The following is a 57671-nucleotide window of genomic DNA, read 5'->3' as shown; positions in this document are numbered from 1 at the left end:
GCCTTTTTCCAGAAATGAACGGCATTCCTCGCTGTCCCGCAGCACGGAGGTATGGCGGGAGCCGCCCCCATCGATCGGCTTAATGACCACCGGGTAGCCGTATTGCCGAATGAATGCAGCAATGTCGGCAGGAGTCGTGATCTCCCGGTAGTGAGCGACTTCAATGTCGGCCTTCCTGGCCCAATCCTTCATGATGACCTTGTTGCGGTAGGCGAGTGCACTTTCCGTATTTTGTCCGGGCAAGCGGAAGTACTCGCGCAATTTAGCGGCACGGAGGAGGTCGTACTCCGAGTGGCACACAACCGCCTTCACAGGGTGCCGTTCGCTTAGCTCCATCAGCTGCCATTCCATGAGAGCATCCTGATCCAAGGACTCTTTTTTGAAAACAAAATCATAGCCGTCCTCTTCGGGAATATCGTGCTGCGTAAACAACGTCAGCTTTTCGGTGATTTCAGGAACCCAGCTTTTAAAAGGAAACGATTTGCTCCGGTTAAGAAATACGATTTGCCCCATGCCGACCCTCACCTCCGACCCTAGATTATACATTGACGCGCAGTGCGTATTGATTATAGCGATGCTTGATCCTTGCCTCTTTCATCGGCATGCCGTTTTGTATATCTAGCAAAATCAGCTCCTCCATCGCTTCAATTTCCTTGGCCCTGCGAAATACTTGCTTCGCCATATCCTTAGGAATGACGATGACGCCGGAGTCATCTGCTGCTACAATATCTCCAGGACAGACGACGGTACCGCGAATCGTCACCGGCTCTTGCCTGGCTGCAAGCTTGACCCGATTTTTGCCCGATTTCATGTAGCTTCCGAGGGAAAATAACGGATAACCCGTTTGCAGGATCGCGGTCGCGTCCCGACCGCAGCCGTCGATCACAGTTCCTCCCAGCCCTTTGATCTTTGCAGTATGCGTCAGCAAATCTCCCCATACGGTACAGTACTGCCGGCCGCCGTTCGCAATGACGACGACGCACCCCTCCGGCACCTCGTCAATAAACTCGCCCGCCTGAGCCGCCTCTCCTTCCGGAACCGGCTCATACTGCAGCGTATAAGCCGGACCCGCAAGAGCCATGCCGGGCCCCAATGGCTTCAGTCCCTCCAGCCCTCCATTGATGCCGAAAGTGTCCAGGGCATCGGAAATGCTTGCCGTAGATATTCCTTTGAAGGCATCTGGCCCCGAGTAGTGGGATATGCTCATGAAACATCCCTCCTATATAATATTTTTTCGCATGCATGAGCCTGTAATTATCAAGAGCAGCGTTCGTTGGCATTTATGCAGTCGCCGCAGGAATCGCAACCCGTACACTTCCCCCCTGGCGGCTTAACCGTGCTCTCATCAATCGAGAAGATCGCCTGCTTGCTGCCGCCCTGAAACACATTGACCTTCAGCTCGTCGCTTAATTTTGAGCCGAAGCCTTGAAATTCCCCGCCAAACATAAACAGATCCGCGCTGAACTTCTTGTGGATCAGGGAGCGCCCCCGGCCGGCTGGAACCGGAATTTCCGGTGCGGCAATGAGCTCCTGTACAATGTAAGGCTTGTCCCAGTATTGATCGATCAACTGTTCCCATTTCTCCTGTGGCGTGGATAAGCCAATGACAACTCCATCTCCTCTGATGTCGTAAGCGGTCTTCAGCACCAGCTTTTCCCGATGCAGCTTGAACAGCTTGCGAAACGCTTGCTCGTCATTATCTTCACTGGACATAGCCGAAAGCTTGCGTGCCCAAGGAATATGCTTGTCAAGTATTCTGCATTCTTCTTCCGTGAAATGCTTGCGGAAGGCCGGATCTGAAAGATAAGCCAAGCAAAGCTTGCTCTCTGTAATAAAACGGGCCTGGAATGAATTAACATGACAGACGACTAGATCCTCGCATGCCCAGATGAAGTCGGATAAAGCATCGAAATCGTCGAGAAGAGGGATAAAATCGGCTGTGTTTATTTTATTCCAGATCAGCTCTATCCGCTGATTTTCCGCATAAAGCTTTCCTTCCCGGTATGATAGCTGTCTTGGATCGGTGACAACCGCTTCTACTCCCGATTGGCGAAGAAGCTTGACCATTTCTTTCACCTCCAGGCTAACCCGGTTTTCGAGCTGGAGGATCGCCATGCTGCGAAGCCGGGATCCTGAGGAAAACTCGGCAAAAGCAGAAGTCAATTCATTGATAAAAGCATCAGGCTTGTGGATTCCTTCTTCATATAAGGGAGGAATATTATTCAAGTATCTGGAGAGTGACGGAATTTGCCTGAGCACCGAATTGACGCGTCCTGTAAAAATGACGCCGGCTGGGCAATCCGTATTGTTTTCTAAAACTTTAAAACCCTCCTCGCCCGGTACAAGATAGGTGTCGAACCGGGAGATGCGGATTTTACGTTCGTATCCGGGATCGATCCGCACCAGGCGGGAAGCGGCTTCGTCCAGCATAAAATACTCCCTGGTGGCCGTATCTTCTTCATAAAGACGGATAACCTTCTCCAGTATGGCGAGCAGCTTCTCAGCTTCGATTCGAATCCATTCGCGGTCGGAGGAGGATAATATGACGACTCTCGGGTAAAGCTGAAACGGCTTGTTTCGATACACATAACCGTCGTTCTCCAGCCTGCCTTCCAGTTCCCTGATCTCCTCGTCCAGACGATTCCCTGAGCTGACCACCATTCGGCTATAATCCTTTTCATATAGGAAGCGCTGCATTTTCGATCTCCTCCTTCGGATAAATCACAACATCCGCGATGCTGGGTTCAAAGCCTTCTTCTCGTACATATGCCGTATTGAAATATTTCCTCATCAGTTTCGCCGTGACCGGACCGATGCTTCCGCTGCCAAGCTCATGGCGGTCAACGCTGACGACCGGGAGGATTTCCGCCCCCGTCCCGCAGAGAAAAGCTTCATCCGCTAAATAGCACTCCGTACGGTCAAGCTCCCGCTCGGTGGCAGTTAGGCCGATTTCCTTGGCCCAGTTCAGGATATGCCTGCGAGTGATGCTTTCCAATATGCCGGACGTGACGCAAGGGGTAATCAGCATGCCGTTTTTTACGATAAAAAAAGCCGCTGTCGGAGCTTCCGCGATTTTACCGTTCTGATTCAGCAGAAGGGTATTGTCATAGCCGTCCGATTTGGCCTGAAGCATCGCTAAGCGTCCGTTCTGGTAGTTGGCGATGCATTTGATCCTTGGCGGCATCATATGGTCGGATATGCGCTGCCAGGAAGAGACCGATATATGAATGCCCCGGTCTGAATGCGGCTTGCGCTGCATGGGAAAAGCGGCCACGCTGAGCAATACGGGCCCCCTGGATTCGAGCGGGCCGTCCGCTTCAACGGAAGCGGCCACGCGGACATAACAGTCCTCCTGCAAGCGATTGACCAAAATGATGTTGCGGATGTTCCTCATCACCCTTTCCTTGCTCCAAGCATGCTCCATCCCCATAATTTTCATGGAATCAAGAAGTCGATCCGCATGCTCGGACATGGAAAACAAATGCATTCGATGCCGATCTGCATCCCAATAGCCGCGGATTCCTTCAAATACGGATGCTCCATATTTCATCGCCGCCGACCCTATATGGATAGTCGCTTCGTCATAGGGAACGACCCTGTCATTTAGTTGAATAAAACATTCCTTCATGCCATCCGACTCCTTTCGATCCGATAGTCATAAAATGGCTCCACACAAGGGTAGCCTTTGCAGACCCTCATCCTGCCCTCGGACGGCTCCATAATCACGGAAGCGACCGTCGCGACTTTGCGCGGGTTCCCATCCTGATGAACGCAGAGGCTTCCCATCCCGCTCTCGTGATAAGCGAGCAGTTCCTCCATCTGCCACATCGCCGGCCTGTTGCCGTATAGACCAAGCTTGTTCTTCGTCCGTTCAAGACGTGGATACGTTGAGGTGTTCGGGTTCACTAAATCGAAGCGTATGAAATCCTCATGCAAATAATGATTTGTATGCACCAATAGGCTATCTTCGATCAAACGCTCATTATCCACGGTCATTTCCACATTGATCAGACGCCTGCCGTCCGTCATCAGCAAATTTCTGGAGGATGCGCGGCGAATCAGACTGATTTCTTGCTCGCATCTCTCTAGCGTTGGCTGATGCAGCAGGTGGCGTATTAACAAATAGGGAGGGACGCCAGCCCGCCACCCTGGACTGAGCACCATATTCAAGCCGATGCCCAGTCCGCAGCTATTGATCCCCAAATATCCGATCAAACCTACATGCGTATACATCAACAGATCAGGCTCGTTCCCCGGCGTATGAATTTCCAGAATCATCCCTAAATCCGTCAACTGGCCCGCTAAATCAACATTTTGCGCGATAACGGCATGGCCTTCTTGGCTAAAGCAGGCAAACGCGGTGCATTCAAGGCCCGCAGCGATAATCTCACGCCGAAGCTGAAGCAGCATGCCCTCCCGATAGCTGATCCCGGCCCCTTGGGCCAGACCTTTGATTTCCTCGGCAAGTTGGGGCGTGCAGGCTTCAATATACGGAATATAGCTGTCGGCCATGCTTAACGCTTCCTTCAGGGTTAACGGCTCGCGTCTGACACTGTTGATTCGGGCGATGTTATCATTCAGAAAATCCCTGATATCATGCCGCAGCGTCTCCCCATATTGCGTTCCCCGCTGAAATGGAGAGCCGCTGACGGCAACATGCTTCAAGGGGCTACTCACCTGAAATCACCTCACATATGCTGCAGCTCCCGGTTGTTTTTTCTAATTCGGGAAGCAGTAAAAGCAATATCCTCGCCTGTGATTTTATTGGGCGGATAAATACCGAGCCCATATGCAAGCTGCTTCCAATACACGTTATATTCGAGGGATGCATCCATAATCGGCTGCTTCAAATCCGTTGAGAAATTCATCAGACCAAACAAGATATCCCTGGTCATCGGCGTCATATACTGCTCGGACATAAGGATTTCATCCTGAACAAATTCCGCCGCATCCATCATTTCAACCAGCTTGAAGCTGGCCGTCCCGAAGCAGCGCTCGATATAGGCGGCATACACCTCCGTAGCCAAATTCCCTCCACTTCGTCCCATGCCGCGCAAAGAGCTGTCAATCCAGTCCACCCCGCATTCCAGCGCCGCCACCGTGTTAGCCAGGCCCAAGGACAAGTTATTATGCGCATGGAAACCAACCGGAATCGTTAGCGTGGACTTCAATACAGTGGCGATGGACTTTACCTGATCGGGAACCAGATGTCCGTTGGAATCGGCAAAGTAGACGATGTCGGCACCGGCGGCCTCCGCCTTCAGCGTCATTTTTTTGATCTCCCGGCTCGTAAAATAAGTGATCCGCACAAAATTCGCCGAGGTAAACAGCCCTGTCCTCTTGCATTCCCGAATCGTTTCCAGTCCCTCTTCTAAACGGTCTTGCCTGATGCATACGCGCACGAGAGAAACTCCCAGCCGTTTTAGGGACTGAAGATCTTCGGCCTGAATATTGTGGGGATGAAGCATGACGACCAGGTGGGCCAGCGGTGCAAACTCCTTTAATGCTGATATATAATCGTCATGCGTAGCTGCCGTCATGCCCAGTCCAGCCGTTCCCTTGGCCGGGCCGTTCCTGTAGCCGATCTCGATCCAGTCCGCACCCGCCTTTTGCAGCCCGCTTACAATGTGTTTTGCAGCCTCTAACGAAAAATTAAAACCGTTAACGTATCCGCCGTCACGCAAGGTTACATCTATCAGCTGGGCCATAAAGTCCTCCTTCATCTATGAGGGATTCTTACATAAATCAGTTAATAGGAAACCCTTAGCACAAGGACTTCCTATTAACGATTTGAAACGGTCTATCCAAGAACGGGCTCTGCTTCCGCTTGAATTCCTGTCACGCGAAGGATTGCACTAAAGTGTTTCATACGTACTTCAACCGACTTATATAGGGCCGCGATTGCTTTCTCTTGCAGCTCCTCGGTTATCGCATATTTGCGGAGAATATCGTAACCGGCTTCCGCATGATCCTCCTCTACCTCCATATCATGGGAGCTGTGGATCGTAAAATACTGCACGCCTTCCTTGTTCAGGCTATAAAAATGCTTCATCGCTTCATTCATTGTGCGTCCGTCCCAGGTGACCGGCGGCTGCCCTTCCATATATACGATCAATGCCGCTACGGCCTCTACCAAATGATGATCCGGCCCGCAAACCTTGTTGTTCCAATCGATAACATCCTGGGATTCAGGCAAAATGTCGCAGTTCTCGATATCCTCCCACTTCAGGCCGAATTGCTCGCCGATTTTGAAAAACAGCTCGAGGTGCCGCATCGTTCCGGTAAGCTTGCCGGTCTCTTCCTCATAAATGTTCTCGGCCAGCTCCTTTCGTACTTCAACATCCGGAGTTTTCGAATGAATTGCCGAAATATTGCGTGTCCAAAAGCTCTTAATATGATAGCGGTGCAAAACAAAATTTTTTAAAAGCTCCGGCGTTGCTTCGCCTTTCATAATAACTTGGTAAAGCGGATGGGTAATTTTCTTGTTCTCCTCCACGATCGATTTGAGCTTCTCCACGAACTGATCTGAATTAAGTACCACATCAATCACTCCTCATCACGAAATTTTAAAATTTATGATGAACTATCATCTTGGACTTTCGCCCGAAAATGATAGGTACACCCTCTGTTCGATGAAGTCGGCCACATGCCTGACAGTCTCCATGTGCGGCCAAGTAATCGCGGGCGTGGTGTTCACTTCAATGACCGCATAATCGTCATCGTCCACTTCCAGTAAATCGACGCCAGCAATCGGCGCTTGAAACACGCGAGAGCACTGCTCAGCCAACGCAATCATCCTCGGAGTAAGAGGACAGGCCTCCCAGGTTCCCCCGCTGGACAGATTCGTCAAAAAGCCTCCATTCTCCGCATACCTAAAAAAGGCGAAATCCGCTTTGTAATCCACAACCCTGACCCGAATGTCCCTTCCGGGCTTGTCCAGGCAGGCCTGAACATATAGCGCCTTATGATCCCGAAAGTAATAAGGGGCAAGGTTTCTCAGACTGTTTATATCATCAACTCGTACTACCTGCTCGCCTTTGGCGCCGATTACAGGTTTCAGTACGAGAGGAAATCCCAATAATTCCGCTGTTTCCTCCAATTGCTCATAAGAGCCGATGAACCGGGTCGGGATATGGGGAATCTGATGCTTAGTAAGCAATATCGAGTTCAGGAACTTGTTTTGGCCGCTGCCGAGAACATCGGAACCATTGATGACCGGAATCCCGCATATTTCAAAGGCTTTCAGCAGCCAAAGCCCATATTCGCGCTGAGACAGCGATACCCAGCCCAATACGCAGGCCAAGTCCAGTATCCGATGATTAAAAATAAAGCGGATGCCTGGCTTATCCAGATCTACTGTGATCTCATAAGGTCTAGCGCAAATCGCAGGAAGTCCTCTTCCGTTTAATGCGGCTGCCAGTTCAATGACATCCGGTGTTTCTTCACGGCATAAAATGAGTATCGACTTCACGGGCATCCCGTCCTCTCCCTGTCTTCGTTGTAAAAGACCGGACCTATCGCCGCCCCGTTCGAATAATTAATCACGGCGTCGTCACCGGTATTTTTCGTCCGTAAAATATGGCCGATATACCGGTTTCCAAACAAGTAGCATCCCCATAGAAAACTTGCTTGCTCTTCATGAACCCTGCCTTCCTCGTTCGCTATAACAACGGATCCGTAGGAGGGAGTGACCCTTTCCTGAACAACGGCCCAAGCTCCCTGGGGTGCAGAGGACAAATAGGAATCGATATGGGCTCCCCACTCGGCTTCAGACGTCTTCCAGCCGCAGACGATGCCTGCGCCTCCGTATCCGTCCGCCGGCTTGATGAGCAATCGCTCCCTTTTACGCAAAGCATAGCCTTTATTCCCGATCGTCAGCAGCCGAGTTTCGGGGATATGTAATCTGATCCATTCGATGTCCTTTGCAGATAGACCAGCCTGATATGCAGGATCGGACAACAGGGCAAACAACGCCTTGCTTCCGGCGATCCGGCAGGAGATACCCATGGGCATTTCTACCAGACGATTCTCAAGAGCATCAAGTATATGTTCAAACTCGGAGGGGGTTCGCTGCAGATCTTCCAGGTCGAACAGCCGGTAAATGACATCTACCTTTTCGCCACTTGCATAGAGGCCATCCTTTCGGCGCTCAAGCTCCTTCGGTGTGCATACCGTTACTCGAATCCCGGTTATTTCATGAAACCGGCCAGCGATATTGTTTAGCGTCGCCTGCATGGCGGGCATGGAAAATTCGCTTTCGACAAAAGCCAGCAGCGGGTTTGAGCGATGCGAAAGAAATGACCGGGCCATAAGCCAGGCCCATTCCTTCAGCGTGTCCATCCATTCGGCTTCATGCTCGCGGACGGCGTCGCTAACCGAGGACAGCTTGAGAACGACCGAGTGAAAGGAGGCTTCCAGAAGTCCCCCAACACTGCTTCCCAAATTTAATTCCAGCATTTTCGGCACGCCGCCGTCGTCATAAAGGTCGCTGCGGATCAGAACTTGTCGGCTGTCCAGACGAGGATTAACCTGAATCCAGCGCAGCACCGTGTCCGAATAGCCCAGCCAGCGGGCTGCGCGTATCATATCCCCGCCAAACAACCGCTCGATCGTTAAACCAATCAGATCCAACAGCTTCTTCGTCGCTGCGGCATCCTGCTTCATCTTCACGATGCTTCGGATTTGCGGCGAAACGATGATTCTAGGCCTGGTGGCCGAGGCTTGTCCTGCTTGGCCAAACATTTCTGTTACTTCGTTTGGTGTTGGAAGAATCGTATTCATCAGTTTCCTCCAATCTTGGATTGAGTTGAGCAATATAAAAAAACCAATTTCAATCAAATTATCCATTACTTGTATTAAATATATCACACATAAATGTAAAATGTTGTTATATTTTGTATTATTTAAAAATTAATTTTGTGTTTTTAGATAAACAGAAGGAATTTAATAGAAAAGCAGTGCTTTTGAGAGAGAAATGTAATCTCCCTTTCAAAAGCACTGCTTGTATAATCATGTCCAAATGTCGATTTATATCAGATGCACACGAAGCCGCCGATTTCCACGCTTTCTGCCTTGACCTCTACGCGGATTTCGCTTTCGGCGCCGACATGCTTGCCCTGTGAGATGACATATGCCGACGGCCCTCCCCCCTGAAATAAAAGGTCGCCAAGCGCCCCTGCCGCTACACCGGTGGCAGCATCCTCCGGGATGCCGAACAACGGATTAAAGCCGCGCGCATGGATATAGACAGCTCCATGATCTGGAGCCTTCTGCTCGGGTTCGTGAAAGGCATAGGCGTATACCCCGTTAATACGGTACTTTCCGCTCCATTCCTTAATCTTCTCAAACTTAGGTTTAATCTCGTCCAGAGCGTTTAAATGACGAAGCGGCACAAGCAATTTGGGCGAACCGATGCTTGCCGCACAAAAAGGGGCATTATCCAAAATGTCCCCGGGATCCCTTCCGAGCATGTGTGCAACTTCGATCCTGTCCGGGATCATAGCCAGGCGGCGCGCCCGTTCAGTCTTAAAATAATAATGACCCAGCGGGGATTTGGCGATTACGATGGGCGTACCGGATCCGCAAACGACCTGCAAACGATCCCGTTCGTATTGCTGCAGCATAAAAGCCCCTGCAGCGAGTGTCCCGTGCCCGCAGAACGTCATTTCCTGCTCGCTGGAAAAAAACCGTAAGACAGCGTCCTTTTCTTGATCACTGCTAAATTGAACGAACACCGTTACAGGCGCACCGGAATTCCTTGCTATTTCGAGCAGCTTTGCATCAGGCCATCCTCGATACTCGACTACAGCTGCTGGATTTCCCCGGCTAGAATCATCAGTAAATACCTTATATACATTTACATCCTGCGTCATATCAGCTGGCACCTCTCTTCATACTATAAAACAATCGTAGTTCAATCCTACATTGTCTTCACTATATGTCAACCTGTTTTTCCCAAATTTGAGATCATTATGGATGTTATACGCAGTCAAAAAAATACCGCGGTTAAGAAACAGCTTCGCGTATTCGGAAGGCCCCCAGTCATGCTGGCGTTCACAATAAAACAGGGCTGGATCGTTAAACGATCCAGCCCTGTTATGCATTCAAATGTACGCTTATCCCAAATATGTGCGAAGCATCCACATATGCTTCTCTAAATCGCCCTTGAAGCCGGTCAGCAAATCCGCTGTCGCTTCATCGCCTTCTTTATCGGCAAGCTCAATGCCTTCCTGGAATGATTCAGACAAAGTAGCAAAGTCCTCAACCAGCGTCTGAACCATGGCGCGCTGATCTTCCTTCCCATTAGCTTCCTGGATCGTAGCGATCTCCAGGTACTCTTTCATCGTAGCAGCCGGATTGCCTTTAATCGTGAGCAAACGCTCCGCTACGGCATCCATTTTCTCGGTTACCTCATCATAAAGCTCTTCGAATTTGGCATGCAGCGTAAAGAAGTTTTCCCCTTTCACATACCAATGGTAATTGTGTATCTTAACATACAGCACGTTAAGGTTAGCGACTTGCTCGTTTAGTACCTGCTCCAAACTTGCCTTGCTTGTTTTGTTGGCAGACTTCGAATCAGCTTTAGCCATAATCAATCCCTCATTTCTCCGTTATTGATATATGTTCACCCCAGAGCACGCAAATCATGCCTGAAATGAATACAAGTTATTTACCGGGCTCCGAGCATCCCTATTACTATGTTACCCGAGCCGGGTTTTTACGAAACAACAATAGTCACTTCAGTCACTTCGCAGCGGTTATCAACAGCATAACCTGTATTAGGCCGCTTCGATATGGAGTCATTTTGAAAAAAGTAATGCTAATAACACACTTTTCCGATATACTAACTTTAATCTAATTTTTAATGAAGTTTTCTTACTATATTTAAATATAGATGCAACTTAAAACAAACCCTATTTTTGGAGGTGCCTCATTATGTCCTCATATCATCCTTTTTCGCTGGAGGATGCCATTGCTTATGCCAAGTCAATTCCTGATTTTTTCGCAGCCGATGCCGTACTTACCTGCGAAGAAATCGGGGACGGCAATTTGAACCTGGTGTTCAGAGTCGCGGATCCGCAGCAGAACAAGAGCCTGATCATTAAACAAGCTTTGCCTTATGCCAAGGTCGTGGGCGAGTCGTGGCCGCTGAGTCTAGATCGTGCCCGCATCGAAAGGGAAGCGCTGGAAATCCAACACCGGCTCTGCCCGGAGCTTGTCCCTGCGATTTATGGGGGCGACAACGAGCTGGCAATCACGGTAATGGAAGACTTGTCCGGCTATACGATTATGCGTCAAGGCCTGATCGACGGGCATACTTATGACCATTTTGCAGAACATATCGGTCGCTTCATCGCCACCACGCTGTTCTATACCTCCGATCTCGGCATGAATCAGCAGGACAAGAAGCTGCAATCCGCACGTTTCATTAATCCTGATTTATGCAAAATAACCGAGGATTTAATATTTGAAGATCCATACAGGGATGCCGATAATAACAACTTCACGGAAGATATTCGACCGGAGGCCGAGAAGCTGTGGCAGGACAACGAACTCCACCTCGAAGTGGCCCTGCTTAGAGAGAAGTTCCTTACGCGTGGAGAAGCGCTGCTGCATGGCGATCTCCATACCGGCAGCATTTTCGTTACCTCTGATTCGACCAAAGTCATTGATCCCGAGTTCGCCTATTACGGGCCGATCGGCTTTGATATCGGAGCGGTTATCGCAAATTTACTGTTGAACTTTGCCGCTCAGCCCGGTTGGAGCGACAACGACGCTATTTTGCAGGAGCGCCGTACATGGCTTCTTGCAACAATTGGCGGCGTATGGAATCATTTCGAGCATAATTTCCGCAAGCTCTGGGATGCACATGGCGTAGACATCATGTCCAAGACGCCTGGCTATCAGGATCTCTACATGGAAAAAGTACTCCAGGACACTATCGGTTTTGCTGGTTGTAAAGTGATCCGCCGAATCGTTGGCCTCTCCCATGTCGCAGACATTGATACGATCAAAAATGAATTGCACCGCCATCAAGCCAAGGTCACGGCTCTAGACATTGGCAAGCAGCTTGTGAAGCAAGGCAGATCAGCGTCTTCCATCGCCGAAGTGATCGAATGGGCTGCAGCAGCTGCAGCTAAGGAGGGTGCTAACGTATGACGAATGAACACTACAGCGTGAAGACCGAGCCACTCCAGACAAGTCGGCAACGCCCCGAGCCTCTTCTCAGCCTTCGCTGGAGCGAAGGCAAGCTCCTAATGCTTGATCAGCGGCTGCTTCCCGAGGAGATCGTCTTTCTTGAATTAGCGACCCCTAAGGAGGTATGGGATGGCATACATGCCATGAAGGTGCGGGGAGCCCCGGCGATCGGCATCGCTGCCGCCTATGGGGTTGTGCTGGGAGCGAACTCCTTTCAGGGAGACGACACCCAGTGGCTGGAGCATGTATTGGCTACCGCCGAGCATTTAGCAACCTCGCGACCGACAGCGGTCAACCTCTTCTGGGCGCTTGACCGGATGAAAGAGCGTGCTGTGAAGCTCGCGGCAGAGCAGGTAGGCCGCTCTTTGCGCAATGAGGCATTACTGGCGGAGGCGATAGCGATACATCGTGAGGATGAAGAAGTATGCCGGAAAATCGGAGAGCATGCGCTTCCTCTTTTTACTTCCGGGATGGGAGTCCTTACTCACTGCAACGCTGGAGGACTGGCCACCGCCAAATACGGAACGGCTCTGGCCCCGTTTTATCTGGCGCAGGAACAGGGGATTGCCCTTAAAATATACGCCGATGAGACAAGGCCAGTTCTTCAAGGAGCAAGGCTGACCGCATTCGAGCTGCAGCAAGCAGGCATCGATGTAACCCTGCTCTGCGACAACATGGCTGGCCTCGTTATGTCCAAGGGCTGGATCGATGCCGTCATCGTGGGAACAGACCGCATTGCCGCTAACGGGGATGTCGCAAACAAAATCGGAACGTACAGCCTTGCCGTTTTGGCAAAGGCGCACAACATCCCTTTCTACGTGGCCTCGCCATTGTCCACCATTGATCTAGATACGGAGAACGGACAGCTTATTCCAATTGAGGAGCGGCCCGAGCATGAAGTAACCGAAGGGTTCGGCAAACGCACAGCCCCTTCCGGCATTAAAGTGTTCAATCCTGCTTTCGACGTCACTCCGCATCATTTGGTAACAGCCATCATTACGGAGAAAGGGATCGTCAAGCCTCCATTCCGAGACAATTTGGCAGCCCTGTTCAAGGACATAGATTAATCTCTTAAAGTCCAGAGATGGGATGAGGTAAACACTTTGTAATTTTTTCATATATAGGTTGAACTATAGATTTTACGGTAAAAGCAGCCGTATTAAACGTTCTAATTGTACGATTTGTCGTACAAAACTATAGTGCCAGACCACCATGCACGCCTTTTGTACGATCTTTCGTACAACACTACCGTGAATGATCGCCTCGAGACCTCTTTTGTACTATCTTTCGTACAAAGTTCTTGCGGCGACGCTTTCAGAAGCGCCTTTGTACGACTTTTCGTTCAAAATTGTTGCTGCAGCCGACAAGGTCGGATTCCGCTTGTTTTTGGCTCCGTATAACCATCAGTTGAATGCGTGGAGGACGATGGTAATGGCCTTAAGGGAGATATAAGAATAAGAATAGTGGATAGTTCAACTTAATATTCAGAAGTACTTCCCCTCTTTTAATACTATTAGAAAATCTCTGTCGAAGTACTCTAAGGTGCCGGGCCGCGATTACAAGCCCTTTTCCTTGCGATTTTAAGAAGCTCTTGCTTCGAATTTTATACTTTCTGAATCTTTAAAAATGTTTCAATTTGAACCTTTAGGACTATGATTGTCCACCAAGCGATGCTATGATTAATGGGTAATTTTAATATTAGCCTGACATCTACGAGCAACGATACTTAACATGTGTTTCTGGGGGAATTATGGGGAATTATGGACAATCATAATAATAATGATCATGAACAACTAGGATATTTATTCAATGTGGAAATCTTGGTAAAAAGCAAGTCCAATGCCACCGCGCTTCAATCGCTGCTGGAACTGCTTAACAGCGGGGAACAAATTATCGATTATCGCATCAATTCTGGGATTGAGCTCGGGGAAATTATTGAATCCCTGCTGGCGGCAAGGAAACAATCATTCATCTCCAGATCCTACAAACGACTTACAACGAACTCATCGACCAAACAGGAAGCTACTGGAAAAAATAATGACCAAGTCGCTGATAAAAGAAAGGCACCAGACGAATTAAAGATCGCTCCCAACGCTGAAGACAGCTTCGCCGCCCTGGCGATGAGCGGAAACTTCCAAGATTGGATTCAGAAATATATTTCAGAGAATCGCCTGGTTCGGATATTAATCTATCGTAATGGTGAGCGAATAAATATCCCTTGCCGCATATTGAATTTCCAATCAGAAACCTACGCCATCAACGTCTATCATGTTGACGAGAAGCAAGTTTATACTTTTATGCTTAGCGAAGTCATCGATTTCATTGAAACCTAAAGCTCTAACTCAACTCAATATCACGCAGGATATAGACGAATGCTGCGCCATCCCTTCGGGATAGCGCAGCATTTTGTATTTACTCTCATTTACTTTTTCCCGTCTGTCCCCACGCTGATAGAGCAAGCATGAGCCACCCTGCAATGAAAGAAACTCCTCCAAGCGGAGTAATCGGTCCAAGCCATCTCCAGCCCGCCACAGACAGCAAATAGAGGCTGCCCGAGAATAGCACAATCCCGATCAGAAACAACCGCGCAGCCCAGCGCAGCTTGTTGCTATCGCCCCACGTGCCGGCTGCCAGGGCGACAAGAATCATGGCTATACCATGGATCATATGATATTGAACCCCGGTCTTATACGTTTCAATTGAATCTTGAATGACCGGTTCCAGCACGTGAGCTCCAAAGGCGCCAAGGGCAACGGCCAGAAGCATAATGATCGCTCCTATTCCAGCTATTCTTCGCTGCATAGATATCCCTCCTATTTTTCAAACCACAAACCTACTTACCTATCATAACCCAGCTCGCTTCACCTTTACCAGAACCGGCCCAAAAGTGAATTTTTTTCTTGATTTTTTACCGAATCTATGGAAGATTATACGTTAACATGACTAAATTTCTGCAAAGGAGCTTGATTATTAATGAATTATGAACCTGGGGCGCAACCACCAAGCCCTAACTATGATTATGCGGCGCCTGCCCAGCCCTTGGCCCCCCAAAAGCACTCTGGGCTTGGCATCACCTCATTTGTTATGAGCATCATTGCATTGCTAGGCTACTTTATGGCCTTCTTTCTTATCATTGCCGCCATTGGCCAGGCTGTCCAAAACCCGTCCTACATCGAGGAAGCCCTTATGGACGATCCTGCGGCGATTCTCGGCATTCTTGCCATGTTCGGCGCAGCTATCATAAATTTGATCGCTCTCATTCTGGGGATCATCGGACTCGTAATCAAAAACCGCAAAAAAATATTTGCTATCATTGGCACGATATTATCTTCGTTGTCCGTGGTATTAATCATCTTTCTCTATATTATCGGTACATTACAACAGCTATAAGTCCAACAGCACAACTTGCCCCCTCGTTAGCCTAAACAAGTTATCGCGGGGGCAAATTTTTTGTTAGCGGCTTCCCGAGCGCCCGCTTACATCAGCAATTTCCAACGAACGAGCCGAAAAGATGTTAAACGCTCTCGCTTTTTGATAAAATAAAGCTGGACTATCTGAATTTAAGGAGATACTTATGGCACAAGTTAAAATTTTTGCGGATAGCACATCCGATCTGCCAGCGTCTTGGATCACGGAATACGGCATCGGAATCATTCCCCTGTATGTCGTCTTTAATGATCAGACCTACCGCGATGGCATCGATATTACGCCGATCGGCATTTACGGAAAAGTCGCGGATGCAGGGAGCTTGCCTAAAACGACGGCCCCGTCTCCCAAAGATTTTATAGACGCTTTTGCTCCGCATATCGAGCAAGGACACGATATCGTATATATTAGTATTTCGTCCAGCCTGTCATCCACCTACCAGAACGCGCTTATTGCGGCAGGCGAATTCCCAGAAGGACGAGTACATATCGTGGACTCGCTTAATTTATGCAGCGGGATCGGCCTGCTCGTGATGAAGGCGGTCAAAGCCTCCCGGCAAGGACAAAGCGCCCATGAGATCGTCTCTTTGCTTGAACACTCCAGACAATTAGTAAATACGGAGTTTGTCATCGATACACTGGAGTATTTATACAAAGGCGGCAGATGCTCGGGCATGCAGAACTTCATCGGCAGCCTGCTCCAAATACGTCCCGTACTGAAAGTCGTTGACGGAAGCATTATTCCTGCCTACAAAGTCCGCGGCAAGAAGGAGAAAGCCGTTCAGCAAATGCTCGACAATGCCCTTGCCAAGAAAGATGAAATGGACGATGATTTAATTATCGTAGCCCATACTCTAGCCGAGGAAGAGGCACGCCGGCTCGCAGCCATTCTCAGAGAGCAGACACCGGCGCGCGAAGTGGCGATCGCTGAAGCAGGCTGCGTCATATCCAGCCACTGCGGGCCTCATACCGTTGCGATTATGTATATGAACAAGGGCTCCGAAGACCGAATCGGATAATCCGAATTTCATTTGGAGGGATCACTTTGCGAACCATTAGAATATTTGCGGACAGCACCTGCGATCTGCCTGCAGCATGGATCAAGGAGTACGGCATCGGCATCGTTCCGTTGTATGTTACGTTCGAGGACGAAACGTACAAGGACGGGATCGACCTCACGACCCCGCAGTTGTATAGCAAAGTAGCGAAGAGCGGGCGCTTGCCGAAGACAGCAGCACCTTCTCCCGCCGATTTTATCCAGGCCTTTGCTCCTGCGATTGCTGAAGGACAGCAAATTTTATACATAAGTCTGTCGTCCGAGCTATCTTCGACTTACCAGAATGCCCTCATTGCGGCCGAGGAATTTGAAGAGGGCCAGGTTACTGTTTTTGACTCGCTCAACTTATCCACCGGAATCGGATTGCTCGTGATGAAAGCGGTCAGAGCTGCATCTGAGGGGCACAGCGTAGCTGAAATCGTAGCCTTACTGGAGAAGACAAGGCCGCAGGTCGAAACGGAATTCGTCATTGATTCGCTGGATTACTTATATAAGGGCGGCAGATGCTCCGGAATGCAAAACCTGGTAGGAAGCCTGCTCAAAATTCGGCCGGTCATCAAGGTCATCGACGGAAAGATGACTCCCGTATCCAAAATCCGCGGAAGCCGCGAGAAAGTGCTGGAGCAGCTGCTCAACAATGCCCTGGCTAAAATCGATGACATGGACAATGACTTAATATTCATTACCCATTCATTGGCTGATGAGGACGCCGTTCATCTGCAGCAAATTTTGCAGTCGAAAACAAAAGCAAGAGAAGTCGCCGTATCCGATGCAGGATGCGTTATTTCCAGCCATTGCGGAGCCAAAACTATCGGAATTTTATATACAAAATCGATTTAAACAGCACCGCGTAAACAAGCCGACGATCGCTCCATGATCCGTCGGCTTGTTTATCTTTACCTTATTCATCCTTTCGACTTACCGAGCTTAAGCCTCCATTCCTCGAGCAATTCGGCAACCTCCTGAATACGAAGCGGCTTTCTTAACAGTCCTGCCATTCCGCTAGCCAAACAGCGCTCCCGCTGCTGCTCAATGACTTCCTGGCTGCTCATACCGATAATAATCGGCATTTGATCCACCGGCGCCCACTGTCTAATTAGGCGCGCGGCCTTGATTCCGTCCATCACTGGCATCTCGATGTCCATAAATATAAGATCATAGGCTTGGGAGGACACAGCCTCAACCGCTTCGACGCCATTATGGGCTACATCGGACGCGTACCCTAGCTTCTTTAGCATCTGGACGAAAATTTGACAGTTCACCGGGTGATCCTCGGCCACAAGCAGCGAGAAGCGTTCTTGCTGCCTGGAGATGCCATTCTGCTTCGCGGAGGCTCCTTCGGCAGTTGCGCCTGGTTCGGATGTTTCTGCCGCTGGGGCCGCGGCTGCAGCGATTTCATTTCCCACGCCGGAAAAAGCGGAATTGGGCAAAGAATTCGCGAGCTCCTCCGGACAACCCAGCCGTTCAAGCTGTCGTCCCAGTGCTCGTCCATCACAGTCCCGTTCCTCTTCCCGCTCCCCGCTAATCAGCGTAAAACGAAACGTGGAGCCCTGCCCTTCCTTGCTCTCGACCGTAATCGTTCCGCCCATCAGCTCAACCATCTTCTTGCAAATGGCCAGACCCAGGCCCGTTCCCCCGTATTTGCGATTAATGACGGGATGAACCTGGGAGAAGGATTGAAACAGTTTGTATTGCTGATCCTCCGGGATGCCGATGCCTGTGTCGTTTACGCTGATTTCCAGCAGTACGGAATGCGGCGTCTGCACCTCTTTTTTGACAATGATCACGCTAATTTCGCCCTGCTCCGTAAATTTCAAGGCATTACCGATTAAATTAACGAGAATTTGCCGCAATCGCACGGGATCGCTTACGATAAGCTCCGGTACATCTGAAGCAATATGATAGGTAAGCACGATATTCTTCTTATCCGCACTGGGCAAGAATAGCTCTATAACGCTCTGAACGCAGGCATTCAGGTCAAAAAGCTCATACTCGAACGCCATTTTTCCGGCCTCGATCTTGCTGAAATCCAGTACATCGTCCAAAATCGCCAATAGCGCATGACTGCTGCTGGAAATGATGTCGGCATAATACCGCTGTTCCTCGTTTAGGTCGGTTTCCAGCAGCAAATCGGTCATACCGATGACACCGTTCATCGGAGTCCGAATCTCATGGCTCATTGTGGCAAGAAACTCCGATTTGGCCAGCGCCGTTCGTTCTGCCGACTCTTTGGCGCGCAATATTTCCCGTTCTCCCGTAATATCGTGGAATACGACGACGGCTCCCACAATTTGTCCTCTCTCAATCATGGGATTTACTGTATATTGGACGAGGAAGCTGGAGCCATCCCTTCGCCAAAAAACATCTTCGTTCACCCCCCGGGAAATGCCGTCCTGCATCGTCTGAATAATCGGACATAGCTCTGTCGGATAATCCGTACCCTCGCTGGTCGTATGATGGATCAATGAATGATTGGGCTGCCCGATAAAATCCTCCTGTTCATATCCAAGCATATTTGCGGCAGCTTTGTTGATAAAGACCGTTCTGCCATTCTCGTCCAGTCCATAGATTCCTTCGGATACCGATCCCAAAATAAGCGAATGCACATAGCTGAGCTTCTCGATCTGCTCCACATATCGCTTTCTTTCCGTAATATCATTAGCCAAGCCGTATACGCCGACAACGCGCTTGTCCACCATGATCGGCACATTGGTTACGGCGATTTCAATCTTGGTTCCATCCTTATGGAGGACTACCGTTTCATAGGTTTGAGGTTTTCCTTCCTTCGCCAGCTCAAAATGGTGTACGGTCTTGACCAAATCGGCGGGATCAATGAGGTCATGAAAGCACATTGTCGTAAGCTCTTCACGGTTATATCCCGTCAGCCATTCGAAATTGGAATTAAGCGTCAAATACCGGCCGAGTAAATCCATGGAGTAGACGCTGGCAGGACTGTACTCAAACAACGATTTATAGCGCTGCTGGCTTTCCTGCAAACGCTGCTCGCTTTCTTTGCGTTCCGTCACATCCCGTGAAATGACAATCATCTCGTCGATTTCTCCGGTTAATTGGTCGTACCGATATCTCCCTGTGCTTTCAAACCATATATACTGCTCGTCCTTACAGCGTATACGATAGGTTACCGTATATACTTTTCGGGATTTCATTTGCGACTCCAAAAAATCCTTGACCATCGGCACATCCTCCGGATGGAAGAATTCATAAACGCTGCGTCCCACCATTTCCTCGGGCTCATAACCAAGAAGGCTTACCGAGGATTGGGAAGCGAATAAATAAACGGCCTCCTCGTCCGCCGTATGCCGAGAAATCAAATCCATGGAATATTCGGAAATCAGTCTGAACTGACGCTCGCTTTCCCTTAGCGCAGCCTCTATTTTCTGGCGATCCGTTATATCCTGTACAACCCCGATAATTCTTAGGGGAACTCCGTTTGCATTGTGTTCTATTGTCGCTTGGGAGCGGATCACTTGAAGCTCATCCGATTCAAGCACAAGTCGATAAACGATTTCGAAGGGGATGCCCTTTAAAATACCGTCCATAGCTTCGTCAAAAATCGGAATATCCACAGGGTGAATTCTCTTGCGCAATTCTTCGGCCATCTCGGGCAAGGTATGAAGTTTCTGCCTGAAGATCCTGTCAAACTCATTGGAGGTCGAGAATTGCCCGGTAGGCATGTCAAAATCCCAAGACCCCATTACCGCAAGTCTTTGGGCTTGTGCCAGCATCTCTTCACTCCGGCGAAGCTTGATTTCCGCCTCTTGCCGCGCCGTTACATCCCTGGCTATTGCGAGCGCTTTCTTTGGCACGCCTAGCTCATCATATATTTTTCGGATTCTTGTTTCGACCCAAACTTGTCTCCCGTCTTTATGCTGAAGCAAATCAATTAACACGGAACGATCATAATTCCAATCCACTTTTTCTACTTTATTTTCCCGATGAACGATTAACTGCTGAAGGTTTCTGCCAATAAGCTCATGCGGTTCATAGCCAAGCAAATTTCGAACCGTAGGAGAGATCGACAGGCAATTGCCCTCCATATCGGCAGATGCAATAACATCCTCTGCATAAGTCGAGACTAGCTCATAGAGCTGCTGAGACTGCTTCAAGCTCTCCTCGGCGGCCCTGACCTCTGTAATGTCTTTAGAAATCGAATATACCCCTATTACTTCATTCTCATGAACGATCGGTACATAAGTGATATAAGCATCGCGAATACAACCGTTCCTATGCTTGAAGGAAGCTTCGAAATTTCCGGACTCTCCCTCCAGTGCCCGTTTAAAGCATTCGTCTTTCTTCTTCCTCCCTTGCTCGCAGAACAGCCTTTCCAACGGGAGCTGTACGAATTGATCAGGCGGGTAGCCTGTAATTTTTTCGGTTGCCGGATTGGCATCCACATAATTCCCTTCCACATCAATGACACAAATGGCATCCGGGTGATGAACATACAATGACTTATACGTTCCTCCATCTAAGAGTAATTGCCGAAGTAGTCCATTTTTATCGTTGATCACAGTGAGGGCTCCTTTTCTGGCTTGTTGTCGATGTTACAATTTTAACCGATTATCCTTGAATATGACTAGGGACCGGGCACCTATCCCGTCAACGCGGCTTTTCCGACTGTCGATTCATCCGAAGTAAACTTTCTCCCTCACATATCGTTCCCTCTCCTGAATATACTTTAGTTACATCCACTCTCACTGTTTCCAACCATTTTATTGGGAGGTGTCCATCATGTCATCTGCACCTGGCCCGCACTCATTCATCGTGTCTAAGGAAGACTGGTCTCTTCATCGTAAAGGCTATCAGGATCAGCAGCGTCATCAGGAGAAAGTGCGGGAAGTGATCAGGCAAAATCTCCCGGATCTGATCACCGAGGAGAGCATAATCATGTCCGACGGTAAAGGGATCGTCAAAATCCCTCTCCGCAACTTGGAGGAATACCGATTTATTCATAATTATCAGAAGCATAAGCATGTAGGACAGGGCAACGGAGACAGCAATGTTGGAGATATACTCGCCCAGGACAGCCCGAAGGAGGGCGGAAAAGGAAGCAAAGCAGGCGATAAAGCCGGCCAGGACGTCGTCGAGGCCGAAATCAATATCGAGGATTTGGAGGAGCTGCTGTTCGACGAGCTGGAGCTGCCATTCATGGAGGAGAAGGACAAGGAAGATCTGGAAACTGTCGCCGTCCGATTTAACGATATCCGCAAAAAAGGGCTCATGTCCAATATCGATAAAAAGCGCACCATCCTTGAGAATCTTCGCCGCAATGCCACCTCAGGCTCGCCCGGAATTCACGGCATTTCTCCGGACGATCTACGTTATAAAACGTGGGAGGATGTCGTCGTGCCCCGATCAAGCGCCGTCATCATAGCCATGATGGATACTTCGGGATCGATGGGCACATTCGAGAAATACTGTGCCCGCAGCTTTTTCTTTTGGATGACCCGGTTTCTAAGACAGCAGTACGAGAAGGTCGAAATCGTATTTTTGGCCCATCACACCGAGGCAAAGGAGGTTAGCGAAGAAGAATTTTTCACCAGGGGCGAAAGCGGCGGTACGATATGTTCATCCGTATATCATAAGGCCCTGGAAATTATCGAATCCCGCTATCCCTCCACAAGCTATAACATCTACCCCTTTCACTTCTCCGACGGGGACAATTTGACCTCGGACAATGACCGCTGCATCAAGCTCATTGGCGAATTGCTGGAGCGCTGCAACATGTTTGGATATGGCGAAGTCAATCAATATAACCGGGGAAGCACCTTGATGTCGGCCTATCGCCACATTAAGCAAGAGAAGTTTATGCACTATGTTATTAAGGAGAAGGGCGAGGTTTACAGCGCGTTGAAGCGATTCTTTCATCGACGGGAAGGAGGCACGGCCAGTTGAGCGACGATATGAAGCAATTGGAATATGCCATTGCTGAAATTATGGAGATTGCCGATGGGTTCGGGCTCGATTACTACCCGATGCGCTATGAAATTTGTCCAGCGGACATCATTTACACCTTCGGCGCTTACGGCATGCCGACGCGGTTCAGCCACTGGAGCTTTGGCAAAATTTTCAATAAAATGAAAATGCAATACGACTTCGGCCTGAGCAAAATATACGAGCTCGTCATCAATTCCAACCCTTGCTACGCCTTCCTGCTGGAGGGCAACTCCCTGATCCAGAACAAATTGATCGTGGCTCATGTGCTGGCTCATTGCGACTTCTTCAAAAATAATGTACGCTTCTCGGCCACGAATCGGGATATGGTGGAAAGCATGTCCGCCACCGCCGAGCGCATAAGCAAATATGAGCTGTCATACGGCGCCGAGACAGTGGAATCATTCATCGACGCCGTGCTCGCCATTCAGGAGCATGTCGATCCGCAGCTCGTCCGGCCTTTCCGGTACGATAAACGCCAACAGACCGAGGAGATGATACGAAGGGCAAAGGAGTCAAGGAAGCAGCCTGAACGCAAAGGCCCCTACGATGATCTCTGGAGCCTCGGTGACGGCAGTGATGCTGAAGATCCGGGAAGCAGCGGAGCTAATTTCCCTCCCGAGCCGGAGAAGGACGTCATGTGGTTCATCCAGGAATACTCCGAATCGCTAGAGGATTGGCAGCGGGATATTATGAGCATGCTCAGAGAAGAAATGCTGTATTTCTGGCCGCAAATGGAAACGAAGATTATGAATGAAGGCTGGGCCTCCTATTGGCATCAACGCATTTTGCGCGAAATGAATCTGACCAGCGAGGAAACCGTGGAGTACGCCAAGCTCAATGCCTCAGTCGTTCAGCCGTCGCGCCACAGCTTGAATCCCTATTATTTAGGCCTGAAAATATTCGAGGATATCGAATGGCGCTGGGATCATCCGACGGAGGAGGAGCAGCGGCGCTTCGGCCGCCAGCAAGGGAAAGGGCGCGAGAAGATATTTGAAGTTCGCGAGCTGGACTCCGATACTTCATTCCTCCGCAGCTATTTAACCAAGCAGATCGTGCACGACCTGGATCTCTATATTTTTGAAAAGCAAGGACCCGAATGGAAGATTACCGACAAGACCTGGGAAAATGTTCGGGATCAACTGGTAGAATCGCGGATCAATGGGGGAGCCCCCTACATCGTCGTTCAAGACGGCAACTTCAACCGAGCCGGCGAGCTCGTGCTGAAGCATCAATACGAGGGCATTGAGCTGGATTTGAAATACCTGGAAAGAACGCTCCCTTACGTACAGCGTCTCTGGGGACGCACGGTGCATTTGGAAAGCGTCGTCGAGGATAAGAAGGCCATATTCAGTTATGATGGCCAGAAGCATTATCGCAAACTGATTTAACGCTAACAACCCGTCTTTCAGGAGACGGGTTGCTTTATGCCTATGGCTGGTTTTCCTTCTGAAGCTGGCTCAAATCCTCAGCTACCTTCTCGATCATCTGCACGAAAATAGAGAGCTCGCCCGAATTCGCCGCTTGCTGCCTGGCGCTTGTCGCCATCTCCACGGATTCTTGCTGGATGTGGCCCAGCTTGCTCTTGATCCCTTCGACCAAGTCTTGAATTTGCATCAAGGTTTGCTTGGAGCTTTGAGCCAGCTTACGTACTTCCCCCGCCACGACCTCAAAGCCCCGGCCGTTCTCTCCGGCGTGAGCAGCTTCAATGGCCGCGTTAAGTCCCAGCAGATGCGTCCGATCTGATATTTCCTGAATCGAGGTGCTCATTTCATCAATTTGTCCGATTTCCTGATGAAGCTGCTGTACTAGATCATGCGCGGTCTCTTGCGAAGCTGCCGTCGCCTGGGCTGCTGATGCAATGATTCGCGAATTTTCGCTAAGCTCGGCGATCATGCCCGTTAGCTCCTGCGTAACCTCTGTCACCGCTTGAAGCAAGCTGTCCTTCTCGGAGGCGATGGCTGTCAGCTTGCTTTTTTCCTGCTTCTCATAGGCCTCCAATACGAGCTGAGAATCCAAATTAAACATTTTGGACAGGGCGTGCGTCACGACCGGCCAACGATCCCCTGCAAGCGGCTTCAACAGCTCGATTGCCAAATCGAGATAGACCATATAACTCCCCAAGTAATATTCAGTAGACAAACCGATATGTGAATGAATCTGTCCTATACGGATTCGTTGTTCGATAAACGGTTCTGTCAAAATTCCTTCAGCAAGTGACAGCCAATATTGACGCTGCGTCTGCTTCAATCGCTCTATCGTGCTGTGGCGGTTTATCAGGTCTAGCAATTCGGGCTCGCGCTGTAAATGCTCATAGAATCGTGTAACGATTTCTTCGACTACTTTTTCAAAAATAGTTCTATAGTCCTTAAGTAAGTCGAGATCACTTTGCGTTATGCCGATAAACGCGATCTGCTTTGCTCTTGCTGGAGAAAGATCCATCATATTTAACACATACTCTCCTTCTGGATGAATTTTTAATTATATTATTTTTAACAGTGACTTTTTTACTAGTATAACCCTCTTCTACCTAACAATGAAATAGTAAGATTAAATAATTTCATAAATAAATTTCCAGCGCAAAGCACCTCTGCTAAAACTGAGTGTAAAACCCAATTTTAGTAGAGGTATTTCAACTGTTAACTAGCCTTGCTGCCCGTTTTTCACCCATCCAGCTACGGTAACCGTACGCTTTGCTTGATATATAACGCCTTCTCGGACATTCTCCTGCATGCTGCCGTCCTGGTTCACGGTTACGCTCATACCGTAAGGATTGCCGCCGGAAGCGAATGTAACCGGATTGTTATACCCGGGCGCGGCGATGATGGCTCCCCAGTGATACATCGTTGTATACAGCGACAGAATCGTCGCCTCTTGACCGCCATGCAAATTGCCTGCACTGCACATTCCGCTAACCACTTTATCCGCGAGCTTCCCTTGTGCCCACAAGCCACCCGTCGTATCCAAAAACTGCTTCATTTGCGAAGGCACGTTGCCGAATCGGGTAGGCACGCTGAAAATGAAGGCATCCGCCCATTCCAAATCATTTAACGTAGCTACAGGAACCTCCTTAGTCGCTTCCACATGCGCCTTCCAAGCCGGATTGCTGTCGATCGCACTCTGCGGGGCTAGCTCCTGGACTTTAAGCACTTTGACCTCAGCTCCCGCTTCTTTGGCTCCTTCCTCCGCCCAAGAGGCCAGCTTATAATTCGTTCCAGTCGAACTATAGTAGATGATCGCAAGCTTCACATTTGGCATCATGCCATCTCCTTTTTCAAATATTCTTTGTTCATCCTTAATTTACCCCGGTTCCAAATAATACATTCCGTGCAGCGTTCCCGCTCTTCTAAATGACAAATAACCGCAACACGGGACAGCCGAGTTACGGTTATTTGGATCCTTGATTGAGTTTCGTTACGTTTAACAATCATTACGTTTAATCAGCCACTAGTGCGGGTTGGCTCCAGCCTCAGCTCATCGGCTGCTTGCCAGAATGAAATAATTAGCGATTCAGCAAGCTGCCTACGTATCGCAGCAATTCATTTGCGCAAACCGGGCAATAGCCATGCTCATCGATCAACCGCTTGCTGACCTCGTTAATTCGCTTGAGCTGATTTTCGTCCGGCGTTTTGGTCGATGTCGTAATTTTGACGATATCCTTCAGGTCGGCGAACAGCTTTTTCTCAATGGCCTCGCGCAGCCGGTCGTGGTGGTTGTACTCGAACTTCCGCCCTTTTCGCGAGTACGCCGAAATCCGGATCAAAATTTCCTCGCGAAACGCTTTTTTCGCATTTTCGGAAACACCGATCTGCTCCTCGATCGAACGCATCAGCCGTTCATCGGGATCAAGCTCTTCATCGGTCAGCGGATCGCGAATTTTGCTCCAGTTGCAGAACGCCTCGATGTTGTCGAGATAGTTCTCGAACAGCGTTCTAGCCGATTCCTCGAAAGAGTACACGAACGCCTTCTGGACTTCCTTCTTGGCAAGCTCATCGTATTCCTTGCGGGCAATGCTGATGAAATTGAGGTAGCGCTCGCGCTCCTCCTTCGTAATCGAGGCATGCTGATCCAGACCGTCCTTAATCGCGCGAAGAATATCAAGCGCGCCCATGCAGTGCAAATCCTGCTTGATCAACGCGCTGGAAATCCGGTTGATGACATACCGGGGATCTACGCCGGACATGCCCTCCTCCAAATATTCATTTTGCAGCTCCTTCAGATCGGCATCCTTATAGCCCTCAACTTCCTCCCCGTCATAGAGGCGCATTTTCTTAACCAGATCGACCCCTTGCTTCTTCGTTTCCTTAAGCCGGGTAAGTACGGAAAAAATGGCCGCCGAACGGAGCGCATGAGGAGCAATATGCACATGCCTCATATCGCTCTGGCCGATGAGCTTCGCGTAAATCTTCTCCTCCTGCGACACTTTGAGATTATAGGGGATCGGCATAACGATCATCCGGGATTGCAGTGCTTCATTTTTTTTATTGGCGATAAACGCCTTATATTCCGATTCGTTCGTATGCGCTATGATCATTTCATCAGCGGAGATTAACGCAAACCGCCCGGCCTTGAAATTCCCCTCCTGGGTGAGCGATAGCAAATTCCACAGAAACTTCTCGTCGCATTTCAGCATCTCCTGAAACTCCATCAAGCCGCGATTGGCTTTGTTCAGCTCCCCGTCAAACCGATAAGCCCGAGGATCGGATTCGGAGCCATATTCCGTAATCGTGGAGAAATCAATACTGCCCGTCAAATCAGCAATATCCTGGGATTTCGGATCGGATGGGCTGAAGGTGCCGATGCCGACCCGGTTATCTTCGGATAACAGCACTCTCTCCACGGCGACCCGTTCGATATCTCCGTCATAATCCGTCTTCAGTCTCATCTGGCATACCGGGCATAAATTTCCCTCAATGCGAACGTTCAACGCCTGCTCGACCTCGGGACGCAGCTCATTCGGCACAAGATGCAAAGGGTCTTCATGCATAGGACAGCCGGAGATCGCATAGACTGCCCCTTTGTCCGTTCGCGAGAACTTTTCCAGCCCTCTTTTCAAAAGGGTAACCAACGTGGATTTCCCCCCGCTGACCGGGCCCATCAGCAGCAAAATCCGCTTGCGAACGTCAAGCCGCCGCGCCGCTGAATGAAAATACTCCTCCACCAGCTTTTCAATCGCCTGATCCAGACCAAATATTTCCTGCTCGAAAAATTTATACCGCTTCCGCCCGTTCACTTCCTCAACCCCGTAGGATTCAATCATTTCATACACTCGGGCATGGGCGGTCATGGCGGGTGAAGAATCTTTGGACAAAAGCTCAATATAATCTTTAAATGTGCCACTCCACGCTAAAGAATCGCTTTCCGCACGGTAAGCTGCAATACGCTTGAAAATATCCATGTTCGGTACCTCCTGTACTTCCGCTTGGGGCAAAGCGCATCCCCGATCGGTGATCCTTGCTGAACTGAATGGAGCCTCCATGTTAAGTGAAATGTCTATCGACGCGTTTACACTGTAGACAGACCGCGTTTAACTGTTTTTCTTGCGTAAAAGAACGAGATCAGATGGGAGATGTATCATTCTATATTTTTAGAAAAGTGTATTACATACCTATGCGAGTTGAAGGAAGAAGTTGACCAATTTCAGCGCTAAAAAATATTCCCATCGGAAAAATATGAATTAGCGATGTGCGAGCTTAATTTCCTTCCGGCAGAAATGCCGGGTTATGATATAATTTTCAAAGAATGTTCTATTAAATGTTGGATGAATTGGATTAACAGCACCATTTGCAGAAAGGAAGATCGGATCATGGCCGTTCAGCATGAGACCGAGCTGTATGCTCCGCTCAAAGCGTTTTTTGAGGCACGGGGATATGTCATAAGAGGCGAGGTTCGCCACTGCGACCTCGTCGGCATCCATCCGGATCAGGAAGATCCGCTGATCGTGGAAATGAAGAAGACATTCAATCTTTCCCTGCTGCTTCAAGGTCTGGAGAGACAGAAGCTCAGCAGCGAGGTGTACTTGGCCGTGGAACGCAATCGCGCTAAAAAAGGAGCGCACAACCAGAGATGGAGCGAGATTTCGCTTCTGTGCCGCAAGCTGGGACTGGGTCTGATCACAGTCACTCGCTACAAGACAAAAAGCCCGTTTGTCGAGGTGCTGTGCTCGCCAGGGGATAAAATAATCGTCCCCGCCCCTAAAGTCGTCAAGAAGCGTGCAGCGCGGCTGCTGCACGAGTTCCATGAGCGAAGCGGGGACTATAATGTTGGCGGCAGCCACGGGACGAAGCTGGTTACAGCTTACCGCGAGCGGGCCCTGCGCGTTGCCAGCACGCTTCAGGCTGGCGGCGTTATGGCGCCGCGCGAGGTGCGCGATATTTGCGGCGTCGGCACGGCTGCCGACATTTTGCAGCGCAATTACTACGGCTGGTTTGAGCGGGTAGCGCGCGGGCGCTACGCTTTGACACCAGCGGGTGCAAAAGCGCTGCTGCAGTATGCCGGCGTTATCGAGAGCTGGCGAAATGCGGCAGCTGCAACGGCGGAGCCGCCGGGGGAGTGAGGCGGCAGGGCTGCAGCGATGATGGATGGTGCAGCACGCTTGGGGCGAGATGCTGAGGCTGGTGCAGGTGCAGCATGACGGCTCTGACGACACGTTTGTGGTGAAAACCTGAGGCTGATGCGGATACAGCAATGATGGATGGAGCACCACGCTTGAGCGAGACGCTAAGGCTGGTACGAGTGCAGCATGACGGCTCTGACGACACGTTTGTGGCGAAAACCTGAGGCTGATGCGGATACAGCAATGATGGATGGAGCACCACGCTTGGGGCGAGACCTTAAGAATGGAGCGCTCAGCCGCGGCGAGACACTTGCTAGGCTTAGACGCTGGCTGCGGCTGGCCAGCATGGCTGCGCGGCACCGAAGCGCTTCGCGCGGCTTGCCCGGCAGCATCGCTCATGCCGCGGTACGGGCCTCACCCAGCCCGCACCGCCAGCACGCACGCTAGCCCATGCCGCGCGCCGTGAACTCCGCGATCGCCTCCGCGATCCGCGCCATACCCTGGCGCAGCCGCGCTGCGCGATGCGCCGCAAAAGTGAGCCGGATGGCATCCCCATCCGGCTGTTCACCTGCGCCGGCGGCGTAGCAGCGCGCGCCGGGCATGAACGCGGCGCCCTTGGGCAGCGCCGCGCGGAGCAGCGCTTCGGAGCACAGGCCCGGCGGCAGGCGCAGCCAGAGGAAGAGCCCGCCCTGCGGCTCTTCAAAGCTGGCGCCCTGCCATACTGCCTGCTCCCGAAGCTGCTGCAGCAAAGCTGCGCGGCGAGCGGCATACTCCGCCTCCAGCCGCGCGGCATGCACCGGCCAAGAGAACGCCGGCGCGCTAAGCAGAGCATAAAGGCGCTGCTCATAAGCCGCCTTCTCCTGAGCAGGGGCTTTCCCGCGCCTTCCTCCTCTAGCCGAACGAAAATGAGTCAAAGCTTCAATCACTCCCTCGCTCCCCCGAACCCAGGCGACAGGCAGTGACGGAAAGGCCGTAGCTTGAAAAGAACCGATGCCAATAACCTCCATCCCGGCGTAAAGCAAAGGTTCCTCCTGCTGAAGACGGTACAATGTATGATGCTTCCTCGTGCGATTTACAGGACTCATAGGGTTTACGGTGATCACAGCCTTCCCGGGCTCTTTTAACTTTTCACACTCTACCTGTTTTTCACGCCCTTCAACCCCCAGTTTTTCTCCTTGAGGCTTTGCCTGTCTTTTCAGCGAACCTGTCCCCCTCTCCAAGCTCTCTCCTTTGCGGCAACAGCTAAATGGAATAGCTCCGGCAGATTCGTCTTCTACGATGAACAAAGAATGCCGTGCTCCTAACCGCAGCAGCTCCCTTTTTCTCTCCTCGCTCCACACTCGGCCCGAAGGATTGGAAAAATGAAGCGTAACGTACAGCAATGAAGGACGATCCCTTGCAATATAGCGTTCCAACGAATCCATAAGCATCCCTTCCTCGTCGCACGGCACCTGAACCGCATGGCCGCCCTGCTGGCGGATGGATTCCAGCACCTCTGGCGAAGCGGGCGTCTCCAGCAGTACCGTTCCCCTTCCCCCGCTCAGCCTCCAACGAAGTATTACATCTATCGCCTCGGCACTGCCGCTTGCTAAAAGCAATTGCATCGGATCGGTTGCACGTCCCTCTTCATCTGCATAAGCTGCAGACAGCCAATTCCGCAAAGGCCGATAGCCCTGCGCCTCATACTCTTCCTCAGCCTTCTGAATCTCCAGTTTAGTTCGCGCATGACGCAGCACAGCTTTCAGGCCCTCAATCCCCTCCCCGCCGTCCCCTCCGCAGAGGGCCAATGAAATCATATCAGCTCCATCGCTCAGCTTGCCGAATTGCTGTCCTAAAGGTAACTGCTGCTTGCTTTGCGCTAAATCCAGCCAGCGTTCCAATGTATCCGCCTCCAGCCATTATTCGTTTCAGCTATTGTACAGGAGGACAAATTTCCTATTCAACAGGCAGCAAATACACTAATCTATCGTTTTTTGCCATTAAAAAGTGCACGTGATAGAATGTAATCTTGAACTAACAAGTTGAGGTGATGAATGTGTCTTATTCTACGGAGCCTGTGACCACTTCCGAACCACTTCGCAACAGGAGAACGCGAAGGCCTTCCGTAAAAATCGTTTTGCTTACTTGGATTTTGCTCATTGGCGCAGGTGCTGCCACCGCGTATTTTTATAGCAGCTACTTGAAGCAATCCATGCTGGAGCAGTTGGATTCCCGCTTGCTGGCCCAGACAGAAATCATGAAAGCCGATTATACGACTCAGTTGACGGCTTTAACCGAGCAAGTAGAACAGTTGCAAAGCAAAGTGGAAACGTTCAACGAGCTATTGACCTTTACCAAGGATAATGCAAGCGATAAGACCGATAACAGCAATAAATTGTATTCTCAGCTCAATGATGTGAAGAACCAGCTGTCCAAGCTGCAGAAGCAAATGGAATTATTGAAATAATGAACGATATTAAAGGAATAAATCGGTTCTTCCTGCTTGCTACTGCTCCTCTGTTCGGTCTTCTTATCGCATTGGCCTTCAGCGGGCCCAAGATCAGCTGGACAAGCGAGCCGGATCGGATTGCCTCAAGCCCACATGCCATCGATCAGACTTTCGAAGCTATCTCTACCGGCTTGGAGCAAGCTGAGGAGACAGCAAAATATACCGTCTCCTCCATTCGTCAGACGGCTGAGCTATATCACAAAACAACAAATACGATGACCACCATCGTTAAAACGGCTGCGAATACAGCATCCAAGCCCGAAATCATCTACAATAAACGGATTACAGCTAAACTCGGTGCTCCCAAAGAAACCGTAAAGAGCGACCGGATTATCATTGAACTGTACAAAGTGAACCCTGGCAATTACAAAGGGTATGCCATGAAGGTGAAGCTGAAATCCCCGGAGGCCATGAAGATGACGCTTGGGGGTGACAAGCTCGGCGGCTCGGAGACGACAAAGCAGGCCGTCTCCCGATATGGAGCCGTTGCGGGAATAAATGCCGGCGGCTTTGCCGATTCCAAGGGCAAACGTTATCCGTTAAGCACAACCGTAATGAATGGCAAATACCTGAATGGATTCGAGCCATCCTATAAAGATCTATTTTTCGTTGGAATGAACAAAAACGGCAAGCTGATCGGGGGCAAGTTCCATGATAAGGAGCAGCTGGACAAGCTCGAGCCCTCCTTTGGAGCATCCTTTGTGCCAATTCTGCTCAAAGACGGACAAAAAACGACAATTCCGGCAAAATGGCAAACGACCCCTCTCCGGGCACCGCGCACCGTAATCGGAAACTATAAGGACGACCAGTTGATTATACTCGTCATTGACGGATACGATGAGAAAGGAAATTCCGGCGCAACGCTGGAAGAGCTGCAGGACAAACTTTATAAAATGGGTGTCGTGAACGCATATAATTTGGATGGCGGGGGTTCTTCTTCGCTCGTATTGAACGGTAAAGTAATCAATAACCCTTCTGACGGCCAGCTTCGTCCCGTACCGACCCATTTTCTTTTTTTCAAATAAAAAATGTGCTATAAACGAAGGAATAACATAGTGTCTGTGAAATATATCATATAAGCATTTATTTTTTTAACAGAGGCGGGTATAATAAGAGGCAGTTGAATGTGGAGGTGTTCACCTTTGTTTTCTTTTTCATTAACATTTTGGATCGTGACTTTGGTGTTTGCGCTTTATCTTTGCGGTATTTTAACCTCGTCGTATAATAACGATAAAACAAAAGGATTGTAAGAATTTATCGCAGTCATGCGAAATCGGGATGGGCGGCATTCGTCCTCGTGAACAAGATACCTAATAAATAGGCTTCCCCTTCGGGAAGCTTATTTATTATAGTGAAACAGCGAAAAATAAGCATCCGCTGGCGCAGACGCTTATTTTCATAGCAGCTTATGTGACTTAAGTCAGGCGGTTCATTTCTACAAGGCATTGGTTGCAAATGCAACGTTCCTTGAAGTCGCTTACGCCCTCCATCGAGCCGCAGAAAACGCATTTCGGACGGTAGCGCTCCAAAATGATGTGATCCCCCTGCACTAAAATTTCGACAGGATCTCCCTCGTTCATTTGATATCTCTTACGCAGCGATTTGGGCAAGACAATTCTTCCCAGCTGATCCACTTTACGAACCACACCAGCAGGTTTCATATTTACTTACACCTCTCCTAAAAATGGTATGTACAGACTTGAACGAAATGCTACTTCCCTCTCTTTATATTTCGCTCTTGTTCCCAGAATTCCTGCTTTTATTCGACATATTTTATTATTTTTGCAGGATTTCCTCCTACAACAGCACCATTCGGAACATCTTTAGTCACAATGGCCCCGGCTGCTATGACTACATTGTCTCCAATTGTTACGCCTGGAACGATGACCGCCCGGCCTCCAATCCACACATTGTTACCAATGGTTACTGGCTTGCCATATTCTAATCCGGAATTGCGCTCCACAGGATCAAGCGGGTGAGTCGCCGTGTAAATATGAACGCCTGGCGCCAGGAAGCAATAATCTCCAAACCTTACTTCACATATATCCAATATGACGCAATCGAAGTTCGCATAAAATTGTTGCCCCACATGAATGTTATAGCCATAATCGCAGCGAAAAGTTGGCTCAATATAAGTATTTTCCCCCATGGAGCCCAGCAGTTCTCCCAGCAATTCCTTTCTTCTGGGCAGCTCATCCTCATGCGTCTCATTAAACAAGCGGGTTAATCTTCTGGCCTCTAGTCTATCCGCCACCAGCTGCCGATCCGAGGCATCGTACATTTCGCCTGCCAGCATTTTATCGCGTTCCGTTCTTAGCATACTTGGATCTCTCCTCTTCAGCTCATGTTGTTCTATTCTCTTTATTGCATTCCCGGAAAATCCAGCTGCCGCAGCGCTTCAAATAAGATAATTGCCGCTGAATTGGATAAATTCAAGGAACGTACCTTATCCGTCATCGGCATCCGAATCAAATGATCCGGGTGTCCTTGCAAAATATCGTCTGGAAGCCCCTTGGTTTCTTTGCCGAAGACGAAGAAATCCCCATCCTGGAATTCGAAATCCGTATACCGCTTCTTCGCCTTGGTCGTAGCAAAAAAGAAGCGGCTGCCGCTATATTTCTCCTCGACCTCTTGAAAAGAATCATGATATTCAATATGCACGGCATACCAGTAATCGAGCCCGGCTCGTTTCAAAGTGGCATCATCCGTGCGGAAGCCGAGCGGACGCACCAGATGTAAATGAATGCCCGTGGCAGCGCAGGTTCGCGCGATGTTTCCGGTGTTCGCCGGTATTTCCGGTTCAACAAGTACAATATGCAAAGTCATAACTACAGATCCTCACTAGTTTCAGATTTGAATTTCCCGCTATGTGGTTTACTTGTTTATTATATCAGCAAACCCGTTATCCCCAAAACAAAAACCTCCCGCCATCAGCTTGGCGAGAGGTTATTCTATGTTCAACGAGGAAGTCGGCTAGATAGGATCGACTTCTTATCCATTCGACTTCTGGAACTCTGCCATGAAATCAACCAATGCCTTGATGCTATCGTAAGGAACGGCATTGTAGATCGAAGCGCGCAGGCCACCGACGCTGCGGTGTCCTTTCAAGCCCACGAAGCCTTCTTTTTCGGATTCCTTCACGAACTGCTTCTCCAGCTCTTCCGAGCCTAAGCGGAAGGTAACGTTCATCAATGAACGGCTGCCTTGCTCAGCACAACCGCGGTAAAATCCACCGCTGTTATCAATCATGTTATAAAGAAGAGCCGCTTTCTCCTGGTTCTTCTTCTCGATGCCTGCAAGCGATCCTTGCTCCTCAATCCATTTCAACACTTGATTCACCATATAGATCGAGAAAGATGGCGGCGTATTATAAAGCGAATTGTTGCCTGCATGCGTGTCATAACGCAGCATCGTAGGCAGATGCTTCGGCGAATCTTGAAGCAGCTCCTCACGAGCGATCACGACGGTTACACCGGAAGGCCCCAGATTCTTCTGAGCACCGGCATAAACCATGCCGAATTGGTTCAGATCAAATGGACGGGACAGAATGTCGCTCGACATATCCGCAATCAGCGGAACGCTGCCCGTATCCGGGAAGCTTTTAAACTCTGTTCCTTCGATGGTCTCATTGGAAGTCAGATGCAGATACGCTGTATTGTCTGGCAAATTCAAATTGCTCAGATCAGGCAGGCTCATGAACTTGCTCTCTTTGGAAGATGCGGCCTCGAATACATCGCCAATCAGCTTTGCTTCTTTAACCGCCTTGCTTGCCCAGCTGCCTGTCATAACGTAACCGGCCGTTTTGCCCTCGGTCAGAAAGTTCATCGGAATCATGGAAAACTGCGTCGAAGCGCCGCCTTGCAGGAACAATACCTTGTATCCTTCCGGATTTCCCAGTAAATTCAACAAACGGCTAGCCGCTTCATTATGAGTCTCCTCATAAACGGCTCCACGGTGCGACATTTCCATAATCGACATTCCTGTACCGCGGAAATCGACGAATTCCGCCTGAGCCCGTTCCAGTACTTCCAACGGAAGTGCTGCAGGTCCTGCGTTAAAGTTATAAGCTCTCTTACTCATTTCTCTCCCGTCCTCTCTTTTCACTTGTTACATAGGCTTTCGAAGTTTTGATAAGGTTTATCATAGCAACTATTCTTTTTTCCAGCAAGCTGATATTTCATTAGATTTCATAGTTTGCAGAATTGACACATTAACGCTTCATCTTAACAAAGATTTTATCACGACTGATGGTAAAATTCATATACCCTTGACCACTTCTTGCTCTCCCCGGGCGCCAGATCAATGTAGATGAACATTTCCGGCGATACGACATGTCCCGCTCCCCATACCGCAGCAGAGGAAACTGGAAAAGAGCTGATTTCCCGAACGCCGACCCCGCTAGGATGATGACGTAATTCCCATAACCAATCGGATGGGCTGGATTCAAAGCCGTCTATGTGAAAATAAAAAGGTTTATCCGGCTTGCCCGCCCACGTAACCTCTTCTCCTGCAATCACAACCCCGTCCATCGTTTCAAGCTCGTCACTCCAGGGCTTAATCGCAAAAGGAAATCTTAAAGCATAATCAGGCCCGACCTGGTGGCCGTCAATCCCGAAGAAATTATGATTGTATTCCTCCGTCCGAATGACGCGTGATCCCCTATTGGTTAATTGGTATGCTATTTGCAGGCGGTTTCCTTCAATAGAGACAGTTTTTTCGAGCTGTGCAGCGTATCCCTCGCAGTTCTCCGGGTATACCGTAAATTTTATATTGTGCGCATTCTCCTGCTCTGCTTCCACGCGATAAGGCTTAAGAGGATAGTTTCGATAAAATAGGTAAGGCTCGTCATCCGTCCGGGTGAGAAGTCCAACTCCAAGCTTGGGAAAAAGTCCCCCGACAGGCGTATCCTCATATCCAATGGCTTCTCTTAATGAGAACTCGTTGCACAACCCCATTCCGCCCGTTCCCTCTCCCTCAGCAAGGCTCTCTGGGACGCAGAAGGAATGGTTCCCATCGCGCATCGTTATCCCCGTAATCATGCCGCTCCAGTCAAAACGCGTGCCCTTATAATCGCCTATAGCCGCTACATCTATAATCAAGTGCTCATTGCTTAATTGAAATCCCATGTTTTTCCCCTCTAATATCCAATGATATATCGCTCTTTTTCTGTCCTGACTTGCTCCGTTAAGGAAGAAAACCCCGGCTCATAGCTTACGAGCAACAGGGTTTTCCTTGCAGCATGGTCAAAGGGCCAGGAACCGTCCCTTAGGCTTCATCTCACTTTTGTTCCAGTATAATTTCAATGCGCTGCGTCCCCTCATACGGAAGCGAATCCAGCACCGAACGGTGTATAAGTCCGCCAGAGCCTGCAATCTCGAATTGTACAGGCTGACCGTTTAACGAAACCGAGCCGATCCGGTATTGTCCGTAATCGAGAAGCCCGGCATTGCGGTATACAATATGCAGCATCCGATCCGCGAACAGCGTCTCTACGGAAGCCTCGCCCTGCGCGTCAAACTGCTCTTTAACGAGCTTAGGCTCCAAATGAAGGTGGCCATAGCTTCCCTTCACCCCATAAACCTCCGTCAGCTCCGTAAGCAGCAGCCAGCTCGCCGAGCCCGTCAGGAACGTATACATGCCCCGTCCCTTTTCATTGATGTACTCAGGTACACCCGGATACATCCGGCTCAGCTCAAAATCAGTAGAGAGGCGATAGATGGAGTCCAGAACCTCGTACCCTTCCTTGACAAATCCCCGTTTATAGAGCGCATTTGCGTACATGACGGTCATGTGGCTAAACATCGCCCCGTTCTCCTTGTGGCCGAATGCAAAGCCAAAAGCGCGGCCCAGATTTTGCTGGATGCCCCCGAAGTCCGAATTCAAGCGGTAGCCGATTTTCTCGTCCTTTAGGTAACGGTCTACAGCCTTCGAGATTTTACCAACCTGCTCTTCTGTAGCGACGCCCCCCATAATGCTGAATACTTGTCCTGTCAGCGTCATGCGCACGCCATGCGGAAAATCTCCCTCAACCCGCTCCGCATCGTCATTGTAATAACCGTTAAACCATTCATAACCTTCTGTGCTGGAGATCCATTCATTACTGCGCAGATGGTCAATGGCCCATTCCGCCTTGCTTTTCAAATCATTGGCTACCTTCGCGATGTCCAGCTTCAGCTTCTTCCCGCTTACAGCAGGCGTTACAGCTTCATAATAGCGATCCAACAGCGCAAGCTTCGCATCGATGCTCTCGTAGTCAACCGGCTTTGAAAGAGAATCCAGCAAAATAGCCATTTCCTCTGCAAGTTCAATCGTTTCGATTCCTGCATTTTGCTTCAGGTAGGCTAACAAATCAGACAATTCCAGCAAATTGCTGGCGTAAAATGCCGTAAACGCTACGCTCTCGCCGCGATTCGGAGCAAGGTCAAGCCCATCGTTCCAGTCCGCGCCCTCCAGCTTAATATTGTTATGCTCGCCGACATGGAAGAATGGGACGATATTTTGCAGCAAAATATGCTCCAGAATGGTGCCTTCATAGACATCCCCTTCCTTCGTCGTCAGCTTATTTCCGTGATCCGAATTCCAGGTTAAATCCCGTTCGCGGCAGCGTTTGACGAAGATGTCCCGGAAATACGTTTGCGGCTGCAGCAAAATGTCCCAATCGCCGCTTTGATGCACATAAAGCAATGTTGTCAGAAGCGGCCAAGCGCCGTGATCCATCCATACCCTCGGAATATTATTCCGATCGGCAATGAATTCGCCCGGCTTCGAACCGATAATCGTAGCATTACTGCCATCAATACGAACACCCGCGTAATTGTTCACCAGCAAATGTCTCACTTCGTTTGGCTCCATCACCATCAGCGCCAAGCAATCCTGCCACAAATCACGCCAGCCTCTGCCGCCCCGGCCATAGTCATGATAAGGCAGGAACGAGTTGCCATACAGACGGCGCAATATCGGCTGCAGCGTGACCCATTTCATCCACAAATCCTGCTCCGAATCGCCAGACTTAAATTTAATCGTATCCAGCTTATCCCGCCAGTACGCTTCATTCTCTTGCAGCAAAGCATCAAACTGTGCTTCGGATAAATATTGAGCCGAGTATTTCGCCTGCTCGATTCGATCCTCAGTAATAACCATTGCGATGACATAGCTTACGGATTGCCCGGGCAATAATTGTACATCGGTAAAACGAAGCGCCCCGACTGCCTCGTAACCTTCGAAGACGCTGCCGGCCACGGCTGACGAATCGTGGTTGCACACGACAGCCTCCGGCCAATCGAGCGCTCCGCCCTCCCCAACGAACTCTTCATGGATCGGGAACATGCCGACCGGAGCCTTTCCGCTGCCCTCGGCTCCGAGAACGCTGTAAGTCACCTTGTTCACACGGTGTCCTCGCTCATCAAAGGACAGCGCAGGCTGAACTTCTATGCCGTATTCAGCAGCGTAAATTCGGTGCAGCAGAGAGGTCACATGACGATGATCCCGAAGGTCGTCTGCTGAACGGCCATACAGCGGGATGGCCGACGTTGGAGTGAAGGCTAGCGAGGCGGTTCCGATATTCGTCACTTTAACCTTCATGAGCTCCACCTTATCGTCTTTTACAGGCACAAAGCTGGTCGTTTCCGCTTTTACACCAAGCTCCTTATGGTGACGGGTAAGCTTATGCCATAAAAAACCGGCTTCCATTTCAGTTTCCTCATCGCTATCCGCGAATAAAGCCGCGTTCTGCTTCGCTGAATTGCCGCTGACAGACCAGGCTCCATAGCCTTGAATATGAAGCCAGAAATTACGCGAAGCTTTGGAGTTATGCAAACCCTCCACGGATACCGGCTCCATCAAAAATGTATTATGACCTGAAGTAATGCCGCCGTGAAGATTCGGGGTAACGGCCGACATCATTCCTGCTTCATTGACTAAGGGAAAATATAAATAGCTGTTTTTCTCCGGATGCTTTAGTTTAAATACGCCCTGTTCTCCTTGAAACTTCCAACCGGACTTTGTCATTTGTCTCTTCTCCCTCTCCTAATAACAGATATTCGTAAGAAAAACATCTATCGACGTACTCTCGGTAGACAGACCGCATTTAGCGGCAGCTTTTCTTGCGATTACAAGCGTTGTTCAATTCCGCTGAACTGATAAATTCTATATTCATAAGAAATCCCGCTCCGTATACAGCAGGCGCGGGATTCGATGGATTACGACTTGACGGCACCTGCGAGAGCTCCGTCCACAAGATATTTCTGGATAAACGTGTACAGTATGATCAGCGGAGTTGCGACGATGGTGATTCCGCAGGCCAACAGCGGCCAGTTGTTGCCGTATTGCCCTTTAAACTCCTTCAATCCGAACGTAATCGGGTAATTCGCCTGGCTCGGCAAATACATGATCGGACCTACAAAGTCATTCCAGATGCCGATCGCCGTCAAAATAACACCCGTCGCGATGACCGGCTTCATGAGCGGAGTTACCATTTGGAACAGATAACGGATATAACCTGATCCGTCGATTCCCGCAGCTTCATCCAGCTCGCGGCTGATCGACTTGATATAGCCGACGAACATCATGAATACTACGCCAGTTCCCGTCGTTTTCAGAATGATATATCCCAGCTTCGTATCGTACCCGAAGATACCAAGCGATTCCTTGAAGCCAAGCATCAGCTTGTACTGGGCAACCATCGGGTTAGGAAGAAACTGCGACAGCAGGAAGAACATATAGATAAATCCGCTCCACTTCACGTAATTGCGGGCAACCGGGAACGCACCCATGATCGATACTATAATGGTCAATACTGTAGCAACGCCGGTATAAATGAGACTATTAATGAAATAGTTCGCAAAGTTACCTTCCGTCCAGGCGGTAATATAGTTGCTCCATTGAATTTCTTTAACGAACCCAATCGGGTTGATCAAATATTCGGGGTACGACTTCAGTGAAACGTTAAGCACCAAAATAAGCGGTACTAAATACAACACGAGCAATAATGCGATGACGGCGTAAGATAGAATAGAAAATGATTTGGAATTTTTCATAATTAATATTCCACCTCTCTCTTACGCGTTTGCCGCACAGCTACGACAACAAACACTAGGATGATCAGGAACTGAACCACCGACAACGCCGATGGAAGTCCCATATCGAGGCTGCCGCGGAAGGTTTCCTTATAAACGTCATAGGCCATCGTTCTCGTGTTAAATCGACCATCCGTCGTTGCTAGAATAATATCGAAGGTCGACATGGCGCCGATGATCGATAACAGCATATTAACGGTAAAGGATGGAGCGATCAGCGGAAACGTAATATGGCGGAAGGACTGCCATTTGCTAGTTCCGTCAATATAGCCGGCTTCATACAAATCCTTGGGAACGGATTGCAGGCCAGCGAGAAAGATGAGCATGGAATAACCCATGTACATCCAAATTTGCACGAATATAATGTAGCCAAAAGCATGTGTAAAGCTGGCAAAGAACATGTCCTTATAGCCGAACAGCCAGTCATACAGCATGTTGACCGGACCGCTCATCGGGTCGAACATCATCCCCCAGATCAGGGCGACTACAGCTACCCCGAGAACCACCGGGAGGAAAAATACGGCACGATAGAAATAATCGCCGCGCAGCCGCTGATTCAGCAGAACCGCTACGAACAGGGCAACCCCGTTCTGAACAATCGTTACAATAAACATAAAAATAAGTGTATTCGTAATGGAGCGCCAACGTTCTCCAGAGTTTCCGGAGTAAAATAAATCATGATAATTTTCGAGCCCGACGAACTTCATCGTACTGCCGGGGATATTTTTCACATCCGTAAAGGAATAAATGACAGTCATTACAGAAGGTCCAAAATAAAAAACTACGTACAATGCAAATGGTATTAATAGAAGCAAAAGCGGTACGTAGCGAGCCATGCCTTTTCCAAATGGATACATCTCTCTCACCTCGCGGATCCGAATCAATAAATGATCGGGGCCTGAGCAATCAGACCCCGAGACAGTACAGTATGGTTATAACTTCAAACTTTATCTTTATTTAGGGGCCGCAGCTTCCCACTCTTTCTGTTGTACGTCAGCTAATTCTTTCGCTGTTTTGAACTCTCCGCCCGGAGCAAGGTATTCCGTATGAACGCCTTCAGCAGCAAGATGCTCGCCTACGTTTTCGCGGTTGATCATCATGATTTCATATGCAAGCTCGAAATCGCCAAGATAAGGCGTCAATTCGTTGTCGATGAACTCGCTATCCGTAGAAACTCCGTCCATTGTAGGGATGAATCCGGCAGCTTTAACGAATGTCGTGTAGTTCTCAGGCTCGGAGAAGAATTCCAGCCATTTCAGAGCGCCCTCTTTGTTCGGGCCTTTCTCTGCAGCATACCAAGTAACATCATATTTACCTACGAAGGATGCGTTTTTCGCTGCATCTTCGGTAGCAGGCACTGGGAAGTAACCGAATTTTAGGTCTGGATTCGCTGTGGCGATCGTTGGGGCATCCCAGGAACCGTCAGCCAGCATAGCTACTTTGCCCGTTGCAAAAATGGATGGAGCAGAAGCATAATCGATGCCCATAAAGCCTTCGATCATGTAGTTATCTTGAAGAGTTTTCATTTTTTCAAGAACTTCAACGGCCTCGGCATCGTTGAAAGCCGTCTCGCCTTTCCATACGCCTTCGATCCATTTTTGCTGATCTCCGCCGCCTAGAATTTTCGCTTGAAGCGCGAACACAGGCAGTTTAAGCGGCCATACGTCTTTACCAGCTACGCCGATTGGCGTAATGCCTTTGGACTTCAAAGTTTCGTTGAGCTCAATGAACTCGCTCCACGTTTTCGGTACCTCTAGGCTGTGCTCTTCAAAAATTTCTTTATTATAGAACAATCCCGACATCGCTACTTTGCCAGTAGGAATCGCATAAACTTTACCGTTATATGTACCGGCTTTTTCAATGTCGTTAGCGTTCCATTTGCTTACGAAAGCTTGATCGGACAAATCTGCAATTAGACCGGAGTTGATCCATTGCTCCCAGTCAGGAACCTTTGCACCTGGCGTCCATTCCTGCGGAGACAATCTCATGCCGGACAAGTCGGCAAGAATGTCGACGTCGTTTGCTGTCAGTCTCGCTCTTTGCGCTTGCTTATATTCATCATCCGGACCTGTCGTCGTATACTCGATTTTATATTCCGGATATTTCTCTTCGAACTTTGCATTGATTTCTTCCATCGCCTTGTTGATGTTCTCTTGCTTCCAATGTAAAATCTTGATCACTTGCTTTTTACCGGAAGAAGTCTTAGCGCCTTCGTTGTCGCTTCCAGAAGCTGCATTGTTACCACCGCCGCCGCAAGCCGCCAAACTAAGCGTTAGTGCGCCTGCAAGTACGATGGCAGAAATTTTCTTGACCATGATATTTCCCCCTATTTATAGTCATTGATTTCGAAACCCATCGATGGATTCCTCATTGGAATAGCCTAAAGCTATGAAAATACCATTTTCGTATTTTCGTAGTTTATGCGTTCTGACGAGGAAAGTTCCGAAAGCGGTTTCGTCAAAAGTTATTATTACATCATTTATTTTGTTTGTAAAGTCCTATTTTAAATAAATTCGTTTTTCTTGCCGCTAGGTGCTGATCCCATGCGAATTTCTAATTTCCCCTTTTGCTTCAAGGCTTTTATTATGTCCATCTGACATTTATCGCATTGACCGAGCAAAAAAAAAGAGGTAAGATGTTCTACGAAAGTGTTTTCGTATTTTACGAAACAAAGCTTAAATTACTTTTTTACGAGCGTATTTTCAGCCGAAAATTCGTGATCTGCAGTTCACAAAAACACCTATATTCCTAGAAAAAGCTGCTTCTTGTGTTCAAAACTAACTATTAACAATTTATATGTCCGATTGCCTTATCAAGAAGGGGGTTATATCTTGTCCATCAACATCAAAACCATTGCGGAAATGGCCGGGGTTTCGGTGTCGACCGTATCCAAAATCATTAACAACTATAGCGATATCTCTGAAGAAACGAAAAATAAAGTACTAGAAATTATGAAACAAACCGGATATGTTCCGTCCAACTCCGCAAAAACATTAGCGACAAAAAAATCCAATCTCATCGGAGTCATTTTTGCCGGAAAACTGAATATCGATTTTACCCATCCCTTTTTCGTCGAGGTGCTTAACTCTTTTAAGAAGCAGGTCGGTCTGCTCGGATATGACCTTTTATTTTTCTCTAATGAAAAGTTCTATTCCGTCGATGGCGAGTATCTTGCCCGTTGTAAGCACTTCCAAGTAGACGGCTGCATCATTGTGACTGGCCAGCAGCTCGAGCCCTCCATCAGCGAGCTGGATTTGAGCGACATTCCTTGCATTGGAGTGGATATTGAGCTGAAGGGCAAGAACTCCGGTTTTATTATGTCCGATAATTATAAGATGTCATACAAAGTGGTGGAACATTTTTATTTGCAAGGGTATCGGGAGCTCGGGTATATCGGAAGCACACAGGAATCGGAAATTTCCAATATGCGAGAGGGAGGCTACAAGGATGCGATAGACAGCTTTGGCCTGCCTTTAAATGAGGATTGGTTCGTGAATGGAGATAACTTCTTTGAGACGAGCGGATATGAAGCAATGAACCGGATGATTGAAGCAGGCTCCTTGCCGCGGGCGATCTTTGCCGCCTCCGACTTGATTGCGATCGGAGCCATGCGGGCACTGAAGGAGCATAAGCTCCGCGTGCCGCAGGATGTGGCGATCATCGGCTGCGACGATATCGAGGCCTGTAAATATACGAACCCGGCACTCACTACGGTTCGGCAAAATAAGGACAAAATCGGCAAACTGGCAGGGTTGATGCTGTATGACCTCATGAACAGCCAGTCGGAGACGAGCAATATCGTCGTAGAGCCCGAACTGGTCATCCGCGAATCCTGCGGCAGCAGATTGGAAAACTTTAAATACGCCGATATAGAGGTATAATGCTTCAAGCTGCAATCTGAAGACTACGCACTGAATACAACACCCCTCAGGCCTTTTATTTCATAGGTCTGAGGGGTGTTCTTCACCTTAGGTATGGTTTTCTTTAGATTATAAAATGATATTATTCAGCGAAGCTGAACCATTCAATAATCGCAATGGAAAATTACCTCTAAACGCGGTCTATCTATCTAGAGAGTAAATCGATAGACGTTTTTCTTACGCTTGAATAGCTGCTTTCGGCGTATCGAAACGTTTGCCAAGCAATGGAGCAAGCTGTTCCAAATCGCGAAGCAATGCAGCGAATTGATCAGGGAACAACGACTGCACGCCGTCGCCTGTCATCGAATTGTCCGGATCGGTATGCATCTCAATAATCAATCCGTCCGCGCCAGCCGCAACCGACGCTTTCGTCATCGGTTCAACAAGCTCGCGACGTCCAGTACCATGACTCGGATCAGAGATTACCGGCAGGTGGCTCAAGCTTTGCAGTACAGGAATGGCGGAGAGATCCAGCGTGTTTCTCGTATAGGTTTCGAAAGTACGGATGCCGCGCTCGCAGAGCATGACATTCGGGTTGCCGCCTGCAAGAATGTATTCTGCCGCATTCAGGAACTCATCGTATGTTGCGCTGAACCCGCGTTTCAAGAGCACCGGTCTGCCGCAGGTTCCCAGCTTGCGCAGCAAATCGAAGTTTTGCATATTGCGCGTGCCAACCTGCAGAATATCGGCGTACTCCGCACATACATCAACATATTCCGGCGTCATGACTTCCGTAATCGTAAGCAGGCCATGCTTCTTCCCGGCCTCAGCCATCATGACCAAGCCTTCTACACCGACGCCCTGGAAGCTGTATGGACCCGTGCGGGGCTTAAACGCTCCACCGCGCAGCACCTGGCCGCCGGCAGCCTTTACCAAACGAGCGATTTCATCGATCTGGTCCGCAGACTCTACGGCGCAAGGGCCGCCCATAACGACGAGGTCTCCGCCGCCAATCTTCACATCGCCAATCTCAATCACCGTATTTTCCGGGTGGAAATCGCGGCTGGCCAGCTTGTAGGATTTGGAAATTTTAACTACATTCTCTACACCTTTCATCTGACGCAGATGCTCGGCAAGCTTCGGCTCAATCGTGCCGATCAACCCGATCACCGTACGATCGCTTCCACGCGATATATGAGTTTGCAGGCCTTCCCTCTCTATGACGGCAATAATTTCGTTTATACGCTCTTCTGGCGTTTGATTAGAAGTAATTACGATCAATATCTATCCATCCTTTCATCTGTCATGGGGAATAACCCATAAAAAATCCAAATATACTATTTGTCGCTTAAACGCTTGTTCGCTTTGAAGCTTTTATCCACTAAAGTAACTATAACTGAATCTAATTATCGCGTCAAGCAAAAGATGCATCCATTAAAAAAGCTGTCTCTTTAGCGGCAGCAAGGTGCTTCGCTATCGAGACAGCTTCTATGAATAGTTCAAAATATTAAGACTTCTTTGCGCCGATTTTAACTGGCGGCAGCAGCTTCTGCATATTGACGGTACGCACAATTTCCCACGTATCCGGGTTATCTGGATCATACTGCTCCAGGTAAGCGATGACCTCTTTCGTAATCGGTGTCGGGGTTGATGCACCCGATGTAACGGCTACCTTGGCGACTCCCTCCAACCATTCACGCTTCAGCTCGGTCACGTCAGAAATACGATAGGCCGTTACTCCGGCAATCTCCTCGGATACTTGAGCCAGGCGGTTGGAGTTATTACTGCGCGGATCGCCTACGACGATAACGAGATCCGCCTGTCCGGCTTGTTCAGCAACAGCCTCCTGTCGTACCTGAGTTGCCAGGCATATTTCATTATGAATCTCAGCGCCGGGGAATTTCTCCAGGAGCTTTTTCATAATATGCTTAATATCCCACTGGCTCATTGTCGTCTGATTGGTAATTACGATCCGATCCGCATCGACCTCGAGAGAATCGATTTCCTCTTCCTTTTCGATCAAGTGAACGTGATCTGGCGCGACCCCGATAGCCCCTTCCGGCTCCGGATGCCCCTTCTTGCCGATGTAAATAATCTCATAGCCTTCCGCTACCTTCTCCTTGATCAGAACATGCGTCTTGGTCACATCCGGACAAGTCGCATCGACCGTGGTCAAGCCCTTATCACGAGCGATTTTGCGCACTTCCGGAGATACGCCGTGAGCGGTAAAAATAACCGTGCCGCTCTCCACTTGACTTAATATGTCGAGACGGTTAGGCCCGTCAAGCGTAATGATTCCTTCATCTTCAAAGGATTGGGTGACATGACTGTTATGAACAATCATCCCCAATATATAAATCGGCCGCGGCAAATCCAGATTTTTGGCGGCTTGCCGTGCAAGCACCATCGCATCTACAACGCCGTAACAATAACCGCGCGGCGAAATTTTGATCACTTCCATGATTTGCACCCCCGTTTTCTTGTTCCCTTGTATTCAATCCAGATCCTGTCTGAAGGGCAACAATCTTTATTATAGCCTATTCGGACTGCTCGTTAAAGGCAACGGGAAGCCAAATCACAAATGTCGTCCCTTCTCCGCGCCGGGTAATCACTTCCACCGACCCTTGATGTTCATCGATAATCCATTTGGCAATGGACAAGCCGAGACCCGTTCCCTGAGTTACCCCCCGAGATGGATCCGCACGGTAAAAGCGCTCGAAAATTTGGGGAATTTCGCTGCGATCCATACCGATTCCCGTATCCTTGATCCGAATGCCGACCTGGTCGCCTGATTTAATCGCGTCGATGCTTACTTGGCCTTCCGGCGTATACTTAAAGGCATTTTCGATAAAAATGAACAGCATTTGCTGCAAATAATCCTTATTACCGACAATGCACGCGCCCTGAATAACCGACAAATCCCCCTGCAGCCACAATGCGTGACGCGGTAAGAAGTTGGCACGCCTTACGACCTCTTCCACGATCGGCCCCAGCAGCTGCGGCTCCTTATCGATGGTCTGCCCCGCATCGGCACGGGCCAAGGACAGCATGTCATTGATCAATCGGCTCATGCGCTCCGACTCATCTGCTATATCGCTGACGGCCTCCAAAGAGAATTTTTGTAGCTGCTCCTCATTCATGACAGCTGGCTCTGTGTCCTCCCGAACCCAGATTTTCTTCAACAAATCGACATTGCCCCGAATCGTCGTCAGGGGCGTTCTCAGCTCATGAGAGGCATCCGATACAAAACGCCGTTGATTCGCGTAGGCCTCATCCAGCTCCTTATAGAACCCTTCCGTACGGGCAAGCATGTTGTTCACGGTACCGATCAGCCTGCCTATTTCATCGCTTGGGCCATCGTATTCGATGCGGACGCTTAAGTCCGTTCCCTTCTGAATTCCATTAGCCGCTTCGATGACTTTGCCGATCGGCGCCATCGATTGCCGAGCCAGGAACAATCCGAACGTGCTCGCAACGGCGATCGTAATGAATGATCCGAAAAGGAGCACCGTCTTGAGCTGACCCATAATCCGGTTCTCCGCATTGGTATCTGCGGCAAGCTGGAGCAGACCGACGATCGTATTTCCATAGACGAGCGGTCTTTCGTACAGCATATAAGAATTTCCGTTGATCGTTATGTTCTGAAAGACGCCCTTTTTGCCAATCTGATCGATGTCCGGAACCGGAAATACCATTTCCCGGTTCAGCATGCCTTCGGAAATGCGTGTGGAATTTTTGACATAATTGTTCAGCTGCCAGAAGATGCGGGCGTCCTCCAAACGCAGGATTTGGCTTCTCTCCATTTGCAGATCCAGTCCCTGGGAAAGGCTCACGTTCTGGGCTTTTTCGATTTGAGCCGCATGCTCTTCGACTCTCTTCTTCACTTCAAAAAAGATGTTATACCGCACTATTCCATATATCGATGCGCCAAACATAATGAGAGTAATCGCTAATATCCCCGTATACCATGCTGTTAGACGTAACCGAATCGACATGCTTAGGAATCACCTCTCAGAATGTAACCGGCGCCGCGTATCGTCTGAATGAGACGCTTCCCTCCATGCTCCTCCGTCTTCTGCCTGAGCATAGCAATATATACTTCGAGCACGTTGGATTCGCCGCTGTAATCGTACCCCCAAATTTTGTCCATGATCAAATCACGGGTCAGCAGCCGTTTCGGATTTTGCATAAACAGATGTAGAAGCTCGAACTCCTTGGCCGTTAATTCCAGCCGCTGACCAGCGCGCAGCACCTCGCGGGAGTCGAAATCCATGATGACGTCCTCAAAGATGAGCCTGTGACTGCCTGCTTCTCCATTCGCCGACTCCTTGCGGCGCAGCAGAGCACGTACCCGGGCCAACAATTCCTCCAAAGCAAACGGCTTGACCAGATAATCGTCTGCCCCGGTGTCCAGTCCCTTGACCCGATTCTCAATCTCATCCTTCGCCGTTAGCATAAGAACGGGAACCGTGCTGCCCCCTTCTCTGAGCCTGCGGCATACTTCGAAGCCATCGAGCTTCGGCATCATGACGTCCAAGATGATCAAATCCGGATCAGCGGTCAGCATCATCGATAGACCTTCCATCCCGTCATTCGCCGTGTACACGTCGTACCCTTCGAATGCTAAGCCCCGGCGGAGCATGGATGTAATTTTCTCATCATCGTCGATCACCAATATTCCCGATCTCACGGCCATCTCTCCTTTATTAAGCCGCTATGAACACCCGTTCGCAGCTTGTACCCTTATTCATACTTATATTGTACAACAGAACCCGCTTTGTTTCCGCTTAGATCATTGCATTAAGAAACGGCAGGGCTTCATAGTAGCCGTGCCGCCTCTCTTTACTTCTGATTTCACTGAACCGGAAGTTCCGGCATTATTGTTGTATATTAGGAAATTCATTCTTGTCCCCAATCGTTACCTTCAGGTCGATGCTCTTGCCGTCGCGAACGACATTGAAAGTAACGACCGTGCCGACGCTCTGCTTCTGAATATAAGCGATTAAATCTTCTTTGGTCACATATTTTTTGCCATCTGCGCCGGTAATGATATCATATGGACGAAGATCCGCGTTATATGCCGGAGATTTGAAGACAATATCCGAGACGACGGAGCCTTCCTTCACATCCGTTTCCATCTGTTTCGCTACTTCATCGGTCATCGTCATCAGCGTTGCCCCGATAAATGGTACCGGCTTCTGAGGAATTTTCTCATTGTTTTTCAGCTTATCCAGCACTTCCGTAACAGTGGAAGTCGGAATCGCGAATCCAATCCCTTGCGCGTCAGAGCTGACGGCCACGTTAATCCCTACGACTTCTCCGTTCAGATTGAGCAGCGGCCCACCGGAGTTGCCCGGATTAATCGATGCGTCGGTTTGCAGCAAATGCTCGTATTCCCGATCCTTCTCCCCGTTCTCTCCCGCGATACGAATGCCGCCTCTTTCCTTGGCGCTAAGAACGCCGGCAGTGACCGTATGGTCAAAGCCTTGCGGATTGCCAATCGCCACAAGCCACTCTCCTACTTGCGTGTTATTCGAGTCGCCAAGCGGAATGGAAGGGAAATTGTCGTCGCCTTCGATCTTCAGTACGGCCAGATCAAGCTCATAGCTCGTACCGAGTACTTTGGCCTCATAAGGCTTCTCGCTGTCTTGAAGCGTAACCTGAACGATGTCGGCATCATGCACCACATGCTCATTCGTCAAGATATATCCTGTTTTATCGAAGATAAAGCCGGAGCCTATTCCTGTGGGTACCAGCTGATTAGAGTTGGACGAGCCGCCTCCGCTGCTTCCGCCGTTGTTACCGTAAAGATCATCTCCGAAAAAGAAACGGTAAAACGGGTCATTGCTCTGGCTGCGCTGACTTTGTCTGCCGGCCTTGACCAATGTCTCAATCTTCACCACTGCTGGACTAGCCTGCTGAACGACGCTCGTTACGTCTCCAGGATTCGTCATCGGGAAGATCGCTGTCGATGTCTTTGCGGATCCCCCGTCCCCTGCAGCCGGTTTAGACTCTGGCGCAGCTGCCGCTGGTACATTAGCCGCCGTGTCCGGAGTAAACAGGTTCGTTCGATCCGCAAAGACCATTGCTCCGGTTAAGATGAGCATTCCTGCCAGCATGCCGGCAAAGACGGATTTGAAGGACGACCGCTTCGGCCGCTCATTGTACTGCCAATTGGCATTCTTTGATGCTGGAGAGGCCGGAGCTCCCGTGCTCCCGCCGCCAAATGCGCCGCGCTGACTGTCCGACGAAGCATATCCGGTAAATGAGGATGTAGGGATAGGCTTCACCGGCTGAGGCTTGGTGATTTCAACCTCCTCCGGCTGCCGGCGTTCGTAGGGATGGCCTTGACCGGATTCCTCGCTGCTTTTGCCGTAGGATTGAAAAGGCCCGTAAGAGTAATAATATGAAGAGGACGAGCCGGACTCCGGAGTTTGCTGGGGTCTTTCATTCCCGTTGTCTCCAAAGTTTTGGCCCGGTTTATTTTTTTGATCGTCCATGATGAATACCTCCTTCCCCAGTCGTGCAGGGGTACTTGTTTACTTGTTCTTATTTTGTACTATAAACCTTAAACGTACCTTAAAAACAATTAAAAAGGAGATAAAAGCCAAACACAACCTATATTAAGCTACAGTAGGGCAACAAAGCATACTAGGAACCAGCTACCCAGCCTTGGCGGTGCGCATAAATCGCCAACTGCGTTCGGTCTTCCAGCTCGCACTTCATCAGCAAATTGCTGACATGAGTTTTGACAGTCTTGATGCTGATATGTAGTTCCTCCGCAATATCTTTGTTGTTCTTTCCTTCGGCAATCAGCAGCAGCACTTCCTTCTCCCGTTCGGTCATGCCTGAGTTATCCCCTTGCACCGTACGCTGCCGCAGTCCGCGCGTCAGAGCTTGGGCCACATCCCCAGTCATCACGGGCATTCCGCGGTAAGCTCCTTGCAGTGCATAGATCAGTTCCGCCGCCGAGACCGTCTTCAGCACATAGCTGACCGCGCCTGATTCAATAGCCTGAACTACAAGATCGTCCTCGAGGAAGCTCGTTAATATGACGATTTTCAATTCAGGATATCGACTCAGCACCTCCTTGGTTGCTTCTGCCCCGTTCATGACGGGCATCATTAAGTCCATCAGAACGATGTCCGGCAGTCCGCCTTCGATGCCCTGATCGAGTATTTTGACCACCTGATCGCCGTCACTAGCCTCCGCTATGACCTCAAAGCCTGGATCCAGCATTAAATACGTTTTGAGACCCATGCGGACCATATCATGATCATCTACGATCATCACTCTGATTTTATCGCTCATCTGCGTTATCCCCTCTTCTCGTCTTCAAACTTTGGAATATGAACGCGAATCGTCGTTCCTGCCCCCGGCTTGCTAATGATTTCAACGTTTCCGCCGAGCTTTTCCGCGCGTTCCTTCATAGTCGTTAATCCGTAAGAACCCTGCTTTTGCGTTACATTGCTGAAGCCCTGCCCGTCATCACTAATGCTCAGCACCACTTGCCGCGATCCTTCCCTGAGGGACAGGCTGACCAGCTTCGCACCGGAATGCTTGACGATATTCGCCATCGCCTCCTGCACGATCAAGAACAGCTGATGCTCCTTCGCCTCGGATAAATCGCCCTGCAGATCCATGTCCTTCATTCCCTTAAGCCCATTCTGCCGGCAATAATCAGGGAACCACTGATCCAATGCCTCGGCCAGCGTCTTGCCCACCAGTTCCATCGGACGAAGCTGAGCGATAAGCGCACGCATCTGCTTCTGCGCCATGTTGGACATTTGGATCAATTGATCCAGCACGACCTCTGCCTGAGCTTCGTTCATCTCCAGCACTTTCGGCAATGAGGATGCAGCCATATGAATGGCGAACAGCTGCTGGCTTACCGTATCATGCAAATCGCGCGCAAGCCTTCTCCGTTCTTCGAGCACAGCCTTCTCTGCGGCCTGCTCCTTCTCGATTACTTCCTGCTCGCCGAACTGCTGCAGCAGCTTCATCTTCTTCTCGACGGCCTCTGTCATATTGTTAAATTCCTGATAGACACCGGAAAAGGTTTGATCTGCCGTATCCGGCATTCGAACGGATAAATTCCCCTTCGCCACCTGGAGCATATTTAAATGTAGCGAGTCGAGACGCCGCTGAATCCGCTGTCCGGCAATGTAGCCGATGATAAGTATAAACACAAGAATCCCCGCGATGATGTAAATCCATACCCGAGGATCAATAACAAGAACAGCTCCAAAAATCGAGCCGACATAAAGAGCCACTGCCGTCAGACTTCCTGTTAACAGGAAGAAGAGCAGCAGCTCCCACTTTGTATTTTTTAATATACGCTGTACGATCATAATCAGCCCACCATGTTCACTTTTACGTCGCCGACAAACACACTGACGACCAGTTTGATCCGTTTGCCTGCCTCGCCGTAATGCGGCGACTGTGCATTTACGTTACTCATAAACCCTCCGCGTTTTTGCGACAGTACCTTCAAATCACCGATCAGAGCGCTTGAAGTCGCTGTAATGCCGATATCCATATCTTCGGGAATGAACACCTTCACGTCGCCGATAAATGCCGAAACATTAATTTTCGTCTCTCCATACGGAATTTGCGCTTTCGTTAAATCGATAATTGTATCTCCGATGAAATGGGATATATTCATCGGCTGCAGTTGGAAATAATCCTGCCCGAGATGGACATCCCCGATAAACCCGGCCTTGGTGAGCACCTCACGCTTCCCCGATTGGGAATTGCTATGGAACTTGTCATAGTTCATCTTCTCTCCGCCAGGCTTCTCCTCGTGGTCGAATCCTGTCTTGGTTGTCGTACCGAAGATCTTATCGAGCGGCGACTCCATTTCAGGATGGAAAGCGGGATCCAGCGGTGCCTCAAACGGACTATCGACCGGAGGCGGTGGCGTAGGGGGCAGTTCTTCCTTATTTCGCCGTTTCTCGCGCGGCTTGAACAAAATGGACAAACCGGCAATAATGAGCATAATCGGTATAAACATTTTGAAGAAATCGGAAGCATCCATATCAAGATATCCTAAATTTCTACCAAGGAAGAACAAGCCTAATACGATCAAAACCAGACTCCAAATGAAATTGGATTCTCCGCGTTCCCGGTTGACGAGATATAATATTCCAGCCAAAATCATAAATACCGGCCAGTAGGTGGAAAACAAATAACCCAAACTAATATCGGTGTAACCCAGCTGATTCAGCAAAAATACGACACCGATCGAAATGAGCACGAATCCTCCTATAATTCTGCCTGACATACCGTTCTTCATTTTCATTCCCTCCATCATATGAAGCACGAGCTTTAATCTGCCTTTAGTGTACAACATCCTGAGAGGAAGGGACAGCGACGTGAGGTGGAAAGTTGTCTACGTCCCGAGACCGAGGCGACGACAATTATTGGCTTTTTTGAAAAAAATATATAATTCCCGACATTTAAGAATAACGTATATCGAGATTGCTTTCTAAGCAGACAGACAGTATTTAGCGTGGATAATTCGGCTCCGCTAGAAATTTATAATTGAATAATAACAAAAAGAGCGTCCTTGTCAGGACGCTCGACCTTGCTATTATTTTCCACTTTGAGAGCTTGGGTTCGAAGCAGCATTACGGGAAGCCTTCGCTTTTTGAGCAATCGTAGCCATGCTCTCTTCAGCAAATTCTTCATTGTATTTTTCGTTTGGCGTTTTGTAGCCTGGAGAAGCTGCCTTCTTTTGATTTTGATTTTGATTTGCCATCTGTGTTCACCTCCCTTATACCGCCATCGCATGCATGACATGCAGCGAAGGCTTGGATGCATTTCGTATTATGCAACCCGGGAAGCCATATTATGCAGTTAACAAATCAAATTGCCTTATCCCAAATATCATCCGGAATTTCCTTATTGACCTCGAGTGCTTTGCCCAGCTCACGGAACATTTCCTCTGTCAGCTTGCCCGAGCCTTTGCGGATTACCTGAACCTCGACTTCCTTCTTGCCCCATTCTTTAAAGACCTGCTTGGTGGTCTTAAAGTACAAATCGATTTTATTACCTTTGATAGCCGAGCCTTTATCCGCTACGACACCGTACCCGTAACCGGGGATATACAGAATCGTCCCGAGCGGAAACACCTTTAAATCCGCAGCGATTGTGGAAATGGTATCCTTGTCTCTTTGCACCTTTATACCGGAATAAGTGATGCCGTATCCCGGATGATTAGGCCGTTTTCCTGTAGATTCATAACCGGCAGTATACCCGGTAGCTATTACTTTCACCGTTTGCAGCTGTGCTTTAGTAGCCTTTTCTTCGACATTGGCCCCGTACTTCTCAGATGAGCTTGAAATATATATCGGCTGCGGAATAACATCCTGCCGAGCAAGTATAGCGGTCGTTTTGAACGTATTCATTGCCGCGATTTGTTCAATATGCTGATGCCGAACCGGATTGGCATAGATCGTACTATCCTTGCTCAGCATCGCTGCAAGTACGAGTACCAGCGTACAACAAATACCAAGTCGATCCCAAAAAATAGTTTGGCGCATGTGACAATCTCCTCCCTTATCCCAGAGGATGTCCACATGCGCCGAAGTTTATACCTTTGCAATAGCTAATATCTTCTTATATTTTATGGTTTTGAATGTCATTTTGCAGCAGGGCAATGACTTCTTCCAGCGATTTCGCACCGAGATCCCCTTCACCGCGTTTACGCACAGAGACGGTTCCCTCTCTTTGCTCATTCTCGCCGACAACGAACATATAAGGTATTTTCTCCAGCTGAGCTTCACGGATTTTGTAGCCCAGCTTCTCGTTGCGAAGGTCGCTTTCAGCTCGGATTCTGCCTGCAAGAAGCTTCTCCTCCACTTCCCGTGCATAGTCTTCGAAAGCTCCGGATACCGGAATGACTTTCGCTTGAACCGGAGCCAGCCAGAGCGGCAGATTGCCTGCAAAGTTCTCCAGCAGGAAGGCTGTGAAGCGTTCCATCGTGCCGAGAATTCCGCGGTGAAGTACGACTGGACGATGCTTGGCACCGTCATCCCCGACATATTCTAGTTCAAAGCGTTCTGGAAGCAGGAAATCGATTTGTACAGTTGAGAGCGTCTCTTCCTTGCCAAGCGCTGTTTTGATTTGCACGTCCAGCTTCGGCCCGTAAAATGCCGCTTCGCCTTCGGCTTCGAAGAATGGAAGCCCTTCTTCCTCGACAACTTCACGCAGCATGCGTTGGGCCGTATTCCACATTTCATCATTTTGGAAGTACTTATCCGTATCCTCCGGATCGCGATAGGACAAACGGAACCGGTAATCATTAATCCCGAAATCTTTATATACTTGCGCGATTAAAGCGAGCACTCGCTTGAACTCGTCTTTAATCTGATCCAGACGGCAGAAAATATGGGCATCATTCAGCGTCATCGCCCGGACACGATGTAGACCCGTTAACGCCCCGGACATTTCGTAACGGTGCTGCAAGCCGAGCTCAGCGATCCGAATCGGCAGATCACGGTAGCTGTGCATCTCACTCTTGTAAACCATCATATGGTGCGGACAGTTCATCGGCCGGAGCACAAGCTCTTCGTTGTCCATCACCATTTTAGGGAACATATCATCCTGATAATGCGCCAAATGGCCGGAGGTCTTGTATAATTCCACATTACCTAGAGCAGGCGTGTAGACATGCTGATACCCTAGACGCTCTTCAATATCCACAATATATCTTTCCAGCGTACGGCGTAAAGTAGCGCCTTTAGGCAGCCAGATTGGCAGGCCCTGACCTACAAGGTTCGAGAAAGTAAAGATGCTGAGCTCTTTACCAAGCTTGCGATGATCACGTTTCTTCGCTTCCTCGAGTAAGTGGAGATGCTCATCCAGTTCAGCCTTTTTGAAAAAGGCTGTGCCATAAATCCGCTGCAGCATTTTATTGTCGCTGTTCCCGCGCCAATAGGCACCTGCCACGCTCAGCAGCTTGAACACCTTAATTTTGCCTGTGGACGGCACATGCGGGCCGCGGCACAGATCAAAAAATTCGCCTTGATCGTAAATAGACAATACGCTGTCCTCAGGCAAGTCACGAATCAGCTCTAATTTATACGGATCGCCCAGCTCGGTAAAAATGGCCACCGCTTCCTCGCGGCTCACTTCCCGACGGGTAATCGGCAGGTTCTCGCCGATGATCCGCTCCATTTCCTTCTCGATCTTCTGCAGATCCTCCGGGTTGATCGGATGCTCTAAATCCATATCGTAATAGAAGCCATCCTCAATGACCGGACCAATGCCCAGCTTGACTTCTTTGTTGCCAAACAGCCGCTTGACTGCTTGCGCCATGAGATGTGCTGTGCTATGGCGCATGATTTCAAGGCCTTCCTTAGAATCCGGCGTAATGATTTCCACCGCTGCTCCATTCGCCAGCTGCGTTCTCAAATCAACGGCTGCCCCGTTAATTTTTCCTGCCAGCGCGCTTTTCCGCAGACCGCTGCTAATCGATGCGGCCACATCCTCCAAAGTACTTCCGTCGGTATACTCCCGGACCGAACCGTCCGGTAAAGAAATTGATACTGCCATTTCTTGTTCCTCCCTTAGTTCGTAGTTCATTGCCGGGAGCGGACAAACAAAAAACGCCCGTCCCGGAAAGGGACGAGCGTAATATACCCGTGGTTCCACCCTCATTCGACTATTCAAAGCTGCAGGCTACAGCTATAGAAAAGTCCTTGTTTAGGCATTATGTAACGGTAATGAACCGGCATTCCTTAATTTCTGGGCGCTAAATGCTCAGGGTTCGAGAACGCAGCTACAAAGGGGTAAACCAAAACCGACTCCGAAGGGAATTCCAGCCGAATGTTCCCTCTCTCTGTACCGTTCGACATTTCTGGTTCATGTCTTTGTCAACGCTTTTCGCTTGAATATTTGTAATTATAATGCTATCCGCAGGCCTCGTCAAGAACCGATGGCCAAACACTACGTAACCTGATCGCGCTGTCTTGTCCCCTGATGGAAATCTTTGCACTGCGGACAACGCAAGCATAGCTGCACCCGATCACCGAAAATGCGCCGGATGGTCGTAA

The 57671-nt window shown here is 49.4% G+C and carries 51 protein-coding genes (2 of these 51 cut by a window edge); 13 read left to right on the top strand and 38 right to left on the bottom strand.

All coding sequences use genetic code 11. From position 1 onward, the window contains the following. The 11 genes from ACE3MQ_RS04135 to ACE3MQ_RS04085 form a co-directional block, all read right to left on the bottom strand. Nucleotides 1-513 carry the 5' end (the start) of an ATP-grasp domain-containing protein gene (locus ACE3MQ_RS04135; protein WP_379390935.1) on the bottom strand. Its footprint begins 678 nt before the window's first position, so only the first 513 of its 1191 coding nucleotides appear in the window; the start codon lies at nucleotides 511-513; the stop codon falls past the left edge of the window. 25 nt (nucleotides 514-538) lie between these two features. Beyond that, nucleotides 539-1207, bottom strand: a complete 669-nt coding sequence (locus tag ACE3MQ_RS04130; protein ID WP_379390933.1) for an RraA family protein — start codon at nucleotides 1205-1207, stop codon at nucleotides 539-541. 50 nt (nucleotides 1208-1257) lie between these two features. Continuing rightward, a complete protein-coding gene (locus ACE3MQ_RS04125) occupies nucleotides 1258-2697 on the bottom strand; it encodes a hypothetical protein (RefSeq protein WP_379390931.1) in 1440 nt (479 codons plus the stop codon). Continuing rightward, the gene (ilvE, locus tag ACE3MQ_RS04120) at nucleotides 2678-3628 is read right to left on the bottom strand and encodes a branched-chain-amino-acid transaminase (RefSeq protein WP_379390929.1); all 951 of its coding nucleotides are present in this window, start codon (nucleotides 3626-3628) and stop codon (nucleotides 2678-2680) included. Before ilvE ends, ACE3MQ_RS04125 begins: the two co-directional genes overlap by 20 nt. After that, nucleotides 3625-4677, bottom strand: coding sequence for a C45 family autoproteolytic acyltransferase/hydolase (locus ACE3MQ_RS04115; protein ID WP_379390927.1), 1053 nt, complete (start codon nucleotides 4675-4677; stop codon nucleotides 3625-3627). The genes ilvE and ACE3MQ_RS04115 overlap by 4 nt, the downstream gene beginning before the upstream one ends. Nucleotides 4678-4688: 11 nt before the next feature. Further along, on the bottom strand, nucleotides 4689-5708 hold the full coding sequence (locus tag ACE3MQ_RS04110; protein WP_379390925.1) for a beta/alpha barrel domain-containing protein: 1020 nt from the start codon (nucleotides 5706-5708) through the stop codon (nucleotides 4689-4691). A 92-nt stretch (nucleotides 5709-5800) separates the two neighbouring features. Beyond that, entirely contained in the window at nucleotides 5801-6541 is a 741-nt protein-coding gene (locus ACE3MQ_RS04105) for a TenA family transcriptional regulator (protein ID WP_379390923.1), read from the bottom strand. Between the two features lie 45 nt (nucleotides 6542-6586). Next, nucleotides 6587-7477 (bottom strand): ATP-grasp domain-containing protein, encoded by an 891-nt coding sequence (locus tag ACE3MQ_RS04100; protein ID WP_379390922.1) that lies wholly within the window; start codon nucleotides 7475-7477, stop codon nucleotides 6587-6589. Then, complete coding sequence (locus ACE3MQ_RS04095; protein ID WP_379390920.1) at nucleotides 7468-8781, bottom strand: ATP-grasp domain-containing protein; 1314 nt, start codon at nucleotides 8779-8781, stop codon at nucleotides 7468-7470. The genes ACE3MQ_RS04100 and ACE3MQ_RS04095 overlap by 10 nt, the downstream gene beginning before the upstream one ends. A 251-nt stretch (nucleotides 8782-9032) precedes the next feature. Continuing rightward, on the bottom strand, nucleotides 9033-9872 hold the full coding sequence (locus ACE3MQ_RS04090; RefSeq protein ID WP_379390918.1) for a PhzF family phenazine biosynthesis protein: 840 nt from the start codon (nucleotides 9870-9872) through the stop codon (nucleotides 9033-9035). Nucleotides 9873-10115: 243 nt separating this feature from the next. Next, nucleotides 10116-10589: a Dps family protein gene (locus ACE3MQ_RS04085; protein WP_379390916.1), complete on the bottom strand. Its 474-nt coding sequence runs from the start codon at nucleotides 10587-10589 to the stop codon at nucleotides 10116-10118. Between the two features lie 346 nt (nucleotides 10590-10935). On the opposite strand from ACE3MQ_RS04085, the gene mtnK reads away from it, so the two are divergent. The 3 genes from mtnK (at nucleotide 10936) to ACE3MQ_RS04070 (ending at nucleotide 14531) form a co-directional block, all read left to right on the top strand. Beyond that, nucleotides 10936-12159: an S-methyl-5-thioribose kinase gene (gene mtnK, locus ACE3MQ_RS04080; RefSeq protein WP_379390915.1), complete on the top strand. Its 1224-nt coding sequence runs from the start codon at nucleotides 10936-10938 to the stop codon at nucleotides 12157-12159. Next, on the top strand, nucleotides 12156-13265 hold the full coding sequence (mtnA, locus tag ACE3MQ_RS04075) for an S-methyl-5-thioribose-1-phosphate isomerase (protein WP_379390913.1): 1110 nt from the start codon (nucleotides 12156-12158) through the stop codon (nucleotides 13263-13265). The genes mtnK and mtnA overlap by 4 nt, the downstream gene beginning before the upstream one ends. 693 nt (nucleotides 13266-13958) lie before the next feature. Next, nucleotides 13959-14531 carry a hypothetical protein gene (locus ACE3MQ_RS04070; RefSeq protein ID WP_379390911.1) on the top strand — a complete coding sequence of 191 codons (573 nt, stop codon included), beginning with the start codon at nucleotides 13959-13961 and terminating at the stop codon, nucleotides 14529-14531. An 85-nt stretch (nucleotides 14532-14616) separates the two neighbouring features. Here ACE3MQ_RS04070 and ACE3MQ_RS04065 read toward each other — a convergent pair whose 3' ends face one another. Next, nucleotides 14617-15000, bottom strand: a complete 384-nt coding sequence (locus ACE3MQ_RS04065) for a DUF423 domain-containing protein (protein ID WP_379390909.1) — start codon at nucleotides 14998-15000, stop codon at nucleotides 14617-14619. A 171-nt stretch (nucleotides 15001-15171) separates the two neighbouring features. Between ACE3MQ_RS04065 and ACE3MQ_RS04060 the strand changes: the two genes are divergently transcribed. The 3 genes from ACE3MQ_RS04060 (at nucleotide 15172) to ACE3MQ_RS04050 (ending at nucleotide 17520) form a co-directional block, all read left to right on the top strand. Then, nucleotides 15172-15588 carry a hypothetical protein gene (locus ACE3MQ_RS04060; RefSeq protein ID WP_379390907.1) on the top strand — a complete coding sequence of 139 codons (417 nt, stop codon included), beginning with the start codon at nucleotides 15172-15174 and terminating at the stop codon, nucleotides 15586-15588. Between the two features lie 184 nt (nucleotides 15589-15772). Then, entirely contained in the window at nucleotides 15773-16642 is an 870-nt protein-coding gene (locus tag ACE3MQ_RS04055) for a DegV family protein (protein ID WP_379390905.1), read from the top strand. A 26-nt stretch (nucleotides 16643-16668) separates the two neighbouring features. Next, nucleotides 16669-17520, top strand: a complete 852-nt coding sequence (locus ACE3MQ_RS04050; RefSeq protein WP_379390903.1) for a DegV family protein — start codon at nucleotides 16669-16671, stop codon at nucleotides 17518-17520. 65 nt (nucleotides 17521-17585) lie between these two features. Here the strand turns inward: ACE3MQ_RS04050 and ACE3MQ_RS04045 are convergent, their stop codons facing one another. Next, a complete protein-coding gene (locus tag ACE3MQ_RS04045; RefSeq protein ID WP_379390901.1) occupies nucleotides 17586-21212 on the bottom strand; it encodes a PAS domain S-box protein in 3627 nt (1208 codons plus the stop codon). Nucleotides 21213-21432: 220 nt separating this feature from the next. Between ACE3MQ_RS04045 and yhbH the strand changes: the two genes are divergently transcribed. Together yhbH and ACE3MQ_RS04035 are read left to right on the top strand one after the other, a co-directional pair. Continuing rightward, nucleotides 21433-22596, top strand: a complete 1164-nt coding sequence (gene yhbH, locus ACE3MQ_RS04040; protein ID WP_379390900.1) for a sporulation protein YhbH — start codon at nucleotides 21433-21435, stop codon at nucleotides 22594-22596. Then, on the top strand, nucleotides 22593-24026 hold the full coding sequence (locus ACE3MQ_RS04035) for a SpoVR family protein (RefSeq protein WP_379390898.1): 1434 nt from the start codon (nucleotides 22593-22595) through the stop codon (nucleotides 24024-24026). The genes yhbH and ACE3MQ_RS04035 overlap by 4 nt, the downstream gene beginning before the upstream one ends. Nucleotides 24027-24066: 40 nt before the next feature. On the opposite strand, the gene ACE3MQ_RS04030 is transcribed toward ACE3MQ_RS04035, so the two are convergent. The 3 genes from ACE3MQ_RS04030 to ACE3MQ_RS04020 all read right to left on the bottom strand — a co-directional run bounded on the left by ACE3MQ_RS04030 (nucleotide 24067) and on the right by ACE3MQ_RS04020 (nucleotide 28033). Beyond that, complete coding sequence (locus tag ACE3MQ_RS04030) at nucleotides 24067-25080, bottom strand: protoglobin domain-containing protein (RefSeq protein ID WP_379391851.1); 1014 nt, start codon at nucleotides 25078-25080, stop codon at nucleotides 24067-24069. A 198-nt stretch (nucleotides 25081-25278) separates the two neighbouring features. After that, on the bottom strand, nucleotides 25279-25893 hold the full coding sequence (wrbA, locus tag ACE3MQ_RS04025; RefSeq protein WP_379390896.1) for an NAD(P)H:quinone oxidoreductase: 615 nt from the start codon (nucleotides 25891-25893) through the stop codon (nucleotides 25279-25281). A 244-nt stretch (nucleotides 25894-26137) separates the two neighbouring features. Beyond that, the gene (locus ACE3MQ_RS04020; RefSeq protein WP_379390894.1) at nucleotides 26138-28033 is read right to left on the bottom strand and encodes a PrkA family serine protein kinase; all 1896 of its coding nucleotides are present in this window, start codon (nucleotides 28031-28033) and stop codon (nucleotides 26138-26140) included. Between the two features lie 408 nt (nucleotides 28034-28441). Here ACE3MQ_RS04020 and ACE3MQ_RS04015 point away from each other — a divergent pair, with 408 nt between their 5' ends. Together ACE3MQ_RS04015 and ACE3MQ_RS04010 are read left to right on the top strand one after the other, a co-directional pair. Further along, nucleotides 28442-29191, top strand: coding sequence for a DUF2161 domain-containing phosphodiesterase (locus ACE3MQ_RS04015; RefSeq protein ID WP_379390892.1), 750 nt, complete (start codon nucleotides 28442-28444; stop codon nucleotides 29189-29191). Between the two features lie 186 nt (nucleotides 29192-29377). Then, the gene (locus ACE3MQ_RS04010) at nucleotides 29378-29638 is read left to right on the top strand and encodes a hypothetical protein (protein WP_379390891.1); all 261 of its coding nucleotides are present in this window, start codon (nucleotides 29378-29380) and stop codon (nucleotides 29636-29638) included. Here the strand turns inward: ACE3MQ_RS04010 and ACE3MQ_RS04005 are convergent. Continuing rightward, complete coding sequence (locus ACE3MQ_RS04005; protein ID WP_379390889.1) at nucleotides 29635-31071, bottom strand: aminotransferase class I/II-fold pyridoxal phosphate-dependent enzyme; 1437 nt, start codon at nucleotides 31069-31071, stop codon at nucleotides 29635-29637. The two genes, ACE3MQ_RS04010 and ACE3MQ_RS04005, sit on opposite strands and share 4 nt — an antisense overlap. A 155-nt stretch (nucleotides 31072-31226) precedes the next feature. On the opposite strand from ACE3MQ_RS04005, the gene ACE3MQ_RS04000 reads away from it, so the two are divergent. Continuing rightward, entirely contained in the window at nucleotides 31227-31637 is a 411-nt protein-coding gene (locus tag ACE3MQ_RS04000) for a hypothetical protein (RefSeq protein ID WP_379390887.1), read from the top strand. Next, entirely contained in the window at nucleotides 31637-32704 is a 1068-nt protein-coding gene (locus ACE3MQ_RS03995) for a phosphodiester glycosidase family protein (RefSeq protein ID WP_379390885.1), read from the top strand. Before ACE3MQ_RS04000 ends, ACE3MQ_RS03995 begins: the two co-directional genes overlap by 1 nt. A 390-nt stretch (nucleotides 32705-33094) precedes the next feature. Here ACE3MQ_RS03995 and ACE3MQ_RS03990 read toward each other — a convergent pair whose 3' ends face one another. The 9 genes from ACE3MQ_RS03990 to ACE3MQ_RS03950 form a co-directional block, all read right to left on the bottom strand. Further along, nucleotides 33095-33340 carry an AbrB/MazE/SpoVT family DNA-binding domain-containing protein gene (locus ACE3MQ_RS03990; RefSeq protein WP_125084339.1) on the bottom strand — a complete coding sequence of 82 codons (246 nt, stop codon included), beginning with the start codon at nucleotides 33338-33340 and terminating at the stop codon, nucleotides 33095-33097. 98 nt (nucleotides 33341-33438) lie between these two features. Then, nucleotides 33439-33999: a maltose acetyltransferase domain-containing protein gene (locus tag ACE3MQ_RS03985; protein WP_379390883.1), complete on the bottom strand. Its 561-nt coding sequence runs from the start codon at nucleotides 33997-33999 to the stop codon at nucleotides 33439-33441. Nucleotides 34000-34040: 41 nt separating this feature from the next. Next, nucleotides 34041-34505, bottom strand: coding sequence for a tRNA (uridine(34)/cytosine(34)/5-carboxymethylaminomethyluridine(34)-2'-O)-methyltransferase TrmL (gene trmL, locus ACE3MQ_RS03980; protein ID WP_379390881.1), 465 nt, complete (start codon nucleotides 34503-34505; stop codon nucleotides 34041-34043). Between the two features lie 165 nt (nucleotides 34506-34670). Next, nucleotides 34671-35759 (bottom strand): 3-phosphoserine/phosphohydroxythreonine transaminase, encoded by a 1089-nt coding sequence (gene serC / locus ACE3MQ_RS03975; protein ID WP_379390879.1) that lies wholly within the window; start codon nucleotides 35757-35759, stop codon nucleotides 34671-34673. A 158-nt stretch (nucleotides 35760-35917) separates the two neighbouring features. Beyond that, nucleotides 35918-36805, bottom strand: a complete 888-nt coding sequence (locus ACE3MQ_RS03970) for a hypothetical protein (RefSeq protein ID WP_379390877.1) — start codon at nucleotides 36803-36805, stop codon at nucleotides 35918-35920. A 151-nt stretch (nucleotides 36806-36956) separates the two neighbouring features. Continuing rightward, nucleotides 36957-39686, bottom strand: coding sequence for a GH36-type glycosyl hydrolase domain-containing protein (locus ACE3MQ_RS03965; protein ID WP_379390875.1), 2730 nt, complete (start codon nucleotides 39684-39686; stop codon nucleotides 36957-36959). A gap of 191 nt (nucleotides 39687-39877) precedes the next feature. Further along, a complete protein-coding gene (locus ACE3MQ_RS03960) occupies nucleotides 39878-40714 on the bottom strand; it encodes a carbohydrate ABC transporter permease (protein ID WP_379390873.1) in 837 nt (278 codons plus the stop codon). Nucleotides 40715-40716: 2 nt separating this feature from the next. Then, nucleotides 40717-41610, bottom strand: a complete 894-nt coding sequence (locus tag ACE3MQ_RS03955; protein WP_379390871.1) for a carbohydrate ABC transporter permease — start codon at nucleotides 41608-41610, stop codon at nucleotides 40717-40719. Nucleotides 41611-41706: 96 nt separating this feature from the next. Continuing rightward, nucleotides 41707-43068 carry an ABC transporter substrate-binding protein gene (locus ACE3MQ_RS03950; RefSeq protein WP_379390869.1) on the bottom strand — a complete coding sequence of 454 codons (1362 nt, stop codon included), beginning with the start codon at nucleotides 43066-43068 and terminating at the stop codon, nucleotides 41707-41709. Nucleotides 43069-43590: 522 nt separating this feature from the next. On the opposite strand from ACE3MQ_RS03950, the gene ACE3MQ_RS03945 reads away from it, so the two are divergent. Next, nucleotides 43591-44634 carry a LacI family DNA-binding transcriptional regulator gene (locus ACE3MQ_RS03945; RefSeq protein WP_379391850.1) on the top strand — a complete coding sequence of 348 codons (1044 nt, stop codon included), beginning with the start codon at nucleotides 43591-43593 and terminating at the stop codon, nucleotides 44632-44634. A gap of 216 nt (nucleotides 44635-44850) precedes the next feature. On the opposite strand, the gene aroF is transcribed toward ACE3MQ_RS03945, so the two are convergent. The 12 genes from aroF to ACE3MQ_RS03885 all read right to left on the bottom strand — a co-directional run. Beyond that, entirely contained in the window at nucleotides 44851-45894 is a 1044-nt protein-coding gene (gene aroF, locus ACE3MQ_RS03940; RefSeq protein WP_379390867.1) for a 3-deoxy-7-phosphoheptulonate synthase, read from the bottom strand. Nucleotides 45895-46120: 226 nt separating this feature from the next. Continuing rightward, nucleotides 46121-47074, bottom strand: coding sequence for a 4-hydroxy-3-methylbut-2-enyl diphosphate reductase (locus ACE3MQ_RS03935; RefSeq protein ID WP_379390865.1), 954 nt, complete (start codon nucleotides 47072-47074; stop codon nucleotides 46121-46123). 76 nt (nucleotides 47075-47150) lie between these two features. Beyond that, nucleotides 47151-48608, bottom strand: coding sequence for a sensor histidine kinase (locus ACE3MQ_RS03930; protein WP_379390863.1), 1458 nt, complete (start codon nucleotides 48606-48608; stop codon nucleotides 47151-47153). A 2-nt stretch (nucleotides 48609-48610) separates the two neighbouring features. Next, nucleotides 48611-49303 carry a response regulator transcription factor gene (locus ACE3MQ_RS03925; protein ID WP_379390861.1) on the bottom strand — a complete coding sequence of 231 codons (693 nt, stop codon included), beginning with the start codon at nucleotides 49301-49303 and terminating at the stop codon, nucleotides 48611-48613. 187 nt (nucleotides 49304-49490) lie between these two features. Continuing rightward, entirely contained in the window at nucleotides 49491-51113 is a 1623-nt protein-coding gene (locus tag ACE3MQ_RS03920) for a S1C family serine protease (RefSeq protein ID WP_379390859.1), read from the bottom strand. 151 nt (nucleotides 51114-51264) lie between these two features. After that, entirely contained in the window at nucleotides 51265-51924 is a 660-nt protein-coding gene (locus ACE3MQ_RS03915; protein WP_379390857.1) for a response regulator, read from the bottom strand. A gap of 5 nt (nucleotides 51925-51929) precedes the next feature. Continuing rightward, nucleotides 51930-52964 carry a sensor histidine kinase gene (locus ACE3MQ_RS03910; protein ID WP_379390855.1) on the bottom strand — a complete coding sequence of 345 codons (1035 nt, stop codon included), beginning with the start codon at nucleotides 52962-52964 and terminating at the stop codon, nucleotides 51930-51932. A gap of 2 nt (nucleotides 52965-52966) precedes the next feature. Next, complete coding sequence (liaF, locus tag ACE3MQ_RS03905) at nucleotides 52967-53908, bottom strand: cell wall-active antibiotics response protein LiaF (RefSeq protein WP_379390853.1); 942 nt, start codon at nucleotides 53906-53908, stop codon at nucleotides 52967-52969. A 297-nt stretch (nucleotides 53909-54205) separates the two neighbouring features. Then, nucleotides 54206-54373: a hypothetical protein gene (locus ACE3MQ_RS03900; RefSeq protein WP_379390851.1), complete on the bottom strand. Its 168-nt coding sequence runs from the start codon at nucleotides 54371-54373 to the stop codon at nucleotides 54206-54208. Nucleotides 54374-54479: 106 nt separating this feature from the next. Next, on the bottom strand, nucleotides 54480-55157 hold the full coding sequence (locus ACE3MQ_RS03895; RefSeq protein ID WP_379390849.1) for a 3D domain-containing protein: 678 nt from the start codon (nucleotides 55155-55157) through the stop codon (nucleotides 54480-54482). A gap of 76 nt (nucleotides 55158-55233) precedes the next feature. Beyond that, nucleotides 55234-57171: a threonine--tRNA ligase gene (gene thrS / locus ACE3MQ_RS03890; protein ID WP_379390847.1), complete on the bottom strand. Its 1938-nt coding sequence runs from the start codon at nucleotides 57169-57171 to the stop codon at nucleotides 55234-55236. Nucleotides 57172-57564: 393 nt separating this feature from the next. After that, nucleotides 57565-57671: the 3' end of a putative sporulation protein YtxC gene (locus tag ACE3MQ_RS03885; RefSeq protein WP_379390845.1), read on the bottom strand. It continues 805 nt past the right edge of the window; only the last 107 of its 912 coding nucleotides appear in the window; its start codon lies off the right edge, out of view; the stop codon is at nucleotides 57565-57567.

This window comes from Paenibacillus lentus (assembly GCF_042714055.1).
Classification (GTDB): domain Bacteria; phylum Bacillota; class Bacilli; order Paenibacillales; family Paenibacillaceae; genus Fontibacillus; species Fontibacillus lentus_A.
This window is presented reverse-complemented; position numbering and strand designations above follow the sequence as displayed.

Bases quoted from the DNA above. Each gene is read 5' to 3' on its own strand.
- ACE3MQ_RS04130 (WP_379390933.1), bottom strand. From the start codon at position 1,207: ATGAGCATATCCCACTACTCGGGGCCAGATGCCTTCAAAGGAATATCT.
- ACE3MQ_RS04125 (WP_379390931.1), bottom strand. From the start codon at position 2,697: ATGCAGCGCTTCCTATATGAAAAGGATTATAGCCGAATGGTGGTCAGC.
- ilvE (WP_379390929.1), bottom strand. From the start codon at position 3,628: ATGAAGGAATGTTTTATTCAACTAAATGACAGGGTCGTTCCCTATGAC.
- ACE3MQ_RS04110 (WP_379390925.1), bottom strand. From the start codon at position 5,708: ATGGCCCAGCTGATAGATGTAACCTTGCGTGACGGCGGATACGTTAAC.
- ACE3MQ_RS04100 (WP_379390922.1), bottom strand. From the start codon at position 7,477: ATGCCCGTGAAGTCGATACTCATTTTATGCCGTGAAGAAACACCGGAT.
- ACE3MQ_RS04095 (WP_379390920.1), bottom strand. From the start codon at position 8,781: ATGAATACGATTCTTCCAACACCAAACGAAGTAACAGAAATGTTTGGC.
- ACE3MQ_RS04090 (WP_379390918.1), bottom strand. From the start codon at position 9,872: ATGACGCAGGATGTAAATGTATATAAGGTATTTACTGATGATTCTAGC.
- ACE3MQ_RS04085 (WP_379390916.1), bottom strand. From the start codon at position 10,589: ATGGCTAAAGCTGATTCGAAGTCTGCCAACAAAACAAGCAAGGCAAGT.
- mtnK (WP_379390915.1), top strand. From the start codon at position 10,936: ATGTCCTCATATCATCCTTTTTCGCTGGAGGATGCCATTGCTTATGCC.
- mtnA (WP_379390913.1), top strand. From the start codon at position 12,156: ATGACGAATGAACACTACAGCGTGAAGACCGAGCCACTCCAGACAAGT.
- ACE3MQ_RS04070 (WP_379390911.1), top strand. From the start codon at position 13,959: ATGGACAATCATAATAATAATGATCATGAACAACTAGGATATTTATTC.
- ACE3MQ_RS04065 (WP_379390909.1), bottom strand. From the start codon at position 15,000: ATGCAGCGAAGAATAGCTGGAATAGGAGCGATCATTATGCTTCTGGCC.
- ACE3MQ_RS04060 (WP_379390907.1), top strand. From the start codon at position 15,172: ATGAATTATGAACCTGGGGCGCAACCACCAAGCCCTAACTATGATTAT.
- ACE3MQ_RS04055 (WP_379390905.1), top strand. From the start codon at position 15,773: ATGGCACAAGTTAAAATTTTTGCGGATAGCACATCCGATCTGCCAGCG.
- yhbH (WP_379390900.1), top strand. From the start codon at position 21,433: ATGTCATCTGCACCTGGCCCGCACTCATTCATCGTGTCTAAGGAAGAC.
- ACE3MQ_RS04030 (WP_379391851.1), bottom strand. From the start codon at position 25,080: ATGATGGATCTTTCTCCAGCAAGAGCAAAGCAGATCGCGTTTATCGGC.
- wrbA (WP_379390896.1), bottom strand. From the start codon at position 25,893: ATGCCAAATGTGAAGCTTGCGATCATCTACTATAGTTCGACTGGAACG.
- ACE3MQ_RS04020 (WP_379390894.1), bottom strand. From the start codon at position 28,033: ATGGATATTTTCAAGCGTATTGCAGCTTACCGTGCGGAAAGCGATTCT.
- ACE3MQ_RS04015 (WP_379390892.1), top strand. From the start codon at position 28,442: ATGGCCGTTCAGCATGAGACCGAGCTGTATGCTCCGCTCAAAGCGTTT.
- ACE3MQ_RS04010 (WP_379390891.1), top strand. From the start codon at position 29,378: ATGACGGCTCTGACGACACGTTTGTGGCGAAAACCTGAGGCTGATGCG.
- ACE3MQ_RS03995 (WP_379390885.1), top strand. From the start codon at position 31,637: ATGAACGATATTAAAGGAATAAATCGGTTCTTCCTGCTTGCTACTGCT.
- ACE3MQ_RS03990 (WP_125084339.1), bottom strand. From the start codon at position 33,340: ATGAAACCTGCTGGTGTGGTTCGTAAAGTGGATCAGCTGGGAAGAATT.
- ACE3MQ_RS03985 (WP_379390883.1), bottom strand. From the start codon at position 33,999: ATGCTAAGAACGGAACGCGATAAAATGCTGGCAGGCGAAATGTACGAT.
- trmL (WP_379390881.1), bottom strand. From the start codon at position 34,505: ATGACTTTGCATATTGTACTTGTTGAACCGGAAATACCGGCGAACACC.
- serC (WP_379390879.1), bottom strand. From the start codon at position 35,759: ATGAGTAAGAGAGCTTATAACTTTAACGCAGGACCTGCAGCACTTCCG.
- ACE3MQ_RS03970 (WP_379390877.1), bottom strand. From the start codon at position 36,805: ATGGGATTTCAATTAAGCAATGAGCACTTGATTATAGATGTAGCGGCT.
- ACE3MQ_RS03965 (WP_379390875.1), bottom strand. From the start codon at position 39,686: ATGACAAAGTCCGGTTGGAAGTTTCAAGGAGAACAGGGCGTATTTAAA.
- ACE3MQ_RS03960 (WP_379390873.1), bottom strand. From the start codon at position 40,714: ATGAAAAATTCCAAATCATTTTCTATTCTATCTTACGCCGTCATCGCA.
- ACE3MQ_RS03955 (WP_379390871.1), bottom strand. From the start codon at position 41,610: ATGTATCCATTTGGAAAAGGCATGGCTCGCTACGTACCGCTTTTGCTT.
- ACE3MQ_RS03950 (WP_379390869.1), bottom strand. From the start codon at position 43,068: ATGGTCAAGAAAATTTCTGCCATCGTACTTGCAGGCGCACTAACGCTT.
- ACE3MQ_RS03935 (WP_379390865.1), bottom strand. From the start codon at position 47,074: ATGGAAGTGATCAAAATTTCGCCGCGCGGTTATTGTTACGGCGTTGTA.
- ACE3MQ_RS03930 (WP_379390863.1), bottom strand. From the start codon at position 48,608: ATGTCGATTCGGTTACGTCTAACAGCATGGTATACGGGGATATTAGCG.
- ACE3MQ_RS03920 (WP_379390859.1), bottom strand. From the start codon at position 51,113: ATGGACGATCAAAAAAATAAACCGGGCCAAAACTTTGGAGACAACGGG.
- ACE3MQ_RS03915 (WP_379390857.1), bottom strand. From the start codon at position 51,924: ATGAGCGATAAAATCAGAGTGATGATCGTAGATGATCATGATATGGTC.
- ACE3MQ_RS03910 (WP_379390855.1), bottom strand. From the start codon at position 52,964: ATGATCGTACAGCGTATATTAAAAAATACAAAGTGGGAGCTGCTGCTC.
- liaF (WP_379390853.1), bottom strand. From the start codon at position 53,908: ATGAAGAACGGTATGTCAGGCAGAATTATAGGAGGATTCGTGCTCATT.
- ACE3MQ_RS03900 (WP_379390851.1), bottom strand. From the start codon at position 54,373: ATGGCAAATCAAAATCAAAATCAAAAGAAGGCAGCTTCTCCAGGCTAC.
- ACE3MQ_RS03895 (WP_379390849.1), bottom strand. From the start codon at position 55,157: ATGCGCCAAACTATTTTTTGGGATCGACTTGGTATTTGTTGTACGCTG.
- thrS (WP_379390847.1), bottom strand. From the start codon at position 57,171: ATGGCAGTATCAATTTCTTTACCGGACGGTTCGGTCCGGGAGTATACC.